The organism is Neobacillus rhizosphaerae, from assembly GCF_937468385.1.
In the GTDB taxonomy this organism is placed as follows: domain Bacteria; phylum Bacillota; class Bacilli; order Bacillales; family Cytobacillaceae; genus Neobacillus; species Neobacillus rhizosphaerae.
This window is the reverse complement of sequence record NZ_CALBWS010000004.1, coordinates 115343-168361: the sequence shown is the minus strand read 5'-3', so window position 1 is coordinate 168361 and position 53019 is coordinate 115343. Positions and strand designations below refer to the sequence as shown.

At 41.9% G+C, this 53019-nt stretch carries 52 protein-coding genes and 1 pseudogene (1 of these 53 running past the window's edge); 32 read left to right on the top strand and 21 right to left on the bottom strand.

The features are described from left to right. Window positions 1-242 (bottom strand): annotated as a pseudogene (locus M5A78_RS05945) (transposase); the annotation flags it as partial. A 662-nt stretch (window positions 243-904) separates the two neighbouring features. Here M5A78_RS05945 and M5A78_RS05940 point away from each other — a divergent pair. The 6 genes from M5A78_RS05940 (at window position 905) to M5A78_RS05915 (ending at window position 7065) form a co-directional block, all read left to right on the top strand. Beyond that, on the top strand, window positions 905-2110 hold the full coding sequence (locus M5A78_RS05940; protein ID WP_248734364.1) for an MFS transporter: 1206 nt from the start codon (window positions 905-907) through the stop codon (window positions 2108-2110). Between the two features lie 318 nt (window positions 2111-2428). After that, the gene (locus M5A78_RS05935) at window positions 2429-3604 is read left to right on the top strand and encodes an ABC transporter substrate-binding protein (protein ID WP_248734363.1); all 1176 of its coding nucleotides are present in this window, start codon (window positions 2429-2431) and stop codon (window positions 3602-3604) included. Between the two features lie 128 nt (window positions 3605-3732). Further along, the gene (locus tag M5A78_RS05930; RefSeq protein WP_248734362.1) at window positions 3733-4614 is read left to right on the top strand and encodes a branched-chain amino acid ABC transporter permease; all 882 of its coding nucleotides are present in this window, start codon (window positions 3733-3735) and stop codon (window positions 4612-4614) included. 13 nt (window positions 4615-4627) lie between these two features. Continuing rightward, complete coding sequence (locus tag M5A78_RS05925) at window positions 4628-5602, top strand: branched-chain amino acid ABC transporter permease (RefSeq protein WP_248734361.1); 975 nt, start codon at window positions 4628-4630, stop codon at window positions 5600-5602. After that, a complete protein-coding gene (locus M5A78_RS05920; protein ID WP_248734360.1) occupies window positions 5577-6356 on the top strand; it encodes an ABC transporter ATP-binding protein in 780 nt (259 codons plus the stop codon). Before M5A78_RS05925 ends, M5A78_RS05920 begins: the two co-directional genes overlap by 26 nt. Window position 6357: 1 nt before the next feature. Next, on the top strand, window positions 6358-7065 hold the full coding sequence (locus tag M5A78_RS05915) for an ABC transporter ATP-binding protein (RefSeq protein WP_248734359.1): 708 nt from the start codon (window positions 6358-6360) through the stop codon (window positions 7063-7065). Window positions 7066-7432: 367 nt separating this feature from the next. On the opposite strand, the gene M5A78_RS05910 is transcribed toward M5A78_RS05915, so the two are convergent. After that, window positions 7433-9241 (bottom strand): TIGR04190 family B12-binding domain/radical SAM domain protein, encoded by a 1809-nt coding sequence (locus tag M5A78_RS05910; protein WP_248734358.1) that lies wholly within the window; start codon window positions 9239-9241, stop codon window positions 7433-7435. Window positions 9242-9541: 300 nt separating this feature from the next. Here M5A78_RS05910 and ybaK point away from each other — a divergent pair, with 300 nt between their 5' ends. After that, the gene (ybaK, locus tag M5A78_RS05905; RefSeq protein WP_248734357.1) at window positions 9542-10018 is read left to right on the top strand and encodes a Cys-tRNA(Pro) deacylase; all 477 of its coding nucleotides are present in this window, start codon (window positions 9542-9544) and stop codon (window positions 10016-10018) included. Window positions 10019-10342: 324 nt separating this feature from the next. Further along, a complete protein-coding gene (locus tag M5A78_RS05900; RefSeq protein WP_248734356.1) occupies window positions 10343-11443 on the top strand; it encodes a PRK06851 family protein in 1101 nt (366 codons plus the stop codon). Between the two features lie 97 nt (window positions 11444-11540). Here M5A78_RS05900 and M5A78_RS05895 read toward each other — a convergent pair whose 3' ends face one another. Then, on the bottom strand, window positions 11541-11705 hold the full coding sequence (locus M5A78_RS05895) for a hypothetical protein (RefSeq protein WP_248734355.1): 165 nt from the start codon (window positions 11703-11705) through the stop codon (window positions 11541-11543). 162 nt (window positions 11706-11867) lie between these two features. Beyond that, window positions 11868-13247 carry an amino acid permease gene (locus M5A78_RS05890; RefSeq protein WP_248734354.1) on the bottom strand — a complete coding sequence of 460 codons (1380 nt, stop codon included), beginning with the start codon at window positions 13245-13247 and terminating at the stop codon, window positions 11868-11870. A 259-nt stretch (window positions 13248-13506) separates the two neighbouring features. On the opposite strand from M5A78_RS05890, the gene M5A78_RS05885 reads away from it, so the two are divergent. The 4 genes from M5A78_RS05885 (at window position 13507) to M5A78_RS05870 (ending at window position 16352) form a co-directional block, all read left to right on the top strand. Next, window positions 13507-13644 (top strand): hypothetical protein, encoded by a 138-nt coding sequence (locus tag M5A78_RS05885; RefSeq protein ID WP_248734353.1) that lies wholly within the window; start codon window positions 13507-13509, stop codon window positions 13642-13644. A gap of 33 nt (window positions 13645-13677) precedes the next feature. Next, a complete protein-coding gene (locus tag M5A78_RS05880; protein WP_248734370.1) occupies window positions 13678-14337 on the top strand; it encodes a DNA alkylation repair protein in 660 nt (219 codons plus the stop codon). 72 nt (window positions 14338-14409) lie between these two features. Continuing rightward, window positions 14410-15264, top strand: a complete 855-nt coding sequence (locus tag M5A78_RS05875) for a Cof-type HAD-IIB family hydrolase (RefSeq protein ID WP_248734352.1) — start codon at window positions 14410-14412, stop codon at window positions 15262-15264. Between the two features lie 14 nt (window positions 15265-15278). Continuing rightward, on the top strand, window positions 15279-16352 hold the full coding sequence (locus M5A78_RS05870; protein WP_248734351.1) for a PQQ-dependent sugar dehydrogenase: 1074 nt from the start codon (window positions 15279-15281) through the stop codon (window positions 16350-16352). 59 nt (window positions 16353-16411) lie between these two features. Here M5A78_RS05870 and M5A78_RS05865 read toward each other — a convergent pair whose 3' ends face one another. The 12 genes from M5A78_RS05865 to M5A78_RS05810 all read right to left on the bottom strand — a co-directional run bounded on the left by M5A78_RS05865 (window position 16412) and on the right by M5A78_RS05810 (window position 27562). After that, complete coding sequence (locus tag M5A78_RS05865) at window positions 16412-17317, bottom strand: FixH family protein (RefSeq protein WP_248734350.1); 906 nt, start codon at window positions 17315-17317, stop codon at window positions 16412-16414. Further along, window positions 17314-17991 (bottom strand): ABC transporter ATP-binding protein, encoded by a 678-nt coding sequence (locus tag M5A78_RS05860; RefSeq protein ID WP_248734349.1) that lies wholly within the window; start codon window positions 17989-17991, stop codon window positions 17314-17316. Before M5A78_RS05860 ends, M5A78_RS05865 begins: the two co-directional genes overlap by 4 nt. After that, a complete protein-coding gene (locus M5A78_RS05855) occupies window positions 17988-18785 on the bottom strand; it encodes an ABC transporter permease (protein ID WP_248734348.1) in 798 nt (265 codons plus the stop codon). The genes M5A78_RS05860 and M5A78_RS05855 overlap by 4 nt, the downstream gene beginning before the upstream one ends. Next, window positions 18749-20089: a nitrous oxide reductase family maturation protein NosD gene (gene nosD / locus M5A78_RS05850; RefSeq protein WP_248734347.1), complete on the bottom strand. Its 1341-nt coding sequence runs from the start codon at window positions 20087-20089 to the stop codon at window positions 18749-18751. Before nosD ends, M5A78_RS05855 begins: the two co-directional genes overlap by 37 nt. Continuing rightward, on the bottom strand, window positions 20086-20664 hold the full coding sequence (locus M5A78_RS05845; RefSeq protein WP_248734346.1) for a hypothetical protein: 579 nt from the start codon (window positions 20662-20664) through the stop codon (window positions 20086-20088). Before M5A78_RS05845 ends, nosD begins: the two co-directional genes overlap by 4 nt. Before the next feature lie 84 nt (window positions 20665-20748). Then, window positions 20749-22614: a Sec-dependent nitrous-oxide reductase gene (gene nosZ / locus M5A78_RS05840; RefSeq protein WP_248734345.1), complete on the bottom strand. Its 1866-nt coding sequence runs from the start codon at window positions 22612-22614 to the stop codon at window positions 20749-20751. 17 nt (window positions 22615-22631) lie between these two features. Then, window positions 22632-23072, bottom strand: a complete 441-nt coding sequence (locus tag M5A78_RS05835; RefSeq protein WP_248734344.1) for a cytochrome c family protein — start codon at window positions 23070-23072, stop codon at window positions 22632-22634. A 553-nt stretch (window positions 23073-23625) separates the two neighbouring features. After that, window positions 23626-24297 (bottom strand): bacillithiol biosynthesis deacetylase BshB2, encoded by a 672-nt coding sequence (gene bshB2 / locus M5A78_RS05830; RefSeq protein ID WP_248734343.1) that lies wholly within the window; start codon window positions 24295-24297, stop codon window positions 23626-23628. 174 nt (window positions 24298-24471) lie between these two features. After that, entirely contained in the window at window positions 24472-24819 is a 348-nt protein-coding gene (locus M5A78_RS05825; protein ID WP_248734342.1) for a YojF family protein, read from the bottom strand. A gap of 150 nt (window positions 24820-24969) precedes the next feature. Then, window positions 24970-25773 (bottom strand): pyridoxine/pyridoxal/pyridoxamine kinase, encoded by an 804-nt coding sequence (pdxK, locus tag M5A78_RS05820; RefSeq protein WP_248734341.1) that lies wholly within the window; start codon window positions 25771-25773, stop codon window positions 24970-24972. A 181-nt stretch (window positions 25774-25954) separates the two neighbouring features. Beyond that, window positions 25955-26659, bottom strand: a complete 705-nt coding sequence (deoD, locus tag M5A78_RS05815) for a purine-nucleoside phosphorylase (protein ID WP_248734340.1) — start codon at window positions 26657-26659, stop codon at window positions 25955-25957. Window positions 26660-26845: 186 nt separating this feature from the next. Next, window positions 26846-27562 (bottom strand): Crp/Fnr family transcriptional regulator, encoded by a 717-nt coding sequence (locus M5A78_RS05810; RefSeq protein ID WP_248734339.1) that lies wholly within the window; start codon window positions 27560-27562, stop codon window positions 26846-26848. 175 nt (window positions 27563-27737) lie between these two features. On the opposite strand from M5A78_RS05810, the gene M5A78_RS05805 reads away from it, so the two are divergent. The 12 genes from M5A78_RS05805 to M5A78_RS05750 all read left to right on the top strand — a co-directional run bounded on the left by M5A78_RS05805 (window position 27738) and on the right by M5A78_RS05750 (window position 41830). Then, window positions 27738-29024, top strand: a complete 1287-nt coding sequence (locus M5A78_RS05805) for an NCS2 family permease (protein ID WP_248734338.1) — start codon at window positions 27738-27740, stop codon at window positions 29022-29024. 793 nt (window positions 29025-29817) lie between these two features. Beyond that, a complete protein-coding gene (fdhD, locus tag M5A78_RS05800; RefSeq protein ID WP_248734337.1) occupies window positions 29818-30579 on the top strand; it encodes a formate dehydrogenase accessory sulfurtransferase FdhD in 762 nt (253 codons plus the stop codon). Between the two features lie 91 nt (window positions 30580-30670). Further along, window positions 30671-33649, top strand: coding sequence for a formate dehydrogenase-N subunit alpha (fdnG, locus tag M5A78_RS05795; RefSeq protein WP_248734369.1), 2979 nt, complete (start codon window positions 30671-30673; stop codon window positions 33647-33649). Then, a complete protein-coding gene (locus M5A78_RS05790) occupies window positions 33649-34476 on the top strand; it encodes a 4Fe-4S dicluster domain-containing protein (protein WP_248734336.1) in 828 nt (275 codons plus the stop codon). Before fdnG ends, M5A78_RS05790 begins: the two co-directional genes overlap by 1 nt. After that, window positions 34469-35179, top strand: a complete 711-nt coding sequence (locus tag M5A78_RS05785; protein ID WP_248734335.1) for a formate dehydrogenase subunit gamma — start codon at window positions 34469-34471, stop codon at window positions 35177-35179. The genes M5A78_RS05790 and M5A78_RS05785 overlap by 8 nt, the downstream gene beginning before the upstream one ends. A gap of 119 nt (window positions 35180-35298) precedes the next feature. Beyond that, a complete protein-coding gene (locus M5A78_RS05780; RefSeq protein ID WP_248734334.1) occupies window positions 35299-36108 on the top strand; it encodes a formate dehydrogenase accessory protein FdhE in 810 nt (269 codons plus the stop codon). A gap of 172 nt (window positions 36109-36280) precedes the next feature. Continuing rightward, window positions 36281-36880 (top strand): molybdenum cofactor guanylyltransferase, encoded by a 600-nt coding sequence (gene mobA, locus M5A78_RS05775; RefSeq protein ID WP_248734333.1) that lies wholly within the window; start codon window positions 36281-36283, stop codon window positions 36878-36880. A gap of 17 nt (window positions 36881-36897) precedes the next feature. After that, window positions 36898-38130: a molybdopterin molybdotransferase MoeA gene (locus tag M5A78_RS05770; RefSeq protein WP_248734332.1), complete on the top strand. Its 1233-nt coding sequence runs from the start codon at window positions 36898-36900 to the stop codon at window positions 38128-38130. A gap of 13 nt (window positions 38131-38143) precedes the next feature. Next, entirely contained in the window at window positions 38144-40066 is a 1923-nt protein-coding gene (locus tag M5A78_RS05765; protein WP_248734331.1) for a molybdopterin biosynthesis protein, read from the top strand. A 9-nt stretch (window positions 40067-40075) separates the two neighbouring features. After that, window positions 40076-40540: a molybdenum cofactor biosynthesis protein MoaE gene (locus tag M5A78_RS05760; RefSeq protein ID WP_248734330.1), complete on the top strand. Its 465-nt coding sequence runs from the start codon at window positions 40076-40078 to the stop codon at window positions 40538-40540. Beyond that, window positions 40533-40766 carry a molybdopterin converting factor subunit 1 gene (gene moaD, locus M5A78_RS05755; RefSeq protein WP_248734329.1) on the top strand — a complete coding sequence of 78 codons (234 nt, stop codon included), beginning with the start codon at window positions 40533-40535 and terminating at the stop codon, window positions 40764-40766. Before M5A78_RS05760 ends, moaD begins: the two co-directional genes overlap by 8 nt. A gap of 44 nt (window positions 40767-40810) precedes the next feature. Further along, entirely contained in the window at window positions 40811-41830 is a 1020-nt protein-coding gene (locus M5A78_RS05750) for a thiazole biosynthesis adenylyltransferase ThiF (protein ID WP_248734328.1), read from the top strand. Between the two features lie 116 nt (window positions 41831-41946). Here the strand turns inward: M5A78_RS05750 and modB are convergent, their stop codons facing one another. Together modB and modA are read right to left on the bottom strand one after the other, a co-directional pair. Next, window positions 41947-42609 (bottom strand): molybdate ABC transporter permease subunit, encoded by a 663-nt coding sequence (gene modB, locus M5A78_RS05745; protein WP_248734327.1) that lies wholly within the window; start codon window positions 42607-42609, stop codon window positions 41947-41949. A gap of 9 nt (window positions 42610-42618) precedes the next feature. Next, the gene (gene modA, locus M5A78_RS05740) at window positions 42619-43431 is read right to left on the bottom strand and encodes a molybdate ABC transporter substrate-binding protein (RefSeq protein WP_248734326.1); all 813 of its coding nucleotides are present in this window, start codon (window positions 43429-43431) and stop codon (window positions 42619-42621) included. Window positions 43432-43576: 145 nt separating this feature from the next. Between modA and M5A78_RS05735 the strand changes: the two genes are divergently transcribed. The 3 genes from M5A78_RS05735 (at window position 43577) to M5A78_RS05725 (ending at window position 45414) form a co-directional block, all read left to right on the top strand. Continuing rightward, window positions 43577-44512 carry a substrate-binding domain-containing protein gene (locus tag M5A78_RS05735; RefSeq protein WP_248734325.1) on the top strand — a complete coding sequence of 312 codons (936 nt, stop codon included), beginning with the start codon at window positions 43577-43579 and terminating at the stop codon, window positions 44510-44512. A gap of 194 nt (window positions 44513-44706) precedes the next feature. Further along, on the top strand, window positions 44707-45027 hold the full coding sequence (locus tag M5A78_RS05730; protein WP_248734324.1) for a YwdI family protein: 321 nt from the start codon (window positions 44707-44709) through the stop codon (window positions 45025-45027). Between the two features lie 15 nt (window positions 45028-45042). Next, window positions 45043-45414 carry a DUF423 domain-containing protein gene (locus M5A78_RS05725; RefSeq protein WP_248734323.1) on the top strand — a complete coding sequence of 124 codons (372 nt, stop codon included), beginning with the start codon at window positions 45043-45045 and terminating at the stop codon, window positions 45412-45414. A 264-nt stretch (window positions 45415-45678) separates the two neighbouring features. On the opposite strand, the gene gerQ is transcribed toward M5A78_RS05725, so the two are convergent. Continuing rightward, entirely contained in the window at window positions 45679-46155 is a 477-nt protein-coding gene (gerQ, locus tag M5A78_RS05720; RefSeq protein ID WP_248734322.1) for a spore coat protein GerQ, read from the bottom strand. Window positions 46156-46540: 385 nt separating this feature from the next. Then, entirely contained in the window at window positions 46541-47284 is a 744-nt protein-coding gene (gene hemQ / locus M5A78_RS05715; RefSeq protein ID WP_248734321.1) for a hydrogen peroxide-dependent heme synthase, read from the bottom strand. Window positions 47285-47532: 248 nt separating this feature from the next. Here hemQ and pta point away from each other — a divergent pair, with 248 nt between their 5' ends. Both pta and M5A78_RS05705 read left to right on the top strand, forming a co-directional pair. Beyond that, window positions 47533-48504 carry a phosphate acetyltransferase gene (gene pta, locus M5A78_RS05710; protein WP_248734320.1) on the top strand — a complete coding sequence of 324 codons (972 nt, stop codon included), beginning with the start codon at window positions 47533-47535 and terminating at the stop codon, window positions 48502-48504. A gap of 158 nt (window positions 48505-48662) precedes the next feature. Then, window positions 48663-49493, top strand: coding sequence for a lipoate--protein ligase family protein (locus M5A78_RS05705; RefSeq protein WP_248734319.1), 831 nt, complete (start codon window positions 48663-48665; stop codon window positions 49491-49493). Between the two features lie 132 nt (window positions 49494-49625). Here the strand turns inward: M5A78_RS05705 and M5A78_RS05700 are convergent, their stop codons facing one another. Next, window positions 49626-50369, bottom strand: a complete 744-nt coding sequence (locus tag M5A78_RS05700) for an RsfA family transcriptional regulator (RefSeq protein ID WP_248734318.1) — start codon at window positions 50367-50369, stop codon at window positions 49626-49628. A gap of 290 nt (window positions 50370-50659) precedes the next feature. On the opposite strand from M5A78_RS05700, the gene M5A78_RS05695 reads away from it, so the two are divergent. The 3 genes from M5A78_RS05695 to M5A78_RS05685 form a co-directional block, all read left to right on the top strand. Beyond that, window positions 50660-50881 carry a DUF1450 domain-containing protein gene (locus M5A78_RS05695; RefSeq protein ID WP_248734317.1) on the top strand — a complete coding sequence of 74 codons (222 nt, stop codon included), beginning with the start codon at window positions 50660-50662 and terminating at the stop codon, window positions 50879-50881. A 200-nt stretch (window positions 50882-51081) separates the two neighbouring features. Then, entirely contained in the window at window positions 51082-52383 is a 1302-nt protein-coding gene (locus tag M5A78_RS05690; protein WP_248734316.1) for an HD domain-containing protein, read from the top strand. 216 nt (window positions 52384-52599) lie between these two features. Beyond that, window positions 52600-53019, top strand: the 5' portion of a protein-coding gene (locus M5A78_RS05685) for a YwgA family protein (protein WP_248734315.1). 84 nt of this gene lie beyond the right edge of the window; only the first 420 of its 504 coding nucleotides appear in the window; it begins with the start codon at window positions 52600-52602; the stop codon falls past the right edge of the window.

Sequence of the window (53019 nt, the reverse complement as noted above, 5' to 3'; positions counted from 1 at the left end):
CAACCTAAAGAATTGCAACACACTTTTTCTAACCTGGCTAAGTGTGTCGCAATCTTTTTTATATTTTGGCAGGCTGCTGTAAGGAGAGCCTGTTCACTTGCATTCTTTAATCCCCGTAACCGGCAGTAGCGAAGCCCATGCAGCTCCTTTAAGTCTGCGAAGCTTCGCTCCATTTTTTTCTATCTAAATTTATAAAGCAATTTTCCCGATTTAGATAAGCGATTTAACCTTACCTTTTCCTTTAATGGCTTTTTTCCATGCTTTATTCTATCCTCTTCAATAGCCTTGTTTAATTCATCAAAGTATTCACGAGTTTCTACTTCAACTTCTTCTCTCGTGTATTTATGCTTATTTGCATTTGCCTTTAAATGGGATCAGGAACTAATTTATCAATAGACACAAATTCATATTCAATTTGGGTAGATTCTCTTGGTTTAAACATAGATTTCACCACTATTTTTTTATTTTTTTGGTTGTGTGTGGACATTATTGAATTTGCACCTGTTGATTGGAGCGGAAGGCGCGAGACTCCTGCGGGAGTACGGGGCAGGGGAGACCCCGAAGGCGCCTTAGCCCCGAGGAGGCTTCCCGACACGCCCGCGGAAAGCGAAGCACCTGGAGCGCAAATCAACAGACATGTCGTATTGAATTTTTATAACGAATTAACGCAGTGAAATGTTAAAGTTACATAAAAAAATAATGGCTGTCGAAGGTTTTTCGACAGCCTGAGAGAGAATACGAGTTTTAAGTATTCTCTCTTTTTTATTGCTCTTGTAAAATAGTAGTGACAACTGTAAAGACACCTGTTAAAATACCCATAGAGCTAATAGATTTACTACCTTTTTCTAAAAAAAATATTTTTAGGGAATAATGTAAACAGATAGAGGGGCATAGGGGGATACAGATGCACAACAAAAAGGAAATATCAGGAAGAAGACTACTTGGAATTGCCGGGATGGGCTGGATGTTCGATGCCATGGATGTGGGCATGCTCAGCTTCATTATCGCGGCATTAAAAGTAGAGTGGGATTTAACCCCAGGCCAGATGGGCTGGATTGGCAGTGTAAATTCAATTGGGATGGCTGTAGGGGCACTTATTTTTGGACTAATGGCCGATCGGATTGGCAGAAAAAATGTATTTATTATTACGTTATTATTATTTTCGGTTGGCAGTGGTGCTTCCGCCTTTACAACAACATTAACCCTCTTTTTAGTATTAAGATTCTTTGTCGGAGCGGGTTTAGGCGGGGAGCTTCCCGTTGCCTCAACACTTGTATCCGAAAGTGTTCCAGTTGAAAAGCGCGGCAGGATTGTTGTACTACTTGAAAGCTTTTGGGCAGCCGGCTGGCTGATTGCAGCTGTCATTTCCTATTTTGTCATTCCGAAGTTTGGGTGGCAGGTTGCATTGTTAATCAGTGCCATCCCAGCTCTATATGCTTTATACTTGCGTATTGGTTTGCCTGATTCACCGCGGTTTACAGCAATAAAGCAGAAAGATAAAATATCCGCCTTCCAAAGCATGAAAAAATTATGGTCGAAAGAGTATAGTCGTCAGACCGCCATGCTCTGGATTGTATGGTTCTGCGTCGTCTTCTCCTATTACGGTATGTTTTTATGGCTGCCAAGCGTCATGGTCATGAAGGGATTTAGTTTAATTAAAAGCTTTGAATATGTCCTAATCATGACAATAGCTCAGTTACCAGGCTATTTTACGGCAGCATGGTGTATTGAAAAATTTGGACGGAAATTTGTCTTAGTTGTTTATTTAATTGGAACAGCAGCAAGTGCCTATTTCTTTGGAACTGCTGATTCAACCGTTCTATTAATGGCTGCGGGGATTCTTTTGTCATTCTTTAATCTCGGAGCTTGGGGCGGCTTATATGCCTATACTCCGGAACAGTATCCAACCAATATCCGCGCTACCGGAACAGGCATGGCCGCTTCCTTTGGGCGGATTGGCGGTGTATTAGGACCATTGTTGGTTGGCTATCTTGTCGCACAAAAGATTTCCATCTCGGCGATATTTACCATCTTTTGTATTTCAGTCCTCATCGGGGCCATGGCCGTCTTCTTTTTGGGAAAAGAAACGAAAAGCAAAGAATTAGTATAACAATTTGAGGTGAGAGATTCCTTATTTTAAGGGTCTCTTTTTTATTGACTAACGCAGGAATCATATTTAGACAAAATATTTGTTTTTACTGTTCACTTTTCCGACAAAAATAAAATCTTATTCACTTTACTGAAATAAGGCTTATGAAGATAGTAAAATATCGTTTTTTCCTTATTTTCAAAATTATTTTAAAATAACACACGATAAGACTAGACGAACTTGAAATTATTTTGTACAATGTTTTCAGAATATTATCTTTTTTTAAAACAGTAGGACAATTATTTTGGGAAAATTTTTAAAAAAACAGGGGGTATTGCCATGAGAAAGAAAAAATTAGCTGGTATTTTTATGTCGCTAATGGTAGCAGCGGGCGTGATGGCTGGTTGTAACTCAAGCACGAGCGGGGATGGCGAAAAAGGCGACACAATTAAGATCGGAGCAAACCTTGAGTTATCCGGAGGTGTAGCATCTTACGGTCAATCCATTAAAGAGGGGATTGAACTTGCATTCGAAGAAATCAATAAAGATGGAATCAATGGTAAGAAGTTGAAGCTAGTACCGTTTGATAATAAATCTGATGCCCCAGAAGCCATTAACGGCGCTACTAAGCTTATCAGCCAAGATAAGGTTGTTGCTATTATCGGTGCAGCAACAAGCGGAAATACAATTGCACAAGCAGAAATTGCCCAAAGCAACAAAATCCCGTTATTGACGCCAACGGGCACAAATCCAGATGTTACCGTCAAGGGTGGCAAATTGAATGATTTTGTTTACCGTACATGCTTCATTGACCCATTCCAAGGTACGGTTGCAGCGAATTTTGCTGTGAACGAGTTAAAAGTAAAAACGGCTGCTGTTTTTATTGACACCGCAAGTGATTATTCCAAAGGTCTTGCTGCCTCCTTCAAGGAATTATTTGCAAAAGAGGGCGGAAAAGTGGTCTTAGAGGAAGCTTATGTAGCAAAGGATACAGATTTCCATGCTCAATTAACAAACATTAAAGGAAAAAATCCTGATTTTATCTTCGTTCCTGGATATTATGAAGAGGTTGGTCTAATTGTGAAGCAGGCGCGTGAATTAGGTATTAATGTTCCAATGATGGGTGCCGACGGCTGGGATTCTCCTAAACTAGTTGAACTGGCTGGTAATGAGGCCTTAAACAATACATTCATTACAAATCACTATTCTTCTGGAGATTCTGATCAAAAGGTTCAAGAATTTGTGAAAGCCTTCAAAGCAAAATACAAAGATAAGTCACCGGATGCTTTCAACGCTTTAGGTTATGACTCTGCTTATTTCATTGCTGATGCCATTAAGCGTGCAGGTAGCAGCGATCCGAAGAAAATTCAAAAAGCACTTGCTGAGACAGATGGACTTAGTCTTGTCACTGGAAAAATGAAGCTTGATGATAAACATAACCCTATTAAATCTGCTGTCATTTTAGAATACAAAAACGGCGAGCAAACATTTAAAACAAAAGTAGATCCTAAATAGAAAAGCGTAAGCGCCCGTTAAGCGCTGAAACTAGACAAACTTTATAGTGGTCAAAATGAATAGGGAGATTGCGTGTCTCCCTATTCTTATTGAATATGGTTAAAGTCCTTTAAAGGAGTGCAGGACATATGGAACAACTAATCCAACAGCTAGTCAATGGAATTTCTTTGGGCAGCATTTATGCGTTAATTGCCCTGGGTTACACAATGGTTTATGGGATTGTCAAACTGATTAATTTTGCCCATGGGGATGTCGTCATGGTCGGTGCATTTATAGGTTTTTATTCTATTACTATTCTTGATTTAGGATTTTTCCCTGCTTTGCTTATTTCCATGGCTTCCTGTGCCATCTTTGGCGTTTTAATTGAACGGATTGCCTATAAACCGCTAAGAAATGCAACAAGGATTGCCGCACTGATTACGGCTATTGGTGTATCTCTCTTTATTGAATATGGAACCATTTACGTTCGTGGTGCCCAGCCGGAAGCCTATCCAGACAATATCGTACCATTAAAGAGTTTGGAGATTTCCGGCGTCAAAATTAGTGGTCAGTCCATCCTGATCTTAGTGATTTCTATTTCCTTAATGATTTTACTGCAGTTTATTGTTCATAAGACAAAAATCGGCAAAGCGATGCGGGCCGTTTCATATGATATGGATGCGGCAAGATTGATGGGAATTAATGTGAATAATACGATTTCTGCCACCTTTGCAATTGGTTCTGCTCTTGCGGGGGCAGCTGGAGTAATCTTGGGCATGTATTATACAAAAATTGATCCATTGATGGGAATTACCCCAGGGATTAAAGCATTCGTCGCTGCCGTTCTAGGCGGGATTGGGATTATCCCAGGTGCAATGACCGGAGGGTTACTATTAGGTGTTATTGAGTCACTTGTTAGTGCTGCCGGAGGCTCATTATGGCGGGATGCCGTTGCATTTGTTGTCCTGATTCTTATTTTAATCTTCCGCCCAGCAGGCCTATTTGGTAAAAATGTCAGGGAAAAGGTCTAGGGGGTGGACAGAGATGAAAAATGTAAAAAATGCAAAAGGTTTTTGGGGCTCGATCGTTTTAGTCATTATTTTTACCGTTGTAACACAATTTCTCATTAATGGGGGAACATTGAACTCCTTTTATGTAAACACATTGTTTTCGATCGGCATCAATATTATCCTTGCCGCGAGTCTTCATTTAATTATAGGCATTACCGGGCAGTTTTCGATTGGACATGCTGGTTTTCTTGCTGTTGGAGCCTATGCTTCAGCGATTGTGACGATGAAATTAGGACTGCCATTCCCACTGGCAATCATTGCCGGTGGTATAGCAGCAGCGATCGCTGGCCTGATTATCGGGATTCCAACACTGAGATTAAAAGGAGACTATCTGGCTATTGCTACCCTTGGCTTCGGAGAAATTGTCAGGATTGTCTTCTTAAATATTGATTATGTGGGCGGGGCCAGTGGAATGACCGTTTCCCACCTCACAACATGGCCATGGCTGCTTGCCTGTGTGGTCATCACGATTGTTGTCATTGTAAACTTCACAAACTCGACTCATGGACGAGCCTGTATTTCGATAAGAGAAAATGAAATTGCAGCGGATGCGATGGGAATCAATACGACTTTTTATAAAGTAATAGCCTTTGTGATTGGCGCCTTCTTTGCTGGTGTTGCTGGGGCGCTCCATGCCCATAACTTCTATATTATCCAGCCGACAAACTTCAGTTTCTTAAAATCGTTTGATATCTTGATTTTAGTCGTAATCGGCGGCTTAGGAAGTATGTCGGGTGCGGTGATTGCTGCCATCCTGTTAACCATTATTTCAACGTTTCTCTCCAATTATCCAGAGGTTCGGATGGTTATTTACAGCCTTGTGCTGATTGTGATGATGCTTTTCCGCCCACAGGGATTGTTGGGAACGAAAGAAATTACCTCTTTCTTGAAAATTGGCAAATCTGCTAAAGGAGGAGTGCAGCATGATAGCAAAAACACCGTTGCTTAAGGTAGAAAATGCCGGTATTCGCTTTGGCGGACTTAAAGCAGTTTCAGAAGTAAACCTGGAATTAAACCAGGGTGAACTTGTCGGTTTAATTGGCCCAAATGGAGCCGGAAAGACGACATTTTTCAACTTGTTAACAGGTGTCTATGTTCCTACTGAAGGAACTATTTCCTTAGATGGTGATAAATTAAATGGGCAAGCTCCCTATAAAATTACTAAAAAAGGGATTACTAGGACGTTTCAAAACATTCGCTTGTTCAGTGACTTATCTGTTCTTGATAATGTTAAGGTTGCCTATCATTCACTAGCCAAACATTCCATCCTTAGCTCGATCTTCCGCCTCCCCTCCCACTTTTCAGGTGAGAAGGAAATGGAGGAAAAGGCTATTGAATTTTTAAAAATCTTCAAGCTTGAAACGGTATTGCACGAACAAGCCAAGAATCTGCCGTACGGTCAGCAGCGCCGTCTTGAAATTGCCAGAGCACTGGCGGCCAATCCGAAATTACTGCTCCTTGATGAACCGGCAGCCGGGATGAATCCGCAGGAAACAGAAGAATTGATGAATTTAATAGCCTTGATCCGTGAACGGTTTTCGTTAACGATTCTATTGATTGAACATGATATGCTTCTTGTTATGGGTGTGTGTGAGCGAATTTATGTGCTTGACCACGGCCAGTTGATTGCCGAAGGTACACCAGAGCAAATCAGAAATAATCCAAAAGTCATCGAGGCGTATCTGGGCGAGGAGGTCTCTTAAAATGCTAAAAATAAATGATATTAATGTCTATTATGGAAATATTCATGCATTGAAGGGAGTTTCTCTTGAAATTAATCAGGGCGAAATTGTCACTCTGATTGGGGCCAATGGCGCTGGTAAAAGTACACTTCTAAAGACCATTTCTGGCTTATTGAAGCCGAAAAACGGCGAGATTTTGTTTGAAAGTGAACACGTGGCTGGAAAGGTTCCACAATTAATTGTGAAGAGAGGAATTTCTCAAGTTCCAGAAGGGCGACGGGTGTTTGCTAACATGTCAGTCGAAGAGAATTTGGAATTAGGTGCTTATTTGCGCAAAGATAAAAAAGGTATCCGCGAAGACTTTGAAAAGGTCTTTCAGCTTTTCCCGCGTCTGCAGGAGCGCCGCAAACAGCAATCTGGAACACTCTCAGGCGGTGAGCAGCAAATGCTCGCGATGGGCCGGGCATTGATGGCCAGACCGCGCCTATTACTGTTAGACGAACCTTCAATGGGTCTTGCGCCGCTGCTTGTGAAAACCATCTTCCGGATTATTGAGGAAATTAAACAAACAGGTACAACCATTCTATTGGTAGAACAAAATGCCAATATGGCTTTATCCATCGCCGACCGTGCCTATGTTATTGAAACAGGAAAAATTGTTGCTTCTGGCACTTCAGAAGAACTAAGCCAGAGCGATCAAATTAGAAATGCCTACCTTGGCGGACATTAATAAAGAGGATAAAAGAGTCTGATCCCTCGCACTAAAATCAATATACGATGAAAGCTGAAGTGAACTTTCGCAGTATATTATGGTGGAGGGGTCAGGCTCTTTTTATAATATAAGAATTTATAACATTGGACTTCGAGAAATGTCCAGCTCCAGGCGCCTGGAGCTTTTCTTAAAAGATAAGAAAGTATTAAATTTTCGACTTTGAGAATTGTCCAGCTCCAGAGCCCTAGCGACTAGAGTGCTTCCCTCACCTCCCTACGATAAGTCAACATCGGTTCGCTAACGCTCACCGTGTTTCCTTTATCTCAGTCGGTTCAGTCCAGCCCTTACGTCGCTGACCAGGGCGCTTGCGCTTTTCTTACTTGAATTACATTTTTATTTTCCTTTGTTCGGTATCCAACTGGAATTGTTGCCGTCTTTTTGGGCTTAATCGATTTCTAATGATGTTCACGTAATCCTCGTAGAGCTGCTCTAAACCGACTAAAGCAAGGGAAAAGAAATTGGCATAATTCTTCTGCACTTCCCATTTTAACTCGTTCTTTCCGCAGATACTGTATTTATTTAACTCTTCAATTTCCCGTTGGATTTTTTCTAATTCCGCTGTTTGCTGATCTTCAGGCAGTGAGAGCAGAAAATCAATTTTTTCAATATAATCCATTGATTTTATAATTTTCTCTTTAATATCATTATATCCAGCATTATCGATAAGATCATATTTTAATTTGAACTCGTTTAGCTTTAGGGCCGCTTCATAGGTGGAATTCACAATATCATCCCGTGTCATATCGATTGTTTCATAGCTTAGCATATGCTTCCAGGATGGCTGGGTAATCGCCTTGCGATGATCCTCAAGTGTATGACAGAATTTTTTATACCCATGGATTTCTGGATGCTCAAAGGCCGGGCTTGCCGGGTCAAGAAATGGTGCTAGCGGCGCAACAAAGTAAAAGATTCTTGGATCCTTGTTGCATGCCAGATGAATCGTCTCGCAGAAATCAATATTATCAACAGCACTTTGGTAGGTCTGTCCCGGAATGCCGACCATAAAGAACAGGTCGATTTTTTTACAGCCGTTCTTTAAGGCGAAATTAAGCGTATCGATAACTTTTTGATTGGTACAGCTAAATTTCCCGTTATAACGTCTGATATGTTCATCATGGGTCTCAAGGGTAATTTCAATACTATATTTTGGCACACTATCATTCATTTGAATAAAGAATTCTTCATCTGCATATTGGAATAATTCAAAAACGATTTCATTTTTAAGTTGAAGCTTTTTAAGCCTGCTGAAAAACTCACGAACATATTCACGGCCGCCCTGACGCAGATCATGCAGAATAAATATCGGTGCTCGGCTGAAGCGTGAAATAAACTGAATGTCCTCCACAAGCTTTTTAGGTGAACGTAAAGCGAGTGAATTCCGATTACAGTTTTGATTATAGGCCTCTCGTGAACCGCCGCAGATGAGACAGTTTTGTGTACAGCCACGAGCCGTTAGTAACGCTGTATTCGGATATTGCAGCCAGCCGTTGTATGGCAGCGGGTCAAGGAAATTCCGATACTTAAATACTGAGCGAATCGTATAGCGATAGCCTGGAACGTCGATATCATCCAAATCCTTTGGTACATATGTAATCGGATTGTAGCCGCACTCTTCTCCTTTTTTCCAAGTTAAATTAGGAATGTCGGCATAATGGGTGTTCCCAGTTTCAATTTTATTCATTAGCAGGAGCATAAGCTTTTCTGTAGAGTCGCCACGCATGACGAAGTCGATACAGGGGTATTCAATTAATTCTTTATGATAGTAGGTTGCGGACAAGCCACCAAAGATAATTGGTATTTTAGGGTGAAGCTTTTTGACAATTTTAGCAAGTTCAATACTGCCGTGGGCATGTGGCAGCCAATGAAGATCGATTCCGAACGCTTTTGTTTGGATTTTCTTTAGTTTCGCTTCAACATCAAATTTTTCACTCATCAGCATGCGATTGGCAATATTGATGATTTTCACCCGCAGTCCGTAGCGCTCTAAATAATCAGCAATACTTGTCAGCCCGATTGGGTACATTTCAAAAACAGGCGATGACGGGACAACATCACTTATCGGTCCGGCAAGCAGGGAGTTTTTTCGAAAGTCATAAACACTGGGAGCATGCAAGAGAACTAAATCGTATTTCATATACTTCCACCTCAGGTCAATTTGTATTGGATAGTCAAAAATGTCTCATCACAAGAAATGAAAGAGTTCAATTTCTTTTGTGATATATTTCACATATAGAGATAGTGAATAAAAATAAGTGCTGCATTGCGTATTTTGTCGATGAGATTATTCATCTAGTTAACTTTAGTTTACTATAATAGTTAATTAATAGAGTGACAAACGAGTGACAAATTATGGGGGATTTTGTGTTATATAAACATTTTCAGTATGCTAATGGTAGAAATAATTTTTAAACAGCAACATGGAGGGATTAGGAAAATGGCGCAATCCAAAACGAATGCAATGCGAATATTGGATAGCAAAAAAGTCAGCTATGACATGCTGACATATGATAATAAGGATGGGAAAATTGACGGGATTTCAGTGGCAGAGAAGATTGGCAGAGATCCAAAAGAGGTATATAAAACGCTTGTTGCCCAGGGCGCAAGCAAAAATATCTATGTCTTCGTTATTCCGGTGGCTGAAGAATTGGATTTAAAAAAGGCAGCCAAAGCAGCAACAGAAAAGAAGGTTGAAATGATTCATGTAAAGGATATTCAAAAATGGACTGGTTATATCCGCGGCGGCTGTTCCCCAATTGGAATGAAAAAAGAGTATAAGACCTTTATCGATGAAAGCTGTCTCCAAGTTGATTCCATTGTTGTAAGCGGAGGGAAAATTGGCGTTCAAATTGTGTTAGACCCAGCAAGTTTAAAGGACTTAACCAAAGCTGAAATCATCGATCTGATTAAATGAAATTTCATATGGAAATGGGGCGGAGCGCCGCAAAAGTGTATCGTTATTTAAATCATAGTGAAAAATATATGATAAGTATTTCGAATGGAGTGAAGCACTGCTCTGCTCACACCGCCTTTATAAGGTTACTTTGATCGTTGTGATAAGATTTCCATAATAAATGGATGTGTGCAACACCAAATAAGTTTTGTATGGGCACTCACCTATAAATGACAAAAGCATAGAATAGTGTGAAATGAAACGATGCCATTGTCAGGATGAAAAACTTGCCGATGGTGAAACCATTAGGTGTAGTTGAGTAGCGAAAAAAGGGAGTGTTGATGGGTGGCAGGAAAAATTAAAAATTATTTTGCCGGCGGTAATACAGCTAGGGGGTTTCATAATCTGTACGATTCCAACCTCCAAGGACTTGAGCGATTATTTATTTTAAAAGGCGGGCCGGGAACAGGTAAATCCTCACTGATGAAGAAAATTGGCAGTGAATGGTTAGAAAAGGGCTACAATATTGAAATGTTGCATTGCTCGTCCGATAATAATTCCATTGATGGGGTGTTAATCCCTGCATTAAAGGTAGGAATCGTCGATGGAACCGCTCCACATGTGATTGAACCAAAAGCACCAGGGGCGGTTGAGGAATACATTAACCTTGGCGAGGCCTGGAATGCGAGAGCACTTGCTGTTCAAAAAAAATCTATCCAAATGCTAACCAATCAGATTAGTAAATCATTTCAAAAGGCGTACGCGACGTTTAAAGAAGCGTTGGAAATCCATGATGACTGGGAAAAAATTTATATTAATAGCATGGATTTTAACAAAGCAGACCAATTGTCGAACAAGTTAATTGAATCGTTTTTTGGAAAAATGAAGTTGAATAAAGCTGCCGATGTGCGTCATCGATTCTTAGGAGCGGCGACGCCAAAAGGAGCTGTTGACTTTGTCCCGAATTTGACCGAAGAAATTCCAAAACGCTACTTCATTAAAGGACGCCCTGGTTCCGGGAAATCGACGATGCTGAAAAAGCTTGCCACTGCCGCTGAGGAACGAGGGGTGGATGTAGAAGTCTATCATTGCGGTTTTGACCCGCATAGCTTAGATATGGTTATTTTCAGAGAACTGGGCATTGCCGTTTTTGATAGTACCGCTCCTCATGAATATTTTCCAAGCCGTGACGGCGATGAGATTATTGATATGTATGAAATCTTGATTGATCAGGGAACAGATGACCTTTTCGCGGAGATTATCAGTAAGATTGCTGCAAAGTATAGAAGCAAAATGGCGGAGGCAACGAGCTATCTTGCAAAAGCAAAAGAGCTTCATGATGAGCTCGAAGCGATTTATATTGCAGCGATGGATTTTTCTGTTGTCGAAAGGATTCAAGCTAAGATTGCAGAGGAAATCAAGGAATTGGCGGGTGCCAAGTGGTAAGTGGAATGTAATCTGGGGGCCGGAATAAATGCCGGCTCCCAGTTATTTTTTCTAAGTACCAGAATTTATATTATTGAACTTTGAGAATTTTCCAGCTCTAGCGCTCAGCGTCGTCTCCGCTTTTCTTTTTTTTCTGAGTATGATTATTTTGATTCCCTTTGCTGTTATCACCGCTGACAAACTCATTCGCAAATTCCGCCTCTGCATGACCTGCTCTCGGTGAATTTTGATTGCGGCTGCCTATGTTAAATTTTTTAGTCAAATAAAAGAACTCCTTTCCAATAAACTAGTGTTATTGTTGGCATCGGAGGGTTTATTTATGTAATTTCCTTACGAAAAAAATGAGCAACCTTACCTAACAGAAACTCGCCGAGAATCCTAGGAGAAAGTATTAGGATAAACTAGTATATTCGACTTGGTCTGGCTAGGTTTCTCTTACAGGCTTAGCTTTATTCTTTAACTTAAATCCAACATAAAGAATAAGGAACCATACAGGTGCAACGTATAAGGCAACACTCATTCCATCGATAAAGGCCATTAGAACGATGATCATCGCTAAAAAGGCAAGGGCAATATAGGAGGAATACGGGAAGAAAGGAAGTTTAAAATCAAGTTTACTAACCTCTTCTTTCGATTTCGCTTTTCTAAAGGCAATTTGTGTAATTAAAATAATCGTCCAGCTTGTGACAACTGCGACTGTTGCAACAGCTGAGATGTAAATAAACACCTTTTCAGGGACAACATAATTTAATAACACCGCAATTAATAAGAAGGCTGATGAGAATAAAATACCCTTGCTTGGTGTACCCCACTTATTTAACTTCCCGAAAAATTTCGGGCCGTTATTTTGCAGGGATAAATTGTAAAGCATTCTTCCGGTACTGAAAAGACCGCTGTTAAAGGCTGATAGTGCGGCTGTTAGGACAACGAAGTTAATAATATCTGCTGCCCCAGGAATACCAATTTTATCAAAAATCAATACGAATGGGCTTCCTTTCGAACCTACTTCATTCCATGGGTATAAGGTCATCATGATCCCAAGGGCACCTACATAAAAGATGAGGATACGCCATATCACACTGTTAATCGCCTTTGGAATGGTTTTCTTAGGGTCTGTGGCTTCACCGGCGGTAATGCCAATTAATTCAACACCGCCAAATGAGAACATAACCATAACAAGCGAAAAGAGCAAGCCTTTCATACCATGTGGGAACATGCCGCCGTGGGACCAAAGATTGCTAAATCCCATTGGTTGACCACTGTTTCCGAAACCAAACAAGACAATCGCTAAACCAGCGGCGATCATTCCTAAAATAGCCAAAACTTTAATTAAGCCAAACCAAAATTCAAATTCACCATATGCCTTAACATTAAGGAGATTGATACAGGTGATTAATAATAATGCAGCGAGAGCAGAGACCCATTGTGGAATATCAGGAAACCAATAATTCACATAAACACCGACAACCGTAATCTCTGCCATACCGACGACGACCCACATAAACCAGTAGGTCCAGCCTGTTAGATAACCGGCAAATGGTCCAAGGTAGTGATTTGCATACGAGCTAAACGAACCTGATACCGGCTCAGCCACTGCCATTTCGCCAAGAGCCCTCATTATGGTGAAAATAATCATTCCTCCAATGATGTAGGAAAAAATGACGGCCGGACCAGCCGACTGAATTGTTGAGCTTGAACCGTAAAAGAGCCCTACTCCTATTGCTCCCCCAAGAGCAATTAACTGGATGTGCCGATTGTTTAACCCTCTCTTTAAATTTTCTCTCTCTTGACCTTTTTTCCCCAAGCAAAACACCTCATTTTATAAAATAAAAAGTTCATCTATCTAGTATGCAATTTTTATGACAAAAAAATTGAGTTAAGAAATAATATTCTTAACTCAATAATATAATCATTGAACCTGTTCATAGTCAATTCCGTATTTTCTCATTTTGTTTAGGACAATAGTGTAACTTCTCTTGGTGTCTTCTGAAAAAGAATAAAGGGATACCAGCTGGATAGGAGAATTACTACATATGGAAAAATAAACACAGGAGTGTATCGAATTGAATCTCCGTTTAGCCATCCGTTTTTGGAAAAAGATATTGATCAACAATCAATTCCCATACGAGGAAGTTTTCGATGAGGAAGATGGAGAAGAAATTGGATCGCAAGTATTTTTAACCAACAATACGGAGAACTAGCATGAAGAGAGAGGACTGATTTTTTTGGATGCAATGGTTGTCTTGTTGACGAATTTGTTTGAGAAAAACCGTAATGAAACGGAAGCTGTGCCGATGAAAAATTATATGAAGGTCCATTTTTCCTTCTTAGGAATCAAGTCACCGTTACGAAAGGAATTAGAAAAGCAATTTTTTAAAGATACAGGGTTGTTAAAAGAACCATTTAGTAAGGAATTTATTGTCGAGCTTTGGGAAAAGGATGAAAGGGAATATCAATATACGGCCTTGACTTATATAGAAAAATCCTTAAATAAGCTGCAAAAAACGGATTTGCCATTCATGGAGCAGCTGATTACCACGAAATCCTGGTGGGATACCGTTGATGCGATTGCGCCCAAGGCAGTTGGAAAAATCGCTGATAAGTTTCCAGAAGTGGTCCCAGAAACAATTGATGGCTGGGCAACTCACGATTATATGTGGCTTAAACGGGCAGCGATTCTTTTTCAATTAAAATACAAACAGAAAACGGATGAAGAGCTGCTTTATCAATACATACGGCAAAATGCCGCTAGTAAGGAATTTTTTATCCAAAAGGCGATTGGCTGGGCGTTACGAGAATATTCTAAGACAAATCCGGCTTCGGTGAAGAAGTTTATTGAAGGGCAGCCTTTGGCGCCATTAAGCGTTCGCGAAGGCAGCAAGTATCTTAGCTGAGCATGAAGGTGATATGGTAGGGGGGATTCATGTTAAAATGGCAATAATGAAAAAGAACAGAGGGTGAACAACATGATAAAATGTATAGCATCCGACATGGATGGAACATTATTAAATCCAGTTCAGCAAATCAGCAAGGAAAATAAGGAAGCCATTTTAAAAGCACAATCACAGGGAGTAGAATTTGTTGTGGCGACAGGCAGGTCCTATCAAGAGGCAATCTATGTCTTGTCTGAGGCAGACCTACATTGTCCAGTAATTTGTGTTAATGGAGCTGAGGTTCGCTCAAAAGAAGGAGAAGTTATTTCAGCAACGCCCATCAGTAAGCCATTGGCACAAGCAGTTGCCGCGATTTTAAAGGGACATGATGTGTATTTCGAGGTCTATACCAACAAGGGTGCATTTACGATCGATGGCGATAAAGCGATTTCGACGCTTGTTGACATTATTGTCAGCGCTAATCCTGAGGTAAACCGAGAAGAGGCCACATATGCTGCAGGAGCAAGGCTCCGTGCCGGCTTGGTCTATACAATTGAAGATTATCAAGTTTTATTTGATGAAGAAGAGTATCAAATCTATAAGCTGCTAGCTTTCTCATTTGATTCTGACAGACTTGGAGCAGCCAGCAACTCCCTTGCAGATTTTGAAGAATTGGCTGTATCTACCTCAGGTCATGAAAATCTCGAAATTACCAATAAAATGGCGCAGAAAGGGATTGCCCTTGAAGCATTCGCCAAAGCAAATGGGTTTTCCCTGGAGGAGACAATGGCGATTGGTGACAATTATAATGATGTCTCGATGTTTGAAAAGGCGGGAAGAGCAGTGGCAATGGGAAATGCAAGCTTTGAAATAAAGTCTCTATGTGATGTCGTAACTGACACCAATGACGAAAGCGGCGTGGCGAAGGCGATTTTAGAAGTGTTATAGGTAGGGGGGCCCTCATGGACAAAGCTGGTTCTATTTTACTTGTGATGATATTGTTGCTTTCTGGCTGTTCTTTTTTTGAAAAAAAGGATGTGCATCAAGAGGACAATAAAGCTGTTGTCACTCATTCTGACGTAGAAGTAGTCGCTGGAAATTTATCTGTCCCATGGTCGATTGATCAGGTGAATCAAACTTTCTACATTAGTGAACGGACCGGCAGCGTTGTCAAAATCGAAGACGGTAAAATGGAACGCCAACCTGTGCATTTAGAAATGCCGCTGGCAGATGCGGCTGAAGCGGGACTACTTGGCTTTGTCCTTGACCCAAAGTTTTCGGAAAACCAAAAAGCATATGCATATTATACTTATTCCGATGAGGAGAAAGGTCAATTTAATCGGATCATCGTTTTAAAGACGAATGGTACCGAATGGGCAGAAGGAGAAGTTCTTCTCGATAAAATTCCCAGTGCTGCCTATCATCATGGGGGTAGACTGAAGATAGGTCCTGACGGAATGCTTTATATTACAACAGGCGATGCAACATCGCCGGCCGTCGCACAAAAGCTGAACTCGTTAAATGGGAAAATATTACGGATGAATCTGGACGGGACCATTCCGGGTGATAATCCTTCTCCGAATTCGTATGTTTACAGCTATGGCCACCGGAATCCACAAGGGCTAGTGTGGATCCAAGGTGTGCTGTATGAGAGTGAGCACGGCCAATCGGCCCATGACGAAATCAATGTGATCAAACAAGGTGCCAATTATGGCTGGCCGGTTATTCAAGGGATGAGTAAGAGAGCAGGTATGGAGACGCCGTTATTTCAATCTGGAGATGAAACTTGGGCGCCTTCCGGAATGGCAGTCGCTGATGGCAAGCTTTTTGTGGCGACGTTAAGAGGGAATACGGTTCGGGAATTTGATTTGGAACAGAAACAGACCAAGCCCGTGATCACAGGACTAGGAAGAATCCGTGACATTTACGTCGACGGAGACTACTTATATTTTGTCAGCAACAACACCGATGGCCGGGGCACCCCCGATGAAAAAGACGACAAATTATATCGCGTCCCGTTAAGGGACTTGAAATAAATGGGAAACGGTGTCAGGCACCATGTGAAAAATTCACATGGTGCCTGACACCGTTTCTGTTATAGTATTTCAATTTTTAAGGAGTTGACCTGGGAGACGAGGAGTTCTTCGTATTTTTGCTGGGCTTGGTAGTAGATTTCTTGGTCTCCAGCTTTTGGGTTTTCCTTTTTAACTTGGTCGACTAAATCCTGTTGGACTTTCCGCGATAGGACAATCATCTTATACTGTTGCTTTTCAGTTGCCCAAAACTGGTCTGCGCCGTATTCAGTGATTAGCCTTTTCGCTGATTCAAACTGGTTATACTGGTCGCGGACCTTCATTATTGCCTGGTCGACTTCAGCAGCTGTCGCCTGGTGACCTTTTTCATCCGCGAGCATCGCCATAGAGCGGAGGCGGATAATTTGCGTGAGTAATTGGTTTTTATCGTCACTGATTTTTTCCTGTGAATCTAAGTAGGCTAGTTCTTCCTCTAACTGCTTACCGCTATATTTTTTTTTTGCCGTTTCGCGGTTGATTTCTAATTGAAGCTGATTAATCAACTGATAAAAGGCTAAATCCTCTTTGGTGATCCATTCACCATTCATTTTTGCGACACCTTTAGGCGTAACAACGTTGATATCGACTACTTTTTCTGCCTTTTTTCCATCTTCCTTTGCTAATGTAAAGGCGGCTTCATATTTACCTGTCATCGGCAGCTTCACTTTCCCGGAATAAGTACCGTTCTTTCCTTCCACCAGCTTTACATTATAGGTGCCGTGATCCATATTTGTCATTGACAGCTCTACGGAAACGTCAAGACCTTTAACCGCTTTTTTGTTTTCGGTTACTTTAAATTCAAACGCACTAGCCGTATCCTTTTGGTAATAGAGCTCCTTCGTGACCTCAATTTTATAATCAGGTCCCGAACTGCAGCCGGTTATCAGTGCGATCAGAAGAAGCAGCGCTAACATCACTCGTTTCTTCATGATTCCATTCCCCCTAAATGATGTGTTTCTAAAAATTCATCCACAGTGAATTTCTCCATTTTCCCATTATCTAAATAAGCAACATGTGTACAAACCTGGCGGATTTCATCGAGATGATGCGACGAGAGAAGAATCGTTTTATCATGAAGTGATTTCAATACCTCCAGGATTTCCTTTCTTCCCATCGGGTCAATCCCGCTTGTCGGTTCATCTAAAATCAAAATGCTAGAATCTTGGTAGAGGGTTATCGCCAAACCAAGGCGCTGCAGCATTCCCTTAGAATAAGACTTTACCTGGACTTCGCGGTCGTCCCACAAGCTAACCGACCTTAGTGAAAGCTCAATCCGTTCGAGGTCAGCCGCCTTCTCAACAGCTTCCGCAAAAAAGGTCATATTCTCAAGCCCGGTCAGCATCGGGTAAAGCATAAACTTTTCTGGCAAGTAGGCAATCGCCTTTTTCCATTCGTCATTTTTCTTCGTGACTTTAATTCCATTAATCACAATCGACCCTTGCTTCACAGGTAATAAGCCTAGCAAACTATTAATGAACGTTGATTTCCCAGCGCCATTCCGGCCGACTAACGCGCAAATTTCATGTTTATGAACCTCAATCGTGATCGCATCTAGCACTGTTTTTTTCCCGAACGATTGGTTTAAATTCTCCACCTTTATCATTCGTACCCCTCCTTACGGTTGAACACAATCGCCGTACCAAAGGAAACGGCAAGCCAGAAAATCAAATTTCCAAGCAAAAAGAATACCGGCTTTGTCCACATGAATGCCTGCAATAGCCTTGACATGTGACCAAACGAATACACGCCCATCCCGGTTTCCAGGTACATTCTAACGGACTGAAGCGGATTTAAAAAATAAACGGATGAAAATAATTTTACATTTTCGTAGGTGACGTCAGGTAAAAATGATAGCAGAATAAAATCGTGCAGGAAGAAAAAGTAAAACCATACAAATATCGTATAGCCAATGATCTGCATCCGCGAACGGCTGAAGCTGCCGATAGCTGCCCCCATTTGCAAGAATATCAGTGCCATGAGCACAATCGCTGCCACAAATATCAAATAGCTTTTAATATCGAGTTGAAAAGTAAATTTTAATAGCAGTAAATACAAGAAAAACCAACCAATGAGCGGGACAAGAACTACTGTATAGAGCCCGAGGCTTTTTTTAACCAAAAAGCTTGGATAATTATCCTTCTTCGTCAACAGCATGATTAACGTCTTCTGTTCCTTTTCTTGAAAAATCGAGAACGCCCCGATAAATAGGCAAAGAATTGGAATAAAGTAAATGAGCGTATCAAACAGATTGATTAACAGAATATAAAATCCTTTATCAAAGGAAAGGGCGGTGGATCGAAACAAAATGCTGATTGTTAGGATAACAATGATGCTTAAAGAAAGCCACAGTCCTTTACCCCTTATGTTTTCCTTCCATTCCTTCCAAATATAATGCATAGTTGATGTCTCCCCTTTATTAAGATCAACATGACCGCCAGTCCGATGGCAAGATAAATGATAGATGAATGTTTGCCTTTTGCGGTTGTTAATGGGTATGAATCCTTAAACATAACTTCATCGTCTTTCAATGTTGCATTTATTTTTTCATATATCGTAATCGCTGGACTTTTTAAAAATAAATTAGTTAGTTCTTGGTCCTCAATTAATTGGTGGAGGGAAGAATGATAGGTAATTGGAAAATCCCCGATGCCGTCTTGGTTTAAATCAGTCAACGGAAAGGTGGAGCCCCAATTGTTTCCTTTGCCATTCTTGCTCCAGGAATTGTTTTCTCCTTTGCCGCCAAGAGTAACCGCGGGAATCGTATTTTCGGAAATTTGGTTTAGCGTGAACGTTTGGTCATTGGAACTGGCCCAAAGCTCAATGCCAATTTGATTTTGGATAATTTTATTGTTGAGAATCGTATTTCTCGTGGCCTGGTCAATATACAATCCTCGCTGGTTCATGTAAAAGGTATTGTTATTTATATAATTATCATTGGCTTGTAAAAGCAATAAGCCAAACGATTGGTTTCCATAGTTAATGATAAATTGGTTGTTTTCTAATTTCAGGTGATTCGAGTTCATGACAGCAGCGCCGCCAGTATTCATCGTAAACACATTTCTTTTAAAAATATTTTCGTCTGAGTACATGTAATGCAGACCATATCGAGTATTGGTAATGTTATTGTCATAGCTTTTATTGTTATTGGCATAATCAAAGAACATGCCGTCCCGTGTGCCGTCGACGGTGTTGTTGGATAATAGATTATCATTTGCATAGAAAACATGAATTCCATTACCCTGGGCGGCAATTTCCCCTTTTCCCATTCCTTTAATTTCGTTATAACGGATGATATTATGGTGGGCCTTGCTTAAATAAATACCGTGAAAAGAATGGCGGATTTTGATGTGCTCAATCACATTGTTATCTGAATAAATCTTGATAGCTGCGTATTCCTCGGCAGAGTTTCGGTTCATGCTGCCGTGGGTTACCGTTAAATGGCTAAGCTTCACATGAGGAGCTTTGACAGAAATCACGTTACCGGTTCCGTCTCCTTTGATCACGGTTTTATTTGCGCCAATAATCGTCATGCTTTTAGTGATAACGATATTGCCTTCATACGTTTTATTTTCAAGCTTCAACACCGCCCCCTCTTTCATGGAGTCGATGATTGCTTGCAAGTTTTCGGCTGCCATATTTTTCTCAGGTTTCACGAGGAAAAAGAGAGAAAAAACGAAAAGAAAGAGCGTCATTTTTTTCATTTTTTTCGATCCTTCCATAACGGAATTAGCAATAGAATAAAGGCTGCGATCACGAAATAGATACCTGTACCAAGTAAGCTGTGTGTCGTAAAGTTTGCTACCGTATTCTGTCCAATAATCGGCGGGACAAATGGATCAATTTTAATCGGTGCTTTTGGACTTAAATTAGTCCCGTATTTTTGCAAGGCGAAATGAAGATCCAATACTCCTACCACACCGCCAATGGTAATAATGCCAATTAATCCGTAAAGCACTTTCTTATTGCGAAGGATGGCAGTTAAAAGAGTAAGGACGGCTAATCCACCAATAAGGTAGGAAAGGTAGGATAATTCAGGGAAATTTTCTTTACTGAAATTCGACATTCCGATATAGTGGTTAAGCCCGTTAATAATATCAATTTCTCCCTGTAGCTTGTTCGGATAGACAATAATATTTAAACCTTCAGGATATTGCGGTGCATAAAAGACCATCTTCCACCACGGAAAGAATAAGGAAACAACAATTAATATGGCTGAAACGGTTATGAGTAATGAAGAAGTAATCGATAATTTATGTCTTTTCCTACTATCATTCAAGAAAACCACTCCTGTTATAGTGACAAATTGATTGAATAGAGAGGGGTATCAACCTCTCAAATTGATACCCACACATCATGATTTTTAATTCTTCGGTTTTACTAGGAAGTAGCCGTTCATTTCCTGGTGCAGTGCAGAGCAGAAGTTTGTACAATAGATTGGGAATGTCCCCGCTTTATCAGCAGTAAACTCCATGGTATTCGTTTGACCAGGCTGAACTTCCATGTTTAAGTCATAGCTGTTGATGGCAAAACCATGAGTAATATCCTCATCGAAGTCAATATTGGTTAAATGGATAAATACATGGTCTCCTTGGTTAACCTCAATCACGTCAGGGCGTTTTGCTTTATGGTCAAAAATAAATCTTGAGCGCATCGCAATTCCGTAAACGTGTACCTCGTTGCCTTTACGAACAATTTTTGTATCATTTTGTTTATAGACGGCATCTGGATTCTTTGTATCCTTTGGATAAACATTAATGGTTTTAATCTTATCTGCCTTAATCATCTGGGCATAGTGCGGCTCTGGATCAACCGGTGCCGACAGAATGACCTTCATTTTGCCGCTGATGTCAATTAACTGCATCGATTCAGGGTGTGAAGGTCCAACTGACAAGTAGGTGTCCTTGGCAATTTTGTTCAGCGCAACGAGCCAATGTCCATCAGGTGATACGGTGTCGCCCTCAGCGGCAACAGAGTGTCCTGGTGAATATTGTACAGGGACACGGTCTAATGTCTTACCAGTTTTAGGATCCCACTTAACAATTTCAGAAGAAATGAACATGGTGGTATAGGCCATGCCTTTGTCATCAAATTGTGTATGAAGTGGTCCAAGCGCATTTTCAGGGTTTACTTCTCGTTCCATGACTGATTTGTAATTAAGAATCGGAATCCCGTTACGTTCACCAGCAAATTCCTTGTTTTCAACAGCCTTAAATGCTTTTTCAAATGAGAACACGGTCATCGTAGGTGCGAGTTTACCAGAGGCGATGAAGAATTTGCCGTCAGGTGTGACGTCCACGCCGTGTGGTGATTTCGCAACCGGTACTAAATAAATGCCACCCTTTTGTTTTTCAGGGTAAATCATCTTTTGACCATCAACATCTTCGTACTTTCCTTCTTTAACCATCTTCTCAAGCTCTTTCCAGTTAAAAAGAACGATATAGTCACGGTCTGCTTGTGATGCATTCACTTCCATTGTGGTTGTTGATTCTTCTGTATTATAGGTGGTCATAACGGCCCAATCAGCCGAGCCTTTTTTACCAGCATCAGACAGGTCATAGGACCAAGGTGGAAGGGCAACCTGGTAAGCAATATTTAACTTGACATTCTTTTCGTCAAAGGTAACTGCAGACATGACCCCACGGTATTTTTGGCTGTAGTCGTCAAGTGATTCATACTTTTGACCCACCGGTACAGCGAAACGAGTTGGCAGGAACATATACTCCGTATTTTCTGTAACAAATGCGGCGCAGTGAGGACCGGCCGTGTTTGGAACCTTGATGATGTCTTTTGTCGTGAAGGTTTTCAAATCAACGACAGCTGCACGGCTATTGCCGACATCGGTTGCGAACATCCATTTCCCATCATAGTCGCCTTTTGTTTCCGAGAAGGCTGGATGGTGAAGATCACCCCAAGTATAGCCGCCCATTAGTTTTTTGGAATGCTCATCAAAGCCATAGCCTGTTGCGGAATCCTGTGAGAAAACCGGAATGGTTCTGATTTTTCGCATCGATGGAACCCCATAGATAAACATTTGACCAGAGTGGCCGCCGGATGCAAATAAATAATAGTCATCTTTTTGACCGAATGGAACATAAACCTTTTCGGCATTGCTCTTGTTGCTAGAAGCAGCTTCAGTGTTTGTTTTTCCGGAAAAGTCCGCAAAAGAGATTGTTGCTGCAATGAAACCGACAAGCAAACCTGAAACAATCGGAATCCATTTTTTCATTCAATTACACCACCTTTTTATTTCGCTTCAGATGCTTGCTTAAGTAGGTCTAAAACCTGCTTACGCTCATCATCTGTTAATGGATTTTTACCAATAACGCCTGACATAACGGCTGAAGTTGGCTGTTTTAAGAATTCTTCAATCGGCTTGCCATGTTTTCCTTCAACGTTACCAAAGGCTTGTGAAAGGTCCGGCCCGACTTGGCCTCCTTTTAAGTTCAATGCTTCAACGCTATGGCAGCCAAGGCATCCTCGTTTATTAAGAATGTTGTCTTCGCTGATTGAAGAAGTTGCTGTTTCTTTTGAATCAGGACTCTTTGTGGTAGTGGAGTCCTTTGTTTCTGTCTGTGTTACCTGCGGTTGTTTTTCGGAGTCCCCCATTATGACACCAAATACAAGATAGCCAAGGCCGAAGCCAAGTAGAGCACAAATAACAAAGCTTATGATTGCTTTTTGCACGATTGTCCCCCCTCCTTTTTTGGCCGATAGGAAAGTAAATTTTCCCATCAGGCATAAGTGCAACTACGCTAATGAACCGCCCCTTGGGCTTGCTAATCGGCGAGTTTTCTTTATCTAATGAACAACTCCATCCTAAACTCCCATTGTTATTAAAAGAGTGATGCATCTCACAGGAAAATAATTATTTTTGAACATTTTGTGAAAGCGTTACCAAAGTCTAATAAAATAGCATTTGAAAAAATGAACGTTTTGTGAACATCGTCACTGTATGCTGAGGAAAAGGTGTTAATAATGGATGGTAATAATTGTATTTCGTGAGGAAGGTGCGAAACGTGAATCGTGTTGATTGTTGCAGTCTTTGTACGCTGTTTTACCGTGAATACTAACAAAAAAAGCCCTCCGACTACGAAGGGCCTTTCGATATTCTGTAAAAGTAATGCTTCATTGTCCGAGAGAGTGCGAATCCCACCATTTGGGTAAAAGAAAAGCCTGTTCATCGCCTGAGAGGGTGAGAATCTCGTCTTTTAGGTCAATGAAACAACCACAGGGTTAATTATTTAGTAAATTTATATGTCCAAAACCGCTCATTGTTAATCCACACCATAATTTGTGGGTCTTGGTTTTTTAACTTCTCTTCCATGTCAGTAAACATTTGCTCTGTCTGCGAGCGGTGAGCCTTAATGGCAGCGAGCTTTGTGTTAGCAACAGGGGTAATATTGTTGATAATGTCTGCTTCACCAAGCTCCTCCACACAATTATTAGAGAAAGCGACGCAGTGTAATGTTGGACGCGAAGCCACTGGAATCATTTCCACAGCCCTCACGACCGCCGCACCGGTGGCATCATGGTCAGGATGGACCGAATAGCCTGGATAAAAAGTAATAATAAGTGAAGGATTTACATCTTCAATCAATGCTAACATCGTGTTCGCCAGTTTATCTTCATCCTCAAATTCAATTGTTTTATCGCGGAATCCCAGCATGCGCAGGTCTTGGATGCCCAAAACCCGGGCTGCTTCCGTTAATTCCGTTTTTCTAATTTTGGGAAGATTTTCCCGATTGGTAAACAAGGGATTACCCATGTTACGTCCCATTTCCCCTAAGGTTAAACAAGCATAGGTAACAGGGGTTCCGTTCTGCACGTGAGTCGCAATCGTCCCTGAGACCCCAAACGCTTCATCATCTGGATGGGGAAAAACGACTAAAAGCTGACGTTCTTTTTCCATTACCATTCTCCTTTCCGGATTTATTTTTATCAAGTTCTTTTTGACTTCAATAACTGTCAAGCTCCAACGCCTAGGGGCCCGAGGTCACAAGCTAATTCGTTGAAAAGGTTAAAGAACAGCCTTTCCGTTGGTTCGTCTTGTGCTTGTAGCCTAACCAAGACCTATCTGCCTTTCTTATTCAAAGGGCGTACGGCTGAGTTCCAACGCAACGGCTAACTTCCCTTTTTGATCATGGCCAGCTAACAGCAGGCGGCCTTGCTCATCGACTTCAAAATGTGTCAGCCCTTCTGCATACACCCAGCCAAGGTTTATTTTCAATCCAGCCCGGTACGGTCCATTACCAGTAATTTTCCCCAATTCATAACGAACTAAGGCATTGCGGATATAGGCACCAGCGGAAAAGAAAGATTGATCGTTATGTGATGCGTAGGCACCATTCGTCGTTTCAAGGTGAAGATAAACATCTTGATTTGCGAAGCTGTTAATGGTTTCCTGTACGCTTTTTACATCAATTGACTCCAAAATTATCTTCTCCTTTCCTAATCAAAATAACTTAAGTTAATAATGTTACTATCATACTAAAATCAGTTACAAAATGCGAAATCCATGCTTGAAAAAAATCGAGCCACCATTTTGAAATGGGGCTCGATTTTTGCAGAAATAAGTTCGTTTTTAGTGTTGCCGATAGGCACCATGCCAGGTAGGACCTACATATTCGTTTAAGCGGAAGCCTTGCTCGATAGCAGCTGTGATAAACGCCTTCGCCACATCAACTGCTTCATAAACAGATTTCCCTTTAGCAAGCTCGGCCGTAACCGCTGATGAGTAGGTACATCCAGCACCATGAGTATACGTTGTGTCAAATTTTTCAGATTCGTAAAGCTTGAATTCCTTTCCATCATAAAGGAGGTCGACAGCTTTTTCCTCTGAATGAAGCTTACTGCCACCTTTAATTAGCACAAATTTTGCGCCTAAGTTATGGATTTTTACAGCTGCTTCTTTCATTTCAGCTACTGTTCGAGGTGTTTTCATCCCCGCAAGCTGTCCAGCTTCAAAAAGATTTGGCGTCACGACTAAGGCACGTGGCAGCAACAGTTCGCGCATGGCATCGGTTGTTTCCGGGTTCAACACCTCATCTTCGCCTTTGCAAACCATAACCGGATCAATGACGACTCGCTCCAGTTTGTTTTCATCAATCACTTTCGCAGCCAATTCAATAATTTCAACGGTTCCCAGCATGCCTGTTTTCATCGCATCGATACCGACGGAAAGAATGGTATCTAATTGTGTCTTAAGTGTATCCACAGCAACTGGGAAAACGCGATGGTGCCAATCTATTGGATCCATTGTCACGATAGTGGTTAGGGCAGTCATTCCATAGACTCCAAGTTCCTGGAAAGTTTTCAAATCCGCTTGAATCCCGGCGCCGCCACTTGTATCTGAACCTGCAATCGTCATTACTTTTTTAATCGTCATTATGTACTCCTCCTCAAAAAGGCTCTTAAATTCTTCATTTATTATTATTATAAAACATCTGAAAAAATATAGCAGATATGAAACATCACTCTCGCAAAAAAAAAACCAAACAGGTTTTTGTCATTCCTGACAACCTGAATGGGTTTCCAATGAATGGGGAACCTTTACATGCATGTTCCCCTTATTTTGTTACTGTCTCTAAAGCTACTTCTATCATGTCATTAAACGTAGTTTGTCGCTCTTGGGCCGTAGTTTGTTCCCCGGTTAGAATATGGTCGCTGACAGTTAGCAACGTTAAGCCCTTAACACCAAATTTAGCCGTAAGATAATAAAGTCCTGCTGCTTCCATCTCGACAGCTAAAACACCGTGCTTACCAAGCTTAGTGAATTCATCATCATTGTCTGTATAGAAAACATCGGAAGAAAGGACGTTACCTACATGAAGCTGTAATCCTTTTTCGCTGCCAATTTCGTAGGCCTTCTTGATTAACTCAAAGTTCCCAATTTGCGGGAAGTCGTAACCAGGGAATTGACTCCGAATGATGGCTGAATTGGTTGCTGCTGCCTGAGCGATAATCACATCGCGAATGTTTACGTTTTGTTGAATGGCCCCGCATGTCCCAATACGGACAAGATTTTTAGCACCATAGTCGTTAATCAGTTCGTGTATATAAATTGAGGCGGATGGCATTCCCATCCCTGTCCCTTGGATAGAAACGGGTTTCCCTTTATATTTTCCCGTGAAACCCAACATCCCGCGAACCTGATTATAGCAAACAGCCTCTTCAAGGAAAGTCTCAGCAATATATTTTGCCCGTAACGGATCACCTGGTAATAAGACGGATTCGGCAATTTCGCCAACTTTTGCGTCAATATGAAAACTCATCTGTTATCCCTCCGATAATATTGTTTGTATTGCGCCATTTTATGATTCGTCAAAAAATATAGCACAATCATCCATAAATAATCTGTTAAGGGGATAACCGCATTTTTGTGAACTAGTTAACAAAATATTGGTGAAAGTGGTTACTGAAATTAACCGCTTCCGTTTGCTACTATGGTAAAGATATGGCTAAAAATTATTCCACTTCCTTAGTGAAGGAATCTCTTCTGTTTCACTACAGAGCGCTTCCAATTTATTTTTATCTAATAGGTAAAGATGCTTTTCACGGATATCGATTAGCCCTTCAGTTTGAAAATCGTTAAGTGTTTTCGATATCGACTCACGGGTGACCCCGAGCATCCCGGCAAGGAGGGAATGAGTGATTTTTAGGTCAATTTTATCAATATCGCTGTTTGGTTTTCCAAAATTATAATAAAGGTCCATAATTAAGTTCGCCGCCTTTGTTCGGACGTCGTAAAAGGTTAAATAACGGATCAAACGGTTCAGCATCCGAGTGCGTTCTACTAGGATCATATAGGCCTTTTTTAGGACAGATGGATAGGAATCTACGATTTGGAGAAAGTCCTGCTTGGTCATCAGCCATACTGTAACATTGTCTAGTGCTTCAATGGAAGAAATTCGGTGATTACCGTTGGACAACGCTTCCACTTCTCCTAAAATATCACCAGGCATGGCTATGCTGAGGATAATTTCCTTTCCTTCATGAATCCTATATATTTTCACCATTCCGGAGCGAATCAGATATACATCTTCACTTTGGTCATTTTCAAACATAAGGACATGATTCTTTTTAAATTTCCGTTCTTTTAAAAGGGGAAGAATTTGCGATAAGTCATTCTCGGGTATGCCTGAGAAGATGGCTATATTAGAAAGATTGGTAATCATAAACATACATCCTTTAACGATTTTATTCACTAGGTGGCATGGGTATTAAGAAAGAATTTTTGGAAAAATGTTAGGAGAGATTGGCGAATAGGATTGTTAATCTTAATTTTACCTAATCATATCGGCATTGACAATTTGGAGGATAAGACATTCTTTGGAAAGGTAGGATATTAAGTTGAGTAAAAATTTACAGAAGTTATTTCCTCTTCATGGGGAACAGACAAATACTCGTACGGAAGTTATTGCGGGATTAACTTCTTTTATGACGGTCGCCTACATTATTGTTGTGAATGGAGCCATCTTACGGTCAGCTGGAATGCCTTATGAAGCCGTGACCATTGCAACGGTCATCTGCTCCTTTTTAGGCTGTATGCTGATGGCGCTTTGGGCCAATTCTCCACTAATTATTGTTCCCGGAATGGGAGATAACGCTTTTTTTGTTTATACCCTTGTATTATCTTTAGGACTTACATGGCAGCAAGCACTTGCGGCCGTTTTTTTAGCCGGTATTGTTTTTACAATTACTTCGATTTCCAAGGGGGCCGTGTATTTATCAACCGCGATTCCGAAGTCGATGATCAATGCGATAACGGCTGGAATTGGCTTGTTTATTGCGTTTCTTGGGTTTAAAAATGGCGGATTAATTGTGGCAAGCAAGGGGACATTTGTTCAATTAGGCAGTCTTAGTGATCCGAATGTGTTAACGACCTTAGTAACGTTATGCATTTTGCTGCCGTTGTTTTTACGCAATGTAAAGGGAAACTTCCTGATTGGAATCATTGCTGGAACGTTGATCGGCTCTTTGTTTGGAATTGTTGATTTTTCCAATTTGGGTGATTTTAGTTTCTCGTTTAATGGATATGAACAGGTCTTTTTCGCCTTTGATTTCAGTCAAATCAGCACGGTTAATTTTTGGATAGCTGTTTTCTCGTTATCGATGGTCATCATATTTGAGAACATGGGGGCACAGCTTGGGATGCTTCCAAATAAAGATAAGTTTCGGAAGTCGTTTCAGGGAATTGCTGTTTCTGTCATAGGGGCAGGAGTTTTTGGCTGCAGCCCGACGACGACAGCAGCAGAGTCAGCGACAGGGATTGCCGCAGGAGGAAGGACAGGCTTAACTTCTTTTACAACAGGACTGCTTTTTATCCCGGCATTGTTTCTTATTCCGCTTTTCAAAGTAATCCCGAATGCGGCTATCGCTCCGGTGCTCATTATTGTCGGCTGCCTCATGATCCAAAGTCTAAAAGAAATACCACTCGACGACTTCACCGAGGCTTTTCCAGCCTATTTAATGATGACGATGATGCCGCTAACCTTCAGCATCGCTAACGGGCTCGCCTTCGGCTTCATTGCCTACCCGCTAGTAAAACTCGTTACCGGCCGAAGAAAAGAAGTATCCGTAACAATCTACATCATCGCCACACTATTCCTGCTTTACTTTATATCTAGTGTGATTTAGTGGTTAATGGTGTCAGGCACCATCGGTGGACATTTGTCCTCTGTAGGCGGACGCTGTGAAACTATTCCCTAGGTGAATGAACGACCAACCTTTGTTTTTTACGGGTTGGTTTTTTTTAAGATAAGAAAGTATAAAATTTTCGACTTTGAGAATTGTCCAGCTCCAGCGCCCAGCGGCTAGTGTACTTCGCCCTTTTCCCTACGATAAGTCAACATCGGATCGCTATCGCTCTCCGTGTTTCCTTTAGCTAATCAGAATTTATTTCCTAAATTCTGAACGCATAAATTCAACTACGCCTCTGTCTTCGCCTAACGGCTTGCCAGTCGGCGAGTTTACATTTATCTCAGTCAAAGTGCTCCAGTCCATACGCCGCGCAAAGGAAGCTTGCGCTTTTCTTATTTTGACGGAAAAATGACAAATAGCTCATTTATACTATTTACACACGCATAGAGTGATAAATGTTACTTTCGGAAAGTGCAGGGAGCAGTACGATGGTTATAAAAGGAAGCGAGATACGGCATGAAATCGCTTTCGATTGACATCTAAATAATATTAACATAGTGGTTAACTTGCGAGTTCACAAAAATGTTGAAAATATGACACAAATATGAAAAAGAATGATTGAAGTCTTGTTATTTATCATATTGAGTTTGTTAGTAAGTAAAAAGTAACGCCAAAAGATCTTCTATATTTAGGTTACAATTTTCGACAAAGTGACAAATGTCGCTGAGTGCAATTGGTACTGTTTTTACAATGATTAAATAAGGAAAAATTTCCTTAGGGAGGGAAAACCATGAACCGCAAAGGTTGTCCGGATGAATATCCAATTTCCTTGATTATAAACGGTTATGAAATGGCTGTTTTTCAACTGACAAAATACGACCTCGATGATTGGGCATATGGCTATTTGTTTTCTGAAGGATTTATTCAGGAAGCAAGCGATATAGAATCCGTCATCATCAACGAAGAAATGGGCACCATCAACGTTGCACTCCGCACACATTTTGATGAAGACCAAGTTTTTTCGAAAAAGAAGCATTACACGGCAGGTTGCGGCAGAGGAGTCACCTTCTTCTCGATGACAGATGTGAAGAATTTTGACAAAGTGGCGTCAAGCAATTCCTATCCATTAAGTTATCTCTTAAAAAAGCGAAGTGAATTTGCTCAAAATTCCTCACTTTATTTAGAGACAGGCGGGATGCATGGAGCCTGTATTGTGGATGAAACGGGCAATATGACGATTCGCGAAGATATTGGCCGTCACAATGCCGTCGACAAGATTATTGGTCACGCAATTAGAAATTGTTTACAGCCTGAACGGTTAATTTTACTCACAACTGGACGGGTTTCATATGAAATGCTCTCAAAAGCTGCCAAATTTGGCTTTCCAATTATCGGTTCACGTACAGCAGCCACCAAACAGGCAGTACAGCTCGCAAAATACCTAAATATCGAGGTAATTGGCTATTTAAGAGGGAAAATGGCCACGATTTATACCTCAACAGGCAGGGTTGAAAATGATGTAAATATCGAGCTAGCTGCAGAGATGCATTGAAAGGGGGAGTTTAAAAGTAAGGAATTATTTTTAGAGAGAAAAAGGGATGTTCTAATCAATATTTTTGGGAAGGAGAATAGTGATGGTTGAAATGAACTTAAATCGCCGGCAATTTTTAAAGCTATCAGGAGCAACAGCAGCAACACTAGCTGTGGTCGAACTGGGTTTTAATGAGAAAAAAGCCTATGCGAAAACAAAAGAATTCAAAATTGCCAAAGCTACTGTAACACCAACCATTTGCTGCTACTGTGGTGTCGGATGCGGAATCCTCGTTCACACCAAAAACAATACTGTGGTTTATACGGAAGGGGATCCGGATAGCCCAATTAACGAAGGCAAGCTATGCAGCAAAGGAACAACATTAAGACAGTTATATACTTCTGAAAAACGCTTAACAAAACCGCTTTACCGTGCACCAGGAAGTAATAAATGGGAAGAAAAAGATTGGGAATGGATGCTTGATACCATTGCCAAACGAACAAAAGAAACACGCGACAACTCGTTCGTCGAAGTAGAAAACGGAGTTACCGTTAATAAAACCGAAAAGATTGCCAGCCTTGGCGGGGCGGCACTTGATAACGAAGAAACCTATTTGCTCTCGAAACTAATGAGAGGGCTTGGTATTACTTATTTAGAACACCAGGCACGAATATGACATAGTTCTACGGTTGCCGGTCTGGCACCTACATTTGGTCGTGGAGCAATGACTAACCATTGGAATGATCTGCAGCATACTGATTGTGCGTTAATCATAGGCGCAAACCCTGCTGAAAACCATCCAATTAGCTTTAGATGGTTAACAAAAGCAAAGGAAAACGGCGGTAAAATTGTTTCTGTTGACCCGCGTTTTACTAGAACATCGTCACAGGCTGACGTTTACGCTGCACTCCGCTCCGGTACGGATATTCCGTTTGTCGGCGGGATGATTAATTATGCGATTGAAAACAATCTCATCCATAAAGAGTATGTTGCTAAATATACAAACGCTGCCTTTATCGTCAAAGAAGGCTATGACTTTAAGGATGGCTTATTCTCAGGCTATGACGAGGCAAAAAGAGCGTACGATAAAACAAAATGGGGAATTGAAACTACAGAAGATGGCAAGCCGGTGAAGGATGAAACCTTAGAGCACCCGCGTTCTGTATTCCAACTAATGAAAAAACATTATTCCCGTTATGATGTAAAAACAGTAACAACTGTAACAGGAACACCAGAAGAAGACTACTTAAAGGTTTGTAAAACCTTCTGTGAAACCGGTAAGGTCGGAAAAGCAGGAACCATCTTGTATGCGATGGGAACCACTCAGCATACCGTCGGCTCACAGAACGTTCGCATCTATGCTATCTTACAGCTTCTGTTAGGAAACATCGGCTTACCTGGCGGCGGAATCAACGCGATGCGCGGCGAATCCAATGTTCAAGGCTCAACAGACTTTGGTTTATTATTTGATAACCTAACAGGCTATCTAGGTGCACCAAAAGCATCAGTTCCAGAGCATGCCACATTGAAAGGCTACTTGGAGAAAGAAACACCAAAAACAGGCTATTGGAGCAATAAGCCAAAATTTGTTGTCAGCTTACTGAAATCATGGTACGGCGCGAATGCTACGAAGGATAATGAATTCGGCTATCAATTTTTACCAAAGGGAAATAAAAACTACTCACACATGAACTTATTTAATGCCATGTCCAAGGGCGAGCTTGACGGTGCCTTCCTATTTGGAACCAACCCAATTGTCGGCGGACCGAATGCTGGTAAAGAAAAAGAAGCACTTGGCAACTTGAAGTGGATGGTAGCGATTGACCTTTGGGAAACAGAAACCTCCGCTTTCTGGCAAAAAGAAGCGGGCAGTGACCCATCAAAAATCAATACAGAAGTATTCCTGCTTCCAGCGAGTTCTTCATTTGAAAAAGAAGGCAGTATTTCCAACAGCTCACGCTGGATGCAATACCGCTGGAAGGCAATTGATTCAAGAGGCGAAGCACGACCAGACCTAGATATCATCCATGAATTTGCCTTAAAACTTAAAAAGCTATATGCCAACAGTCCAAAATCAGCAGACAAACCGTTCTTAGCTCTTGATTGGAACTACGGAAACGGTGAAGAACCAGATATAGATCTAGTAGCGAAAGAAATCAATGGCTATGATCTAAAAACTGGTAAATTGATTGCGAATTTTGGTGCCTTATTAGACGATGGCACAACTTCATGTGGTAACTGGATTTATTCCGGCTTCTATCCTGAAGAAGGAAAGAACAAATCCAAGAACCGCGATAACAAGGATACGGGCGGCGAACACTATTTGAACTGGTCATATGCATGGCCAATGAACCGCCGGATTCTCTACAACCGTGCCTCAGCTGATGCAAGCGGACAACCATGGAGTAAGGAAAAGGCGGTTATCTGGTGGGATGCAGCTCAGAAGAAATGGGTCGGCAAGGACGTTCCGGACTTTAAAGCGGTAACAGCACCAACAGAACCAGGTGGTACAGGTGCCTTTATGATGAATAAAGATGGTGTAGCATTATTATTTGCACCAACCTTAAATGATGGTCCGTTCCCAGAACACTATGAGCCATATGAAAGTCCAATTCCAAATGCGTTTTCAGCACAGGAAATGAACCCAGCAACTGTGATTTTTGAAGAAAACTTCAATAAACGCGGTTTCAAGGTGGACTATCCAATTGTAGCGACAACCTACCGCGTAAGCGAACACTGGCAATCCGGCACGATGACACGGAACCAAGAGTGGCTCTCAGAACTTGCCGGCCATATGTTTATTGAAATGAGTGAAGAGCTGGCAAAAGAAATAGGCATTAAGAACAAAGACAAAGTCATTGTTAGCTCAGCGCGTGGCGAAATCAAAGCCTATGCAATGGTAACGAAACGCTATAAGCCTTTTACCGTGAGAGGTAAAAAAGTACATCAAATCGGAATGCCATGGCATTTCGGCTTTAAAGGATTCGCTACCGGAGATACAGCCAACCGCCTGACTCCGCATATTGGGGATGCTAATACAATGATTCCTGAATATAAAGCATTCCTCTGTAACGTTAGGAGGGCTGACTAATGACGAAATATGTGAAATATGTTGATGTAACGAAGTGTGACGGCTGCCGTGCCTGTATGGTTGCTTGCAAAAACTGGAATGACCTACCGGCAGAGCCAACGGAGTTTCTTGGCAGTGCTCAATCGCATGCGAAAACAACAGCGGATACATGGAATGTCTTGCAATACATCGAGCATGAGAATGGAAAAGGTAATCTAGAGTATCTTTTCCGTCATTCTTCTTGCTTCCATTGTACCGATGCCGCCTGTGAAAAGGTTTGTCCTGAGAATGCCATCAGCTACACAAAATATGGCACGGTTGTGATTGATCAAGACACCTGTGTAGGCTGTGGTTATTGTACGCAAAACTGTCCATTTGAAGTTATTTCCTTGAAGGAATATAAAGATAAAAATGGTAAGGAATACAGAAAGGCTCATAAGTGCACCATGTGTACAGATCGAATCGATGAGGGCTTACAGCCTGCCTGCGTAACGACCTGCCATACGGGTGCAATGGAGTTTGGCGATAAAGACGCCATGATTCAAAAAGCAGAACAACGCGTCAAGGAAATTAAGGACCGTTATCCAAATGCGATGGTTTATAACCCTCAAGGCGTCGGCGGTACTCATTCTGTTTATGTCTTGGCAGAAAAACCTTCCGTATACGGTTTGCCTGATAATCCTAAAGTTCCGACATCTGCTGTTTTATGGAAGGACTATGCACAGCCAATTGGGAAAGCCATGATTGGTGCAACGACAATGGCCGTAGTAGGTGCCTTTGTTGCCAACAAGATTTTCAGTAAAAAAGCCAATGGCCATGATGAAGATGGAGGTGGCAACCATGAGTAATCAACAAAAATCGGAAGTGAAAGTTAGACGGTTTTCTAAGGCATTTGTCTGGGCTCATGCTGTCAATGCTATATCTTTCTTTGCCCTTTATATTACGGCTTTGCCGATGTATACAGAGTTCTTTAACTGGCTGTATCCCGTTCTTGGTGGTCCAGCGAATGCCCGGCTGCTGCACCGCATCTTTGCCGTCGTGTTTTGTACGCCGACATTTATTTGGGTCATCTTTGACTTTAAAGGCTTTAAGCTATGGATGAAAGAGCTGATCACTTGGAAAAAACGTGATATTCAGTTCTTTAGTGAATTCGTGAAAGAGCTTTTTGGTTTAAATTTCAAGCATGTAAGACAAACATTCTTTAACGCTGGTGAAAAAATTAACTCGTTAATCCAAATTTTCACCGCTATCTTAATTATTGGCTCTGGGATCCCAATGTGGTTCCATGAATATTTCCCTCGGGCTGTTGTCCAGTGGGGATACTTCCTTCATAACGTCGGCTTTGGTCTTTCGATTGCCGTTATTGTCGGACACATTTATCTCAGTGTTGTCCATAAAAACTCAAGACCAGGGTATTCTGGTGTTGTAACAGGTAAGGTTCCTGCTTGGTGGGCAAAAGATCACTACACAGAATGGTATGAAGAAGAAGTTAAAAAAGGCAATTTCCCTAACCTAGACGATCCAAAACATAAGAAAAATAAAGGCGCTTAAACAGCCGTTGCTCCACGTAAAAAAGTTAATTAAAGGGAAATGGCTGTCTGTAACAGGACAGCCATTTCTATAAACAAAAGCGAAAGCTAGCTATAATAATCGAAAGAGGTGTAGCGATTATGATAAAATCCGTTGTTTCAAAAGAATACCAGGAACTGCAAAAGGAAATCATCAAGCTCCAAGAAAAGTGGAAGCTGCAGCTAGATCCGGAAACCATTAGACCAAACCTTGATAAGGCTGCCATGGAGGCAGGGGTGCCTGTAGCCGCATTAACGGCAATTGACTTTGAAATTTCACTATTCTTACAGTGGGTAGAGGAAATAAATGCGCTTATTATAAAAAGCATTCCTGAGCTTGAGCCAAAGCTTGCGGGTATCGCCAGCCTGCTAAATGAGGAAATTGCTATCAATTGGATTGAAGAGGCCTTCGCCTTCAACCATCTTTATTTTGCCAGCTTTGCAGAAGAAAATGGATTGGAAGAATGGATCCCGCAATTCCTCGCTGAAACCGCTCTTCGCCCTTACCTACAACTAACGGCTGAAAAAGTTCAAAATGAAATCCATCGTGCGGTACCAGGTGCTGGCTGTCCTGTTTGCGGTGAGCCAGTCCGATTAGCAGCCCTTGAAGACGAAGGGAAAAAAGTCATCCATTGCCCGCGCTGCCTGGCACACTGGCATGCAAAACGTCTGGAGTGCTCGCATTGCGGTAATGAAAATCATAAAACTGTTCAGTTTTTAACGATTGAAGGCGATTCGGTCTCGCAAATTCAAGTTTGCGATGAGTGCAATGGCTATATTAAAATTATCGATACAAGACAATATATCAGCCAGCCATCCGCTGCCCTGCTCGATTTAAACTCCATTCACTTGGATTTTGTTGCCCAGGAGAATAGCTACAATGTGGTTGGGGAGAAAAAACAAACGAATTAAGAAAGTGCTTTTGTGGTAAAGGGGCGGAGCGTCGCAACAACCCATCAAGATATCCAAGCTGAGCGGAAAAGATACCATTTTAACTTTGAATAGGCGAAGCTCTGCTCACACCGCCTTTATTATGTTTGTATACTACTTATTTTTAGTTCTTTTCCATGAATGGGGTTTTATTATGAAAGCTGCTGCAATTATTTTAGCAGGCGGGAAATCGAGCAGAATGGGAACGAATAAAGCGTTTCTAAAAATAAACGAGAAAACCAATATCGAACGAACTCGGGATGCACTTAAACTGCTCTTTGATGATATAATTCTCGTAACCAATGAACCTGAGACCTATGAATTTTTAGGAATGAAAATGACCACGGACCATTATCCGGGAATGGGACCGCTCGCAGGTGTTCATGCCGGTTTAATGGCCTCTGATTACGATGTGAATTTAATCGTCGCCTGTGATATGCCGTTTGTTTCTGTGGAACTTGCCGAGGCCCTGGTTGAGTCTTGCGGCCATTACGATGCCGTTATTCCTGTGATTAATGGTAAACAGCATCCGTTATTTGCTGTATATCACAAGAAAATAGCAGGAGAAGCAGCCAGAAGTATCGAAGAAGGTAGATTGCGCATGAAACATCTGTTTGACCGCTTAAATGTTCTTTACATGACAGAAAGCGACCTGCAGACCTATAGCCAAATGGATCTTGAACGTGTTTTTTTTAATATGAATAACCCGAATGAGTATGAAGATGCCAAAAAGTGGGCCGAAGCAGAATTTTAAGGGGGAATGAGGCGACCATGCAATTTTTCAAAGTGAAAACAGTGGAAGAGACCTTTTCCTTAATCGAGGAGAACATACCAGCAATCGAACAGACAGAGGTGCGAGAGCTAGCAGAAGCCCTTCACTATATTCTTGCTGAGCCGGTGATTGCGAAGGAAAATGTACCAAGCTTTGATCGCTCTACTGTTGATGGCTATGCCGTTCGTGCAAAGGATACGTATGGTTCCTCGGAATCCATGCCCGGCTTTTTAACCTTAGTAGGGGAAGTGAAAATGGGCGAGGTTCCAACTGTGTCCGTCAGTAACGGTAAGGCCGTTTACATCCCAACAGGCGGCATGCTTCCTAGAGGCAGCGACTCAGTCATCATGATTGAACACTGTGAGGATGTAGATGGCCTCCTAAATACGTACAAGCAAAATGCTCCTGCTGAAAATGTGATTCGCACGGGGGAAGATATTAAAGAAGGCGAAATCCTTGTCAATAAGGGAACGAAGCTTCGTCCCCAGGAATTAGGTGCACTTGCGTCTTTAGGGATAACCCATGTGTCCGTCTTCCGTAAATTGAAGGTTGGTTACCTGTCATCGGGCGATGAAATCGTCCCCTATCAAACTGAAACCCTTTCAGCAGGACAAATTCGCGACATTAACTATTTAACGATTGCTGGACTGGCGAATGAATGGAATGTCGATGTTGTATACGGTGGAATTGTAAAAGATGACTTTGACGAATTTAAGCAAAAAGCCCGTGAACTCTATGATCAAGTCGATGGTTTAATCCTTTCAGGTGGTAGTTCAGTAGGAGCGAAGGACTATACAACGGATGTTATTCAATCCTTAGGTGATCCAGGTGTGTTTGTTCATGGCATTTCTATCAAGCCTGGTAAGCCAACGATTCTGGCATTGGCAAATGGAAAACCGGTGATTGGACTGCCGGGACACCCAGCCTCAGCGATGATTATCTTTCAACTTTTTGGTCAGCGAATTTTACGAAAGCTAAAGGGTGAGAAAACCGAGCATAAACCGGAGCGTATTTTTGCCCGGATGACCAAAAATATTCCATCCTCACCAGGGCGGTCCGATTATATCCGCGTTCACTTGTTTGAAAAAGACAGCGAGTGGTGGGCCGAGCCGATTATCGGAAAATCAGGTTTGATCACAACATTGGTAAAAAGTGATGGTATTGTTGAAATTACTTCTGAAAAAGAAGGAGTTTTACAGGGTGAATATGTACCTGTGTTTGTCTCGAGATAAGGGGGAGTAGTAAATGGATCACAAACACTATAAGCGAAAAATTTATTTAGAGGACAAGCCCCGAATGGAAGCGAAGCGGGAAATCCTCGAGGCCTTCGGGCTGCCCCTTGAAAAAGAAGTGATTCCAACAAGTGACGCCCTTGGCCGCGTAACGGCTGAGCCAATTTTTGCCCAGAACTCGACACCGCATTACCATGCCTCGGCGATGGATGGAGTTGCCGTTATCGCTGAAAGGACGTATAGCGCTCACGAGCAAAATCCGCTTCGTCTTAAGTTTGGAGAGCAGTTCTGTCATGTGGACACAGGAAATGCCATTCCTGCACCGTTTGATGCTGTGATTATGATTGAAAATGTCGATTTTATTGATGAAGATACAATCGAAATTATCGAACCGGCCACACCATGGCAGCATATTCGCCCCATTGGTGAAGATATTGTTCAAGAGGAAATGATGTTTCCGCAAGGACATATTTTGAGACCTGCTGATCTAGGTGTACTGCTAGCAACCCAGTTAACCCATATTTCGGTCGCGAAAAAGCCAGTCGTCACGATTATTCCAACAGGAAATGAACTCGTTGAAGTGAATTCAACCCTTTCTGCTGGAAAAATTATAGAATTTAACGGAACGGTATTTGCTAACTTTGTGAAAGAATGGGGCGGGGAACCGAAGCTTCATAAAATCGTCAAGGATGAACCGGAAAAGATTAAAGCCGTGCTTTTAGAAGCGGCGGAGATTTCTGATATCATCGTCATCAATGCCGGATCTTCGGCGGGACGGAAGGACTTCACGGTTCACATAATTGGCGAAATCGGGGAGGTCTTTACCCATGGTGTCGCCGCACGGCCTGGCAAACCCGTTATTTTAGGAAAAATAAAGGGGAAAATTGTCGTTGGCGTTCCTGGTTATCCCGTGTCAGCTTATTTGGCCCTCGAATGGTTTTTAAGACCACTAATTTGCAAGTATTTACAAATCCCTGAACCGCGCCGACAAACAATAACGGTCAAGCTTGGCCGCCGAATTGTCTCAGGAATGGGTGCGGAGGATTTTGTCCGAATGAATATCGGCTATGTGAATGGACAATTTGTCGCCAATCCGCTGACAAGAAATGCGGGGGTCACGATGTCGTATGTCAGAGCAGATGGCCTCCTAATCGTACCGACCAATGTAATCGGATATGAGCAGGGCGATTTTGCCGAAGTAGAATTGCTGCGCCCGCTTGAGGAAATCAAACAGGCGATTGTGTTTTGTGGCAGTCACGATCTGACGATTGACCTGTTATCGTCACAGCTGAAAGATAAGCGGACAGAAATGAAAATTGTCTCTTCGCATGTCGGCAGCATGGCTGGAATCATGGCGATTCGAAAAGGAGAGGCCCATGTAGCGGGTATTCATTTGCTTGACCCGAGTACAAAGCAATATAATATCGCATATGTAAATAAATTATTAGCGAGCCAAGACGTTGTTCTCTATCCATTTTTAAAAAGAAAGCAAGGCTGGCTGTTACCAAAGGGCAACCCGCTCGCCATCGAATCCGTTGTTGATGTGGTGGAAAAGCAGGCGAACTTTGTGAACCGTCAAAAAGGGGCGGGAACGAGAATTCTATTTGATATGCTGCTTGAGGATGCGAATCTCTCCCCTGAAGACATCACTGGTTATGAACGGGAGATGTTCACCCATTTAGCTGTAGCAGCAGAAGTAAACGGTGATAAGAATGGTGTCGGGCTTGGGATTTATCCGGCAGCAAAAGCAATGCGCTTAGACTTTGTTCCAGTCGCTGATGAGGAATATGATTTATTGATGACGAAAGGCTTTTATGAGAGTGAAAGCGGCAGACAGTTAATTGAGATTATCCAATCGGCAGAATTCAAAGAGCAAGTCGAAAAAATTGGCGGTTATGTCGTGGTGGAAAATGCAAAACCAAAATGTTTGGCCTGAGGTGAGGAAATGAATTACGAGATTTCAAAAGAACCAATTAATATACAAGCCGTGATTGATAAAGTGGTCCAGCGTGAAGCTGGTGCCATTACAACCTTTATCGGCACCGTCCGGGAATTAACGCATGGCAAGAAAACCTTATTTTTGATCTATGAAGCCTATGAAGCGATGGCTGTGAAAAAGCTCGAGCAAATTGGTGCGGAAATTGAACAGCGTTGGGAAGGCTCATGTGTCGCCATTACCCATCGAGTCGGCCGGTTAGATATTACCGATGTCGCGGTCGTCATTGCCGTTTCGACGCCACACCGTGCCGATGCCTATGAAGCCAACCGCTATGCGATTGAACGAATTAAGGAAATCGTTCCGATTTGGAAGAAAGAGCATTGGGAAGATGGCGAATCGTGGATGGGGAATCAGCTCGAGACAGTTGCCTATCCAAGCGGTAAGCCTGAGGCAGGTGACATAGATGAATAAGGTATTGTTTTTTGCCCATTTGCGCGATGCTGTTGGTGAAGAGTTTCTGACGGTGAATGCTAGCGGGAAAACAGTGGCCGAGCTGAAAGCAGAGTTATCTGCTAAGTATAACCTGCCCAAAATGGAAACCATCATGACGGCAATTAATGAAGAGTTTGCTTCGCATGATGAAGTAATTCGTGATGGTGATGAGATTGCATTTATCCCGCCAGTAAGCGGCGGCTGATCTTTAGATGTTGGGCGAGTTTTCTATTCTAGAGGTGAAAAAGTATGAACGAACGGTATTCACGACAAGTCCTCTTTCCAGGGATCGGAAAAGAAGGACAAGCGAAAATTAGCAGCAAACATGTGCTGATTATTGGTGCAGGTGCCCTTGGCTCAGGGAGTGCCGAAGTATTGACCCGAGCTGGAGTAGGTAAGCTTACGATTGTCGATCGGGATTATGTCGAAGCCAGTAATCTCCAGCGCCAGCAGTTGTATACGGAAGAAGATGTTGCTGAGAAGCTCCCAAAAGCGGCTGCGGCAGAAAAACGCCTGAAGGCCATTAATTCCGACGTGAAAATCATTTCAATCATCGGGGATGCGACGCCTGAATTGCTGGAGGACCTAGTGGTGGGTGTGGACGTCATGCTTGATGCCACCGATAACTTTGAAACGCGGATGGCGATGAACGATGTTTCCCAGAAATACAAGATTCCATGGATTTACGGGGCTTGTGTTGGTAGCTATGGGATGAGTTTTTCAATGATTCCCGGGAAAACACCGTGTTTGAATTGCTTGCTGCGGACGATTCCACTACAGGGGATGACCTGTGATACGGGTGGGATTATTTCGCCGACGGTGCAAATGGTAATTGCCCATCAAACAGCTGAAGCATTGAAGATGTTAGTCGAGGATTGGGAGTCGGTCCGGACTTCATTTGTCAGCTTTGATTTATGGAGAAACCAATATACTAGCATGAAAATGTCGAAGGCGAAGTTCCCCGGCTGCTTATCTTGCGGTGACGAGCGGACTTATCCGTTTCTAGATCATGAAAATATGACAAAAACAACGGTCTTATGCGGCCGCGATACTGTGCAAATCCGCCCGTCCATTAAAGGGGAGCTTTCCCTTGATAGGCTCGCTGGGCAGCTTAACTCACTTGGCTACACAGTGAAAGGAAATCCTTATTTATTATCAGTTGAAATGGGCAAAGAACGGATGGTTATTTTTCAAGATGGCCGAGCCCTTATCCATGGTACAAAGGATTTGACCCATGCTAAGTCAATTTATCAGCGGATTTTAGGATAAAATGGGATAGCACGATTAAGAGCTCTGGACAACAAAAGGAACCCGTACCTATTTTGGTACGGGTTTTTCATGTAACAAGGGATGTTCTACCTCCATGAAAGGAGATTGTTTCATGGTTACCTTTTAGACTTCGACAGTTGTACACAGATTAACATCAGAAAGGAGATAGTAATCATGCTTATGACCCATAACCAGGCCATATGCATATTGCCAGAGTCAATCGCGACATAGATGGCTGTCGGGGTGGTTTGGGTTTTCCCCGGGATATTCCCAGCGAACATGAGCGTTGCTCCAAATTCACCTAACGCTCGGGCAAAACTTAATATTCCACCTGAAATAATGGATTTCAATGCTAGTGGAATGGATACAAATAGGAATAGCTGGAATTTATTCGCCCCATCTACACGGGCTGCATCCTCAACGTCTCCATCCACCTCTTCAAATCCGGTCTTCGCCGATTGATACATGAGGGGAAATGCAACAATCGTAGCGGCAAGAACGGCTGCCCACCAAGTAAAAATGATTGGCTGATGAAACACCCATTCGATTAATTGACCGATGGGGCTCTGTTTTCCAAAGACGACAAGTAACAAAAAACCCACAACCGTTGGTGGTAACACTAAAGGCAAAAGGAAAATGGTTTCAATAATGGCCTTGCCTTTGAATTTTGCCTTGGCCATGAACTTTCCTATAAATAACCCTAAAACCAAAACAATGCATCCTGAAACAATCGCAATCTCGATTGATAGTATTACAGGATCCCAAAAGTGGTCTGTCATGTTCGATTTTTACAGTCCTTTAAATCCATATTTTTTGAAAACTTCCATCGATTCTTTACTTTGCAGATAATCATAGAATAACATGGCTTGTTTTGGATGGCTACTAGCTTTGATAATTCCCACAGGATAGATGATAGGAGTATGAGTCTTTTCATCAGCTGTTGCTGCAATTTCCACTTTTGTAGATGTTAGGGCATCTGTTTTATAAACCATACCTGCATCGACATTCCCTGTTTCTACATATGTAAGCACTTGGCGAACATCCTTGGCATAGACGATTTTTCCTTCAATTGAGCTCCAGATCTTTAAGTTTCCTAGTACCTCCTTCGCATATTTACCCGCTGGTACAGATTCAGGGGTACCAATCGAAATCTTATCCGTTTTTGTTAGGTCTTCAAACGTTTTAATGCCTTTTGTAGCGTCTTTTGGAACGACTAGCACTAATTCATTTCCAACAAGATCGATGCCATTTTTCTCTTCAATCAGACCATCTTTTACTAATTGATCGAATTTATCTTCTGCAGCAGAGAAGAAAAGGTCAACAGGTGCACCTTGTGAAATTTGTTGTTGCAACGCACCAGAAGCACCGAAATTATAGTTGATTTTCACATTACCATGTTCTTTATTAAAATTCGCCGTAATTTCAGTCAATGCGTCTTGTAAACTCGCGGCTGCTGAAATTGTCAATTCGACGTTTTCTTGTTTTTCCGCTACTGGCTGTTTTTTCTCTACCGGCTGTTTACTTTGGTCATTCGATGAGCATCCAGTAATGACAAGTAAAAACGTCATTACCGATAAAAATAATAAGTTACCCTTTTTCAATTCATCTCTCTCCTTTTAATTTGTTATAACTAATTATAACTAGTTATAATTAGTTATGGTATGAAAAAAATCACAATATACAAATTTATTAAGGAATATGCTTATTAAAAAGTAATGAGATACAATATAAAGAGGAGGGATGGACATGTCAAAGGAGATTTCCTATACGATTGAAGAAGTTTCGCAGCTGTTAAAAGTATCGAAGCTAACCATCTATGATTTGATAAAAAAAGGAGAACTTCCTGTATTCCGTGTGGGAAGACAGATGCGGATGGATGCAAAGGATTTAGACCATTATATAAAGCATAGTAAGTCTACTCAAATGCAGATAGCTTCCGTTCCTGTTGTCGATGCTCACAAAATCGAAACTAAGGAATCCCACAATATTGTCATTAGCGGACAAGATATCGTCCTAGATATCCTTGGAAAGCATATCGAGAAATGTTCCACCTATAAGACACTCAGGTCTTATTCAGGAAGCTTAAACAGCCTCATCTCTTTATATAATGGAGACTGTGACATCGTGAGCCTGCATATGTTTGACGGGGATACAGGAGAATATAATCTTCCCTATGTAAAAAGAATTTTAACTGGTTATCCCTATATTCTACTCAATCTGGTTTCCAGAAAAGCAGGATTTTATGTTCAAAAAGAAAACCCTTTAAACATCACCACTTGGACGGATCTAAGTCAACCACACATCTCCATGATCAATCGAGAGAAAGGATCAGGAGCAAGAATCCTGCTTGATGAACAGCTAAGGATTCATAGAATCTCTTCCAAGACAATAAGTGGTTATGAAGTCGAAGAGACGAATCATTTAAGTGTTGCTTCAGCTGTAGTGACCGGCAAAGCAGATGTCGGGGTAGGCATTGAAAAGGTGGCAAAAATGGTTGGAATCGACTTTGTTCCGTTAATTACGGAACGTTACGATCTTGTGATGTTAAAATCTCCTGAAAATGAATCCCTCATTCGGATTGTAAAGGGAATTTTATCTTCTTCATTGTTTCAATCAGAAATGAACTCTTTGGGTGATTATGATTATTCTCAAACAGGATCGATTATTTATGAGACATATTAAGTTGCTGATTTGTTTTCGGCTCAAATTATGACAAATTTTGATTTGTTTCACGTGGAACGGGCGAATTTTGTCGAGGCCGTTGAGGTGGAGTCTGATTTTTCAGCCGATAGGCATGCGCCTTGCGCTTTTCTTATAAAATGGGTCACACTCATGTAAAATGAGATGATTGACTGATATAGAGAGGGAATGTCGAAGTGAATATTTCTGTTCAAACATTATTAACGAAAATAGAAGAAGAATTGAAGCTGGCGAAAAACAGTGAGAAGCAAGAAAGCTTGCGAGAAAAGGTCTACTCTATTAAAATATTATGCGAATTGATACTGGATGAAAAGCAAGCAGTGAAAACGGAAGTGCAATTGAATCCAGCCGTTACGATTTCTCCTGTTATCGCGCAGCAGGCTTATCAACAGCCTGTCATGAATCAACAAGTTTTTCAGCAGCCAGCGTCGCTGCAACAAGCGAAAAAATTAGAGATGGACGACGAAGCCAATGGGGATTCATTACTTGATTTTTAAAAAGGGGAGATTTAGATGAAAGCATTTATTATTGTTGGTGCCATAAATGCCTTTTTGGCCGTGGCACTTGGAGCCTTCGGTGCACATGGGCTAAAGGACAGACTTGATGCGCATTATTTAGAAATTTGGAAGACGGGCGTTACCTATCAAATGTTCCATGCTACAGGGATATTAATCATCGGTATTCTCCTTGGGAAAGTTGGGGTAAGCTCATTATTTAATTGGTCTGGCTGGTTGATGTTGATTGGAATTATTTTATTCAGCGGCAGCTTGTACCTGTTAAGCTTGACGAAGATAGGCGTCTTGGGTGCCATCACACCGATTGGCGGCGTTTGCTTTTTAGCAGCATGGGTGCTTATGATTGTTGCTACCGTTAAAGAATTTTAACAGTAAAAAAGCATTGGAGTTGTTTCCAATGCTTTTTCTGTGGAAAAGGGGCGGAGCGCCGCAAAAATGAATCACTTTAACCAGTTAAAGTGAAATACCCATTTCACTAGACGAAAGATGTGAAGTCTAGCTCTGCTCTCACCGCCTTTATTAGGTGACTACGGCTTGTTCTCCAAATTTATTTCCACGGTAGGGTTGGGAGTTGAGGCTCATGATAGTTTTTTATGGGAAAATGAATGTCACTTGATACTATTACGCCATCCTTTATCTTGGCGGGTAAGTACCTAAGGATGGAGCCCCGCCGAATGAATATTCATACTCGATCTGTTCATCAAAGGTAATGTAGTCGACAGCCACCATTGGAATAAGATAACGTGTTCCTTTTTGGGGATCACTTAAGATGACATGATCTCTTCCTGCCGCTTCAATAATCCCGGTAAACTCTTTGGCATTCCACTGACTATTGCCTTCGAATGTTGTAAAGACGTGGACGAGTTTCCCTTTGTTTAAACGAAGGATGTTTTCAATATACGACTGTTCAATTGGCAGCATGCCAGGGATTTGGCTTCCGCCTGCCGGTGGCCTGGGAACCGAACCAGCTCCGGCTGGTGGAAATTGAGGCATTCCTTGCTGCATAGGAGGCATAAAACCCTGCCCCCCTCCTGCAACTGGCTGTGCGCCCTGCTGTCCGGCTGCTCCAGTATAGGGTTGAAACCCTTGTGGATTGTAATATTGGCTCATCTCTTTCCCTCCTAAAAATAAAAATACGAAAGGCCCAACATTTCTATTCATACGCCCCCAATCCAAAATGGTTACTGCGGGAAGGAATTAATATCCCTTCTCTCAGATGGGGGTCAATCCTTAAGACTCGCTGTTTAATAACTATGAGGGAAAGTCCGAATATATGACTTGTGGAAGGGGCAGAAAATGCAAAAAAACTTCCAGCTGCGGTGCGGCCACTGAAAAGCTTACTTTATTCTTCCGGTAGTTGTTATAAAACATAAAAAAGGTAGAAGCACTCAAATACCTGAGAGTTCTACCCTTTTTTGTATGGATGGACTTTTTCAGTGGCCACGTAGCGGCTGAGAAATTTTTAAAAAAGCATCAAATTTTTACTTGAAAAAGTTTATACATGAAGGAAGTTGGCTACGCGCTCTTCCTCTAAAAGGTTGCCGACAAAGAAAGCACCGAATTCGCCAAAACGGGCACTTACTTCATCAAACCGCATTTCATAGACTAGCTTTTTGAATTGTAGGACATCCTCCGCGAACAGAGTAACACCCCATTCATAGTCGTCAAAACCAACAGAACCAGTGATGATTTGCTTTACTTTTCCTGCATATGTACGGCCAATCATCCCGTGGCTGTACATCATGCTGCGGCGCTCTTCCATCGGTAGCATGTACCAATTATCATTGCCTTGGCGGCGTTTATCCATTGGATAGAAGCAAACATGCTTTGTTCTTGGCAGTGTCGGATAAAGGCGTGCAAGGACTTGTGGGTTTTGGTAGGGATCCTCACCAGCTGGCAGGTAGTTGCTTAGCTCAACAACTGATACATAGGAATGAGCAGGAATCGTGAATTCGGCTAATTTTGTTTTATTGAATTCGGTTTCAATGGCATTAAGCTCTTCCATTGTTGGACGTAGAATCATCATCATAAAATCAGCCTTTTGACCAACAATTGTATATAAAGCATGGCTGCCTTCTTTACGTGCACCAGTTTCGTTCCATTTTTCAACAAGGTTTAAAAACTCGTGGATAGCCGCTTGGCGTTCATCGCTGGAAAGCATTTTCCAAGTTGTCCAATCAACGGTACGGAAATCATGGAGGCAATACCAGCCATCAAGCGTTTGTGCTGCTTCACTCATTATAATCACTCCTAAATAATAATTCTGCTTATAACTATATCATAGTTTGACCAAGAGGCGAATGAATAAACCTCTGGTTCCTGGCAAGTGAATACTTTTATAAAAAAAGTAAATAGTAAACTTGTGAGTGTAATTTTTTGAAAACAAAAACATTTTGGATGAAAACGCTATATGTGATGTACTTGCTTGAAATTTTGAGCTGATAAAGTATGCTTAAAAAGATAGATTGTACAAAGGGAGGATTCGTCGTGAGTGATTTATTTGAAGGCTTAAAGCAAAAAATTTCCGGGCGTGATTTAAGAATTGTTTTTCCAGAAGGATTAGACGAGCGGATTGTGAAAGCAGCAGGTCGTTTGGCTGAGGAAAAATTAATCACACCTATTTTAATTGGTAATATTGAACAGGTACAGGCAAAAGCGAAAGAGGTTGGCGTTTCGTTAGAGGCTGCGGAAATTTATGACCCGGCGAGCTATGCGGGTATGGACGAGCTTGTCGCAGCGTTTGTTGAACGCCGCAAAGGCAAAGCGACTGAGGAAGAAGCGCGCAAGATTCTGCTCGATGAAAACTATTTCGGCACGATGCTCGTCTATTTAAACAAGGCAAACGGTCTTGTTAGCGGTGCGGCTCATTCGACTGCTGATACGGTTCGCCCTGCCTTGCAAATTATTAAAACAAAAGCGGGCGTCAAGAAAACGTCGGGCGTGTTCATCATGGTGCGCGAGGATGAAAAATACGTGTTCGCTGATTGTGCCATTAATATTGCACCAGACAGTAATGATTTAGCGGAAATCGCGATTGAAAGTGCGAAAACGGCGGAGATGTTTGATATTGAGCCGCGGATCGCGATGTTGAGCTTCTCCACAAAGGGTTCGGCGAAGTCGGAGGAAACGGAACGAGTGGTTGAAGCTGTGGCTGAGGCGAAGCGCCGTGATGCTTCACTTGTGCTCGATGGAGAGTTTCAGTTCGATGCTGCGTTTGTTCCGTCTGTGGCAAAAAGTAAGGCACCAGATTCACCTTTACAGGGGGATGCAAACGTGTTTATTTTCCCAAGCCTCGAAGCAGGTAACATCGGTTATAAAATTGCCCAGCGTCTGGGTGGATTTGAAGCGGTTGGACCCATTTTGCAGGGCTTAAATGCTCCAGTAAATGATCTATCACGCGGCTGTAATGAAGAAGATGTCTACAAACTTGCGTTAATCACGGCTGCGCAGGGACTATAATAGGTTTTGGGGCTAGTCCGTCGTCTGGACTGGCTCTTTTTTGGTTCAAATTGGTTACAAAGGAATTTGGAATCGGAAGTGGAGCCTCCAGTCAAACTGTTAAATTCCGCATAAATTTGATAAAATAAGCCCTATTAACCATTCAAGGAGTTACCAATATGGAAGGTTTACTACGACAACCCGAGTGGCGGATCATCGACCAATCAGCTGTGGGCATTCATTTTCAAGCATTACAATCCTTTGGAACGGATGATACCTTATGTGCCTCGATTGGGTCGGGTGAAGCACCGGCGACAGCCCGGACATGGGTCCATCACAATACCATTGTCCTTGGCATCCAGGATACGAAATTGCCGTTCTTACAGGAAGGGATTCAATTTTTGCAGCAGCAGGGCTACCAGGCGATTGTCAGAAATTCCGGCGGCCTAGCCGTGGTTCTCGACGACGGGGTCTTGAATATATCACTCATATTTCCTGAAGCTGAAAAAGGGATTGATATCAATCGCGGCTACGATGCGATGTGGTCTCTCATCCAACAAATGTTTGCTGATTTCCCGCATGAGATTGAGGCACGGGAAATCGTCGGCTCCTACTGCCCAGGGAGCTACGATCTGAGTATTAATGGCAAAAAATTCGCTGGCATCTCCCAGCGCCGTCTTAAAAAAGGGGTCGCCGTTCAGATCTACCTTTGCGTCAATGGCAGCGGCAGAAACCGGGCTGAGCTCATTAAGCAATTTTACCAGCGGGCTAAACAAGCCGAACAAACAAAATTCGCTTATCCAGTGATTGTTCCGGACGTTATGGCCTCCCTTTCAGAGCTGCTGGCAGTTAACTTTACGATTGCTGATGTGATACTGCGTTTATTAACTCAGTTAAAAATGAGCAGTGAATTTATCTACGGTGGTCAATTAAATGAGTTCGAACTGAACTTATTTCCTGGTTACTATCAGCGGATTGTGGAGCGAAACGAACAAGTAAAAAAGCCGTAAATCCTGCAACCGGACTTACGGCTTTTCTATATTAAGATGCTGCGCTTTATTCTCTTCTCCTAATTGCTTTCTCTAACTTCGAAAAATGGCTCGATCCAGAGCACCCAGCGGCTGGTGTACGTTGCTGTCCTATTACTCCGCTACCTTTTCCAGATTACCGTTACGGTCCATTTTGAATTTCGTAGCAGGTCTTTCCTCTTCTTCAAATAAGACAAGCTTTCGGGCGCGGTTCATGATTTTCATCAGGGTCTCGTAATCTTCCTGAATCGTTTCAGAATTCTGCTCGAGTCCGGAAATTTTAGCAGCCATTTCCTCGTTGTGCTTTCTTAACTCAGCCATTTCTCGTTTCAATCTTTCATTCTCACTTTTTAATGCTTCATTTTGCAGATTGGCATGATGAAAGTTTTGCAAATAACTAATGACTGAATCGAGCGTGAGTCCAGTTGTGACTGGTGGTCTGTAGCTTTGCGCTGGTTTTACAAATGTTTCCGCCGCCATTTCTACGGTGGTCATGTCTTCAACAGCAACAATAGGTTCCACGGGGATATCAACTGGCAACGGCATTGGTTCCAATTCATCTGCTGCAGAAACAGTTACCGGTGGATTATAAAGTAGCTTTTTCTTGCCGCCCTGGTCCTTACCTAAAACTCTTTGTCTTTGTTTCCGCTGCTTTTTGGATAACTGCAATGCTTTTTCGTAGCGGTGCCGGACGACAGCATTCCATCTGAAGCCACAGGCTGCAGAGGTTCGGTTTAACTTGTCCCCCACCTCTTCAAAAGCGTTCAACTGTGTACTGCCTTCTCTTACATGCCTTAGGACAGTTTCAGCCAAAAGCAGGTCATTCTCATCTGTCCATGCGTCTTGACGAACTTTCATATCTTTCAACTCCCTAAAAAAATTTACAATGAATTGTCAAGTGTATCCTGACGATTTTTAAAAGTTCTAGTCTTATGATGGACAAGTTTTTCAAGCTTTATACCAAAACGAATGAAAGGATAGTAGATTTTTTAACTAAAAGATTTACTAAGGAAGCTAACGATTGCTCGTGATTGCATCTTGCATTCAAAGGAAATAAAATGTAAAATACCTTAGGAGTTTATTTAATGAACCTAGATGGATAATATATATAGTATGATTTTTTTTGATCGTAGAAAGGGTTGTAACGAATGTCGAATGAATTTCGTGTTTGTGATGATTGCCAGGCCGTGAATTTGAAGACATTAATCCCTCGTTTAAAAGAAATTGATTCGGATGCCGAAATCAAAATTGGCTGCCAGTCCTATTGCGGACCTGGCCGGAAAAAGACTTTTGCCTTCGTTAATAACCGCCCTGTTGCGGCCTTAACGGAAGAGGAATTAATGGAGAAAGTGAATAAAAAGATCAAATAATCACCTTTGACGAAAATGCTCAGGTGATTTTTCTTTTCTTCGGTGCCTTTTTTCGGTGCCTGACACCGTTTCTAAGCCGAAAATGTTGCTAACGGTGCCTGACACCAAAGATAAATGTCGAAAAATCCTGCGGAATTTTGCTGAAAACTGGGTGTTTTTGGGATATAATAGGAGCAAGTATACGAGGAAGAGGGAAACCAATGGCCTATGCAGCGGAAAAACTAAGTGAAGAAAAAGTGTTTAAGGACCCCGTCCATCGCTACATCCATGTGCGCGACCGGGCCATCTGGGATTTAATTGGAACGAAAGAGTTTCAACGCCTGCGCCGGATCAAGCAGCTTGGAACGACCTTTTTGACCTTCCATGGAGCGGAGCACAGCCGGTTCAACCATTCTCTCGGCGTCTATGAAATTGTCCGCCGCATCATCGATGATGTGTTTGCCGGCAGGCCGGAATGGAACGACGACGATCGGCTACTAACCCTTTGTGCTGCCCTGCTCCACGACCTTGGACATGGTCCCTTTTCCCATTCGTTTGAAAAAGTGTTCGATTTTGACCATGAGGACTTTACAAACAAGATTATTTTAGGGGAAACGGAGGTAAATAAAATACTCTTGAAAGTAGGACCGGGCTTTCCTGCTAAAGTAGCCGAAATCATTGCCAAAACCTCAGAAAAAAAGCTGGTCATCAGCCTGATTTCAAGCCAAATTGATGCTGATCGGATGGATTATTTACAAAGGGATGCTTATTTCACCGGTGTCAGCTACGGCCATTTTGACATGGAAAGAATTCTCCGCGTGATGCGACCAAGAGAAGATCAGGTCGTCATCAAAAAGAGCGGGATGCACGCGGTCGAAGATTATATTATGAGCCGCTACCAGATGTATTGGCAGGTTTACTTCCATCCCGTATCGCGAAGTGCTGAGGTGATATTGACCAAAATCCTTCACCGCGCTAAGCAATTGTTTGAAGAAAACTATGCTTTTAAATATGATCCGCTTCATTTTACATCGATTTTCCTTGGGCAGGTAACATTAGAAGATTATTTAAAATTAGATGAATCAGTCATTTTATACTATTTTCAAATGTGGCAGGAGGAAGTCGACTCCATTTTAAGCGACCTTTGTCGTCGCTTTGTTAATCGCAATCTGTTCAAGTTTGTTGAATTTGATCCGGCGAATGAATATAAGAAGCTCGCCGAACTGAATTCCTTATTTAAAAAGGCAGGGATTGACCCTGAATATTATTTGGTTGTCGATTCGTCCTCGGATTTACCGTATGACTTTTACCGTCCAGGCGAGGAAGAAGAACGGCTGCCGATTCATTTATTGATGAAAAATGAGGAGTTACGGGAGCTTTCTCGGGAGTCAGAGATTGTCGATGCCATTTCGGGGAAAAGGCGGACAGACCATAAGCTTTATTACCCTGCTGATTATCTTGCGGATAATTCCACGAAAAAGAATATCAAGCAGCAAATACGTGCGCTTTTAGAATTAGAATAAGTGCTGTTTTGGAAAAGAGGCGGAGCGCCGCAAAAACGAATCAATTTTGCCAATTCAAGTGAAAATATCCGTTCTTTACTTTGAATAAGTGTAGCCTAGCTCTGCTTACACCACCTTTATTAAGTGAGGTTGGTGCTTTACATTAGATGTATTCCCGTAATTGATGGTAGCACATAACGGCATTTACGTTTTAGATGGAGTAGGAGATGACGAACGTTGTTAAAAGATCACGCGAAGCTGATGCAGGCGATTCAGGTTTCCGGTGAAATTACCGGCAGAAAAAAGCTGCAAAAGATGATATATATTGCGAAAAAGATTGCCTTCCCCTTTCACGAACGGTTTCAGTTTCATTTTTACGGCCCGTACTCAGAGGAATTAACGACAAGGGTGGAAGAGCTTTGTAATATGGGCTTTCTTGATGAAGTGAAAGAGAAAAAGGGCGGTTATTTTCAATATCGCTATACACTGACGGATTCGGGGAAAGAGTTTTTGAGCCTGAATGATGTGGATATGCCGTTTTTACAGGACTGTTTAACCGATATGAATGGACAGAATGCTAGATTCCTCGAGCTTGTTTCAACGGTTTTATATTTTGATAATCTTTCAAAAGAGGAAGTCACGAACAAGGTATTTACC

What these genes read in the sequence shown, in the direction of transcription:
- M5A78_RS05910 (WP_248734358.1), bottom strand. Translation starts at nt 9,241, where the DNA reads ATGAAATACGATTTAGTTCTCTTGCATGCTCCCAGTGTTTATGACTTT.
- moaD (WP_248734329.1), top strand. Translation starts at nt 40,533, where the DNA reads ATGAATAAGGTATTGTTTTTTGCCCATTTGCGCGATGCTGTTGGTGAA.
- M5A78_RS05915 (WP_248734359.1), top strand. Translation starts at nt 6,358, where the DNA reads ATGCTAAAAATAAATGATATTAATGTCTATTATGGAAATATTCATGCA.
- M5A78_RS05870 (WP_248734351.1), top strand. Translation starts at nt 15,279, where the DNA reads ATGGACAAAGCTGGTTCTATTTTACTTGTGATGATATTGTTGCTTTCT.
- M5A78_RS05935 (WP_248734363.1), top strand. Translation starts at nt 2,429, where the DNA reads ATGAGAAAGAAAAAATTAGCTGGTATTTTTATGTCGCTAATGGTAGCA.
- M5A78_RS05735 (WP_248734325.1), top strand. Translation starts at nt 43,577, where the DNA reads ATGTCAAAGGAGATTTCCTATACGATTGAAGAAGTTTCGCAGCTGTTA.
- M5A78_RS05865 (WP_248734350.1), bottom strand. Translation starts at nt 17,317, where the DNA reads ATGAAGAAACGAGTGATGTTAGCGCTGCTTCTTCTGATCGCACTGATA.
- M5A78_RS05770 (WP_248734332.1), top strand. Translation starts at nt 36,898, where the DNA reads ATGCAATTTTTCAAAGTGAAAACAGTGGAAGAGACCTTTTCCTTAATC.
- M5A78_RS05880 (WP_248734370.1), top strand. Translation starts at nt 13,678, where the DNA reads ATGGTTGTCTTGTTGACGAATTTGTTTGAGAAAAACCGTAATGAAACG.
- fdhD (WP_248734337.1), top strand. Translation starts at nt 29,818, where the DNA reads ATGAACCGCAAAGGTTGTCCGGATGAATATCCAATTTCCTTGATTATA.
- M5A78_RS05725 (WP_248734323.1), top strand. Translation starts at nt 45,043, where the DNA reads ATGAAAGCATTTATTATTGTTGGTGCCATAAATGCCTTTTTGGCCGTG.
- M5A78_RS05780 (WP_248734334.1), top strand. Translation starts at nt 35,299, where the DNA reads ATGATAAAATCCGTTGTTTCAAAAGAATACCAGGAACTGCAAAAGGAA.
- nosD (WP_248734347.1), bottom strand. Translation starts at nt 20,089, where the DNA reads ATGAAAAAAATGACGCTCTTTCTTTTCGTTTTTTCTCTCTTTTTCCTC.
- M5A78_RS05925 (WP_248734361.1), top strand. Translation starts at nt 4,628, where the DNA reads ATGAAAAATGTAAAAAATGCAAAAGGTTTTTGGGGCTCGATCGTTTTA.
- nosZ (WP_248734345.1), bottom strand. Translation starts at nt 22,614, where the DNA reads ATGAAAAAATGGATTCCGATTGTTTCAGGTTTGCTTGTCGGTTTCATT.
- gerQ (WP_248734322.1), bottom strand. Translation starts at nt 46,155, where the DNA reads ATGAGCCAATATTACAATCCACAAGGGTTTCAACCCTATACTGGAGCA.
- M5A78_RS05695 (WP_248734317.1), top strand. Translation starts at nt 50,660, where the DNA reads ATGTCGAATGAATTTCGTGTTTGTGATGATTGCCAGGCCGTGAATTTG.
- M5A78_RS05930 (WP_248734362.1), top strand. Translation starts at nt 3,733, where the DNA reads ATGGAACAACTAATCCAACAGCTAGTCAATGGAATTTCTTTGGGCAGC.
- deoD (WP_248734340.1), bottom strand. Translation starts at nt 26,659, where the DNA reads ATGAGTTTTCATATTGACGCAAAAGTTGGCGAAATTGCCGAATCCGTC.
- M5A78_RS05750 (WP_248734328.1), top strand. Translation starts at nt 40,811, where the DNA reads ATGAACGAACGGTATTCACGACAAGTCCTCTTTCCAGGGATCGGAAAA.
- M5A78_RS05855 (WP_248734348.1), bottom strand. Translation starts at nt 18,785, where the DNA reads ATGCATTATATTTGGAAGGAATGGAAGGAAAACATAAGGGGTAAAGGA.
- M5A78_RS05920 (WP_248734360.1), top strand. Translation starts at nt 5,577, where the DNA reads ATGATAGCAAAAACACCGTTGCTTAAGGTAGAAAATGCCGGTATTCGC.
- pdxK (WP_248734341.1), bottom strand. Translation starts at nt 25,773, where the DNA reads ATGACGATTAAAAAAGTAATGACGATTGCAGGTTCAGATACAAGTGGC.
- M5A78_RS05860 (WP_248734349.1), bottom strand. Translation starts at nt 17,991, where the DNA reads ATGATAAAGGTGGAGAATTTAAACCAATCGTTCGGGAAAAAAACAGTG.
- M5A78_RS05705 (WP_248734319.1), top strand. Translation starts at nt 48,663, where the DNA reads ATGGAAGGTTTACTACGACAACCCGAGTGGCGGATCATCGACCAATCA.
- M5A78_RS05940 (WP_248734364.1), top strand. Translation starts at nt 905, where the DNA reads ATGCACAACAAAAAGGAAATATCAGGAAGAAGACTACTTGGAATTGCC.
- mobA (WP_248734333.1), top strand. Translation starts at nt 36,281, where the DNA reads ATGAAAGCTGCTGCAATTATTTTAGCAGGCGGGAAATCGAGCAGAATG.
- M5A78_RS05760 (WP_248734330.1), top strand. Translation starts at nt 40,076, where the DNA reads ATGAATTACGAGATTTCAAAAGAACCAATTAATATACAAGCCGTGATT.
- M5A78_RS05690 (WP_248734316.1), top strand. Translation starts at nt 51,082, where the DNA reads ATGGCCTATGCAGCGGAAAAACTAAGTGAAGAAAAAGTGTTTAAGGAC.
- M5A78_RS05700 (WP_248734318.1), bottom strand. Translation starts at nt 50,369, where the DNA reads ATGAAAGTTCGTCAAGACGCATGGACAGATGAGAATGACCTGCTTTTG.
- M5A78_RS05810 (WP_248734339.1), bottom strand. Translation starts at nt 27,562, where the DNA reads ATGATTACCAATCTTTCTAATATAGCCATCTTCTCAGGCATACCCGAG.
- M5A78_RS05875 (WP_248734352.1), top strand. Translation starts at nt 14,410, where the DNA reads ATGATAAAATGTATAGCATCCGACATGGATGGAACATTATTAAATCCA.
- M5A78_RS05790 (WP_248734336.1), top strand. Translation starts at nt 33,649, where the DNA reads ATGACGAAATATGTGAAATATGTTGATGTAACGAAGTGTGACGGCTGC.
- modB (WP_248734327.1), bottom strand. Translation starts at nt 42,609, where the DNA reads ATGACAGACCACTTTTGGGATCCTGTAATACTATCAATCGAGATTGCG.
- hemQ (WP_248734321.1), bottom strand. Translation starts at nt 47,284, where the DNA reads ATGAGTGAAGCAGCACAAACGCTTGATGGCTGGTATTGCCTCCATGAT.
- M5A78_RS05765 (WP_248734331.1), top strand. Translation starts at nt 38,144, where the DNA reads ATGGATCACAAACACTATAAGCGAAAAATTTATTTAGAGGACAAGCCC.
- bshB2 (WP_248734343.1), bottom strand. Translation starts at nt 24,297, where the DNA reads ATGGAAAAAGAACGTCAGCTTTTAGTCGTTTTTCCCCATCCAGATGAT.
- ybaK (WP_248734357.1), top strand. Translation starts at nt 9,542, where the DNA reads ATGGCGCAATCCAAAACGAATGCAATGCGAATATTGGATAGCAAAAAA.
- M5A78_RS05785 (WP_248734335.1), top strand. Translation starts at nt 34,469, where the DNA reads ATGAGTAATCAACAAAAATCGGAAGTGAAAGTTAGACGGTTTTCTAAG.